Source organism: Mesorhizobium sp. BH1-1-5 (genome assembly GCF_020165615.1).
In the GTDB taxonomy this organism is placed as follows: domain Bacteria; phylum Pseudomonadota; class Alphaproteobacteria; order Rhizobiales; family Rhizobiaceae; genus Mesorhizobium.
In genome coordinates this window covers 1-57,671 of the sequence record NZ_JAIUIM010000030.1, presented here as the reverse complement: position 1 = coordinate 57,671, position 57,671 = coordinate 1, and the positions used below count along the sequence as shown (strand labels likewise).

The window sequence follows — 57,671 nt, the reverse complement described above, 5'->3', positions numbered from 1 at the left end:
GGGAGGGCACCATTATGCACGACGTCCAAGCCCGCGATCGAGCCGTAGCAGGCTTCGAGCATGTCGGCGTGGCTTCTGCTCGGCGCGACAACCGCTTGGGCGCGGTCAAAGCCCATCCGATTGCGCTCTCGTTGCCAGGTCCAATCGCCGACGGCCATTTGCGCCCGCACCACATGCAGCCATGTCACTACGCAGGAATGCGACACTGCGACGATAGGACAATTCAGTTCGAGGCCGGCTGCCTGCGCCGGGGCATTGAGGTGCACGAGATCGATCGCATAGGCCGACGCAATCTCCTGCAATTCGCAAGGCAGCTGGTCGAGATCTTTCTCGTCGCGCGTCATCCAGTCCGGCGGGCATTCGAGCCAAATCAGCGTGGCGAAAGACCGCGCCTCCCGGACCTGTTCCGGAGAAGGTTCCGGTCCCAGCCCGGCGAGCACGACGCTGTCGCCGCCGGCCGCCAGCTCGCGCGCCAGGTCAAGCGAATAGCGCCAGACCCCGCCAACGGCGTCGGTCGTCATCAGGATGCGCCTCGGACGCTGGATCAGTGATTGCAGCATGAGGACTCCAACTCAGCCAGCGCACGCGGGCGCTGGTCCTGGATATCGCTGAATGATCGGAAGGAGGCGAGGTAGTGCTCATGCGCGCGCTCCCAGGCGACATCGTCGGGCTCGCCCCAAAGCTCGCGATAGCTGGGGGAGCTTGGATACGGATAGAGCGGTACGGGCTCGCTTGCCCAGACGCCGTGATTGATCAGGTGCTTGCGCCAGTAATCCACCAGCGCCGGGTCGTCTTCGACCATACCGATCAGATTGGCCTGGACGAAAGGCACGTTGCGGCGGGCGTCGATGAGAAGCGCGGCCAGATCCTCGGTGTTGAGCCGGCAGCGCTTGGCAAGCATCGCACGGCCTTCTACCGTCAGGCTTTCAAGGCCGGCTTCGATCGAGACGCAGCCGGCCTTGCCAAGCAGCTCGAGCAGCTCTGGCTTCCAAAGGTCGATGCGAGTCTGGACACCGAACTGGACATCGCGCTCGACCAGCGCCTCCAGCAGCGCCTTCTGCGGCAGGAAGATTTCGTCGATGAAATAGATATAGCGGACGCCTTGCGCGATCAGCCCGTCGATCTCGGCGATGACGGCATCGTGCTTCCTACGCCGATAGGCATCGCGGAAATCGATCTTGGCGCAGAAGCTGCAATTGTAAGGGCATCCGCGCGAGGCTTCCACCTCGGCGCCGGACCCATTCTGGACGGTATCGAACCGGTGGTGGTGGTGGCTGTGCGCCGCGACCCAGTCGGACGGCCAGGCGAGCGCTGGATGATTGACGAACGGGCTGGCGTGCACGCCGCCATTGCACACCGGAAAGTTGTTCTGGAGATAGGCTGTATGCGCAACCTTGCTCCAATCGCTCTCCTGTGCGAGCGCTGTCACAACCTCCTCGCATTCGCCTCGTACGACGATATCGACGCCGAGCTTGCGTAGCGTCGGCGCGGGCGTCGCCGAGCCGTGCGGTCCCACCGCCACGGTGCGTCCGCCGCGTCCGGCGAGATGGTTGAGGAATTCCCCGGGAACGCGCAATTCGGGCGGCGCGCAGCGCCAGAACAGATAGGTCGGCGCGGTCGTCACCACTGTCATATCCGGCGCGAATGACGCCACACGCTCGGCCAGCGCCGCATTGTCGAGGGCCTGTAGTTGTCCGTCCAGCATCAGAACGTCGTGCCCATCGGCGTCCAGCATTGCGTTGGAATATCCGAGCTCCAGCGGCAGATGCGGCTGGCGGCAGCCGAAATAGATACTGTGCTCGTATGTCCAGTACGGATTGACCAAGGCTACCTTCATGCGACGTACCTCGTAGCTTCTGGGCGCGATTGGAGGCGATGCCGCAGCAGCCAGCTGGCGAGATCGCAGACGCCTTCGCGCCATGGCACGTGCGCCTGCCAGCCGATCGCGGCCTGCAGCTTGCGTGTATCGGCAACGAAAAAGGGCTGGTCCCCGACCCGCTCGTGGTCGTGGCGGATCGCGACGTCACGGCCGACCATGTCGGGGATCTCCGCCAGCAGCACGCGCAGGCTGACCGCGTTGCGCGGGCCGCCGCCCAGATTGAACGCCTGGCCTTTCAAGTCTTCGATCCTGGCCAACACGCCGCGATAAGCGGCGACCGCATCGGACACATGCAGAATGTCGCGCACCTGCCTGCCGTCGCCATAGATCGTGATCGGCTGGCCAGAGAACGCGCTCAAAAGGAAATGCGCGACCCAGCCCTGGTCCTCGGTGCCGAACTGGCGCGGCCCGTAGATGCAGCTCATACGCAGCACCGCGGTCGGCAGTCCGTAAGACTTGGAATAATCGAGCACATACTGATCGGCCGCACCCTTCGAGCAGCCATAGGGCGTGCAGAAATCAAGGCCGACGTTCTCATTGACGCCGCTCGTACGCACTTCCTCGTCGAGCGGTTCATAGTGATCGCCGGCTTGCCGCACCGCGATCTGAGGCAGGCTGCCATAGACTTTGTTGGTGCTGGCGAAGACCACGGGGGCTCTAGTGCCGCGAGCCGCTTCCAGAACGTTGAACGTTCCTTTGAGGTTGATGTCGAAATCTTGCGCGGGATCGGTCAGACTGGTCGTCACGGCTGTCTGAGCGGCGAGATGGAAAATCGCTTTGGCCGGCGCCAGGGCCGTGGCCAAGGCGCCAAGATCGCGTATGTCGATGATTTCAGTGCTCAGCCGGTCACCATGCTTTTGCGCCAGCCAGTCGAGGTTCTGCTCGACGCCCGGACGGCTGAGATTGTCGACCACCAGTACTCTTTCGCCATCGGACATCAGGCTGTCGGCGAGATTGGAGCCGATGAAGCCGCTGCCGCCAATGATAGCGACTGGGGCGTTGCGGGCGTGGCGGCGCGTCTGGGTCATGAGACCAATCCCCGCTCTTCCAGCTCGCGCCGCATGTCGGCGCCGCGATCGATGACGATGCTGTTGCGAACCCAGGCCGCGAATTCGCCGAGCGAATTCTCCAGGCGATGCTTTGGCTCGAAGCCGAGCAGTTCGCGGGCCTTGGCAATATCGGCAAAGCAGTTGCGGATGTCGCCGGAACGCGCCTTGCCCAGGATTTCAGGCGGGCGCTTGGGAATGCCCATGGCCTTGGCGAGCAGACGTGCCACCTCGCTGATCGAGTAGGCGCGTCCACTGCCGATATTGACCACATGCCCGGCAGCCTGACGTTGCTCCAGCGCCAGCCGAAACGCTGTGGCGACATCGCGTACATGCACGAAGTCGCGCTTCTGCTCGCCATCCTCGAAGATCGTCGGCCGCTTGCCGTTGGCCAGGCGTGAGGCGAAGTTGGCGAGAACACCGGTATAAGGATTGGAAAGCGCCTGTCCGGCGCCGAAGACGTTGAAGAGGCGCAACGCCGCCGCGTCGATGCCATACGCCTGCCCGAAGATCAGCACCGCGCGCTCCTGCGCATATTTTGTCAGCGCGTAGATCGAGGCTAGATCGGGCCGTTTCTCCTCGTCTGTGGCGATTGGCGACAGCGTCTCGCCGGATGCCGATTTGAGATCCCACAGGCCCTCCCTGATCTCGGCAGGCTTGCGGCGCGCATTGTCGATCCGCTCGCCGTCCGGTGTCTGGTAGAGGCCTTCGCCGTAGATGCTCATCGAGGATGCCACGACGATCCGTTGGACCGGATGCTTGATCAAAGCTTCGAGAAGGGTCGCGGTGCCGAGGTCATTGGTGCCGACATAGCGGGCGATTTCGTACATGGATTGACCAACGCCCACCTCGGCCGCCAGATGGATGACCGCGTCGACATCCGAAACCGCGTCGGCGACCGCATCTCGGTCGCGCACGTCGCCCTTGATCAGCTCGGCTCCGGTCGGAATATTGATGGCTTCGGCGCCGTGCACCTGGTCGACAAGCGCATCGAGCAGGCGCACCTGATAACCATGGTTGCTGAGCTCCTGGGCGACGTGGCGGCCGATGAAGCCGCACCCTCCCGTAACCAACACATGTTTCACGATATGTCCCTTCCGGATTTGGTTTCGGCGCCCCGAACTGCGCGGCAAAAGGTTTGTTCCCTGCTTCAACAAAGTTCCCGCCTGAGGAGACGGCACTGCCTGGCGGAGGGCATCCACCCTCTGGAACATTGCCGGTTGGCCGCTGTTAGGACAGCTCAACGGTCCCGCTGCGAGAAAGGGAGTTCCATGTCCGAGGCCAAGACAACCACCGATCACGACGAGATCCGGAAATGGGTAGAAGAACGAGAGGGACGACCGGCCGTCGTCCGCACGAAAGGCGAAGGCGGCATCCTGCGCATCGATTTCGGCGAGCCTGAGGATTCGTTCGACGCTATCGAGTGGGACGAATTCTTCCGCATTTTCGACGAGAACGATCTGGCTTTCCTGCATCAGGATAAAGCCGGCACCGGCGGAACGAGCCGCTTCAACAAATTCGTCGAGCGCAGCCGGAAGGGCTAGGGTGTTTCACCGTTTCACGGAAACGGCAAAACGCCTATCTCTTTGATTTGACACAATCCCGCACGGAAAACCGCTTTACATTTTTCCTGGAATTGCTCTGGTTGGTTGAGAAGCTGGTGTCATGGCGCCGTTGGAGGAGGGGAGGCCCTGCAACGGCGCTGCGGCAAGCGGTCAGGTTGCCGCATTTGGTCGTGCCGTTCAATCGAGCGGCTTGTCCGTCGGCCTGGGCGTCGGCCCGGCCTGGGGCCGCCTGCCGGCATTGCGGTTGGCAACACGGTTGTCGAGCGGCGAGGCCGATGGCTCTCGAGCGCCCGCTGTCTTCGGAGCGGTGGGCGTCGCGCCCGCATCGCTGTCCTGCGCGTCGCGATGGGGGTGTGGAAGTCCCTCCGGGTCGGTCGACTTCACCGCGGGCTTGGATGTGTCTTTCGGTTGAGCCATTTTCGAACCTCTCTGCCTAGATGCGCGCGATCAGCCGTGCGGGCGCATGACCACCTTGATGCAGCCGTCCTGCTTGTCGCGGAACGTCTTGTAGAGGCCCGGTCCCTTCTCCAGGCCGGCACGGTGGGTGATGACGAAGGTCGGATCGATCTCGCCACTCAGCACCTTCTGCAGGAGCGGCTCGAGATAGCGCTGCGTATGGGTCTGGCCCATACGAAATGTCAGCCCCTTGTTCATCGCCGCACCGAATGGAATATGATCCACCAGTCCGATATATACGCCGGGCACCGAGATGGTGCCGCCCTTGCGGCAGCAATAGATCGCCTCGCGCAGCACATGCGGCCGGTCGGTGCCGAGATAGACGGTGGCCTTGGCCTTATCGAGCATGGAATCGGGCGTGGCGGTCGCGTCGGCCTCGGTGCCGACGCAGTCTATGCAACTGTCAGGGCCGCGCCCGCCCGTAATGGCCATCAGCGCATCGTAAATATCGGAATTGCTGAAATCGAGCGTCTCCGCCTTGCCGTAGTCGCGCGCCATGGCGAGCCGCTCCGGCACCTTGTCGATGGCGATGACGCGCCCGGCGCCGAGCATCCACGCGCTCTGGATGGCGAACTGCCCAACCGGTCCGCAACCCCATATGGCGACCGTGTCGCCTTCCTGGATGCCGGCGTTCTCGGCCGCCATGTAGCCGGTGGGAAAGATATCGGAGAGGAACAGCACCTGCTCGTCATCGATGCCGTCGGGCACCTTGATCGGTCCGACATCGGCAAAGGGCACGCGCAGGTATTCGGCCTGTCCTCCCCAATAGCCGCCGACCAGATGCGAATAGCCGAACAGCCCCGCGGGCGACTGGCCCATGACCTTCGCGGCCTGTTCGGCATTGGGGTTCGACCGGTCACAGAGCGAGAACAGGCCGTTCTGGCAGAACCAGCACTCGCCGCAGGAGATGTTGAAGGGCACGACGACGCGATCGCCCTTCTTGAACTTCGTGTGAGCGCGGCCCACTTCCACCACTTCGCCCATGGTCTCGTGGCCCAGCACATCGCCCGATTTCATCGTCGGCATGTAGCCGTCCATCAGATGCAGGTCCGAGCCGCATATGGCGCAGCAGGTAACCTTGATGATGATGTCGCGGTCATTCTCGATCGCCGGATCGGCGACCTGGTCGCAGCGAATGTCGCCTTTGCCATGCCAGGTCAAAGCTTTCATCGGGTTGTTCCCATGGTTGTCGATGCTTAGCGGTACGGCCGAACTCGCGCTGGGCGGGAATGTTCCCGAATCAGAACCCGCGTTTTCAGCCATTCTTCGCCGAAGCCGGCTCGGCCATATTGCGGTGCTGTTCGGCAAGCGTGCCGGCCGGTGTGACATGGGCGGCGGCGACCTGCATCTTGTTCTTCCAGCCGCTGACGACCTGCTCCTCGCCGGCCATCACGGCATCGTAGCCGTCCTTGGCCACATCGGCCGGGTTGTCCTTTTTTGCGTGCCGACTTCGGTGTCCATCATGTCGGCGCGCTCGAAGAAGCGCGTCTGCGTGGCCCCCGGCATCAGCACGGTCACGCTCACGCCGCTGTCCTTCAACTCATGACGCATAGCAATGGCAAAGGAATCGATGAAGGCCTTGGTGCCGTTGTAGACTGCCTGGAACGTGCCCGGCATGAAGCCGGCGATGGAGCCGGTGAACAGGATCCTGCCGCGACCGCGCTCCACCATTTTGCGGCCGAGCCGATGGGCGAGATAGACGGTGCCGGTGATGTTGGTGTCGATGACGCGGCGTGCCTCGCTCCAATCCTGGCCGACGAAGCCCCGGCCCAGACCTCGGCCCGCGTTGAGGAAAAGAAGATCGATGTCGCGCTCGCCGATCCTGGCGATCAATTTGTCGGCGCCGTCCTCGCTTGCAAGGTCGGCTTCCACGGCGTCGACCGAGACGCCATGCGACTGGAGCGCCTCTGCACCCCGTTCGATGGCCGGCTCGTCGGCGACAATGACAAGATCTTAGCCATCCCTGGCGCAGAGTTTCGCGAGTTCCTTGCCGATGCCGCTTGATGCGCCGGTGACGACCGCCAGTTTGCCGTTTTCCATTCGATCCTCCTGAGTTGTTTGGCCGAACAACCGGTCGAACCGAATGTTCCTTGGGCAGGATTTCCGCATGGTTGAATTGCAATACGCCGGACGAAGGAACCGGGCGGGCGCCCCGGCTGTTGGAATCAACAGAGCTGCAGCCATGTGACTCTTTTCCGATCTGAACAAGAAGCTGACCGAAAACCTCTATGCCCATGGCAGCTATCTGAGCGATCCTAGCGCCGACCTGCCAAGGCGGGTGGAGGAGACGGTGGATCTTCTCATGCCTTTCGTACAGCCCGAGGCACCCGAAACCGTGAAGCTGCAGATTCTGGGCACTATCCACGAGCATATTTTTGACGAGGAGTAGCCGCGGCGGCCCCTCGTTCCGCCGGCGACACTAATCGCGGGACACTTTCAGCCGTCGTCTCGAACGCCGGGATCCATGCTGCTTTTCCGCTTCGCGCAGCACCCGCACGATTGCGTCCACTGGAGAGGGGTGCGTTGCAGGCTGTGCTTCCCAGCGCCACAAATGGCGAAACAGACTTTTCAGGCTCAACATGGCAAAGCCTCCTTGCCCTATCGAACCTCGAACGAGGAGCGATGTTCCTTTAGCGGCTACCGGACGACAGCGGCGAAAAGAAGTGCGGCCGCGGCCAAGATAATCAGCGCGACAACGACCAGGACCGGGTCGTTCCTGCGCGGCTGCAGGTCGGGAGCGTTCTCCGGCGGTCGCATTGCATTGGCAAAGCTCGCCTGATTCGTGAAATTGGGTATATACCCTGCAAAGTGACCTACGGGGACTTGGCGCAGCGGCGGCCTCTGCATCGGTTTCCAGAGGGGCGGCCGCCGGATCAAAGCCGGGCGTCTTATCCTGCGAGGCGCCTGCTTGGATGTCGCCACGCTGCCCTGTCGGAGATCGCAACTTCGATGGCATTCGCCGTCTCCTTTACCCCGAAAGGACCCGCTATTTCAGTGCAGCAACGAGCTTCCGCGGGCGCGCGCGATGCCGCGCATGATACCATTGAGCCAGTCGGCAGTGGATGAGCCGGCAGGTTTGTTGTCGATGTCCTCAAGTGCACTTTCCAAGGTCAGTTCGACCAGGCGATCGGAGGCTCTGGCATCGTCCAGAAGCAGGCGCGCGGCGAGCCGGAGTTTGGGCAACAGCGAGACCACGTCGTCCGCCACTGATGTCGGTTGCGCAACAGTAGCGGTCGTTGGCTCAAGCAGCGGTTCTGGCGAGCACAGCGCGTCGGCGAGGGCGGTCCGGCTTGAAGACTTGCTCAGGCTGCTTGCGAAACGCAGATGCTCGGGAATGGCGATCCGGTCACAGCCGCTGAAGAATACGAACGGCACGTTGCGGCTCATCAACTCGTCCGCAATCGGGAAAACGTATTTGCCCTGGAGATCAACGTCCAGGATGGCCGCCTCGGCTGTCTGCGCGTGTTGTTCGGCCTGCTCTACGGTTGCGACCGGCCCGAGGATAATGGCGCCCATGTCGGAAAAGAACTTGGCTAGATCGCTGGCCAGCAGCCACTCGTCTTCCGCGATCAAGAGGTGAAGTCCCCTGAGGTTTCGCACGCGAAGCTCCTTCAACTCGCATTTCGACGTGATGAGACCTCGGCCCTAGGGCATGCTGCGCCAACACCGGCGCGCGTGAAAATGAGGTCGCTGGGAAGCCAGATCGTAGAACGCGGTGACGGGTGAACCGTTCCGGCCGCTCGCGGCGCACGTCCGATATCGATACGGCAGATGACTACATGGAACCATCTCCCCAGCCTGCGGTTCGGCACGAGGCGGGGTGTCGGCCGGGAACCATGAACCATGACGTTGGACGGCGAGGCCTCCAGAGACCACAACGAGCGCGAGAATGCCGAACGTGTTCGCAATCTTGCCGAACGAGCAGGAATTCCAAGCGGGTTGGCGCTCGCGCTGATTTTGAAATACGGCAACGATCCAGACGTGCTCGATCGCGAGGCGGCAAAGCTGAAGCGCGACGCGGGATAGGAACTGCGTCGTGCTGAACGACCCAATGGGTCCTCATCCTGATGTATTCGTCTTTCCGGTCTGGTTGAGTTGCTTGCAGCGATGTTCCTCGAGGTGAATGCCCTGGTCATCGCCACAATGATCGCCACCTCCTTCGTCCACGAAGCGATAGCACTTTAGGACGTGCGCTATGCGACCACAGCGCGCACGGTGAGCCCTATCGAACAGCATGTGCACAGCTTCCTAGAGATGATCCCACTGATGGCCTGATCATCGTGGTGGCGCTGCATTGGGGCCAGTTCCTTGCGCTGTTCGGAGCTGGATCTGAGAAGGCTCGCTTCGATCTCTCCTGGAAGGAACAGCAACTGCTGGTGGCATACATTGCCGTCGTGATGATTGTGATAGCGCCGTTCGAACTGCTGCCCTATGCGGAGGAGTTCTTCAGAGGCTTGCGCCAACTCAGGCCGGTCGTGCCAGCCAAGGCCAGACGGCATGAGCCCGGCGATACCGCTAAGCGGTGAGGCGGCTGATCGGCAATGGGAACGCCGTGCTCGGGCCGATGTTATCCTTCATCCAACCGGAGATAGCGTCATGAGGGACAGCCAGAACCGCCGCGAGACCGGCGCCAGGAAACATCCCGCCAGCTCCGGTCCGGACCCGAGCGACCAGCTTTCCCAGGATGCCGCGGGCAACGAAAAGCCCCATGTCGAACCGGGCCTGAGCCCCAAACAGGACGAGGTCGAGGACAAGACCCATCAATCGGAGGGCCGCAATCCGCGGCGGCAGCCGACACCAAGCCCGTCGACGGAAAAGAGTCGGGCGCTGGCCCGGCAGTCGCGGAGCACTGCAAGGACGCCAAGGCGCCCAAGAGCGGTCGTCAGCCCGGCGCCTATGTGAACGAGTGAGCAGCCACGCCCATGAAACATAGCGTGACTTCTAAGTTCGGGGCCACCCCTCGGCTACTGATCCCGGCATCGCGACGGATAGTCCCTCCGGGCTGCCACAACAACGGCCGGCCGGAAATGAAGAAATGGACAGCTTCAGAGACGGGCAGGCACGGTCTCGCCCTGCCAAGTCCGCAGGCGCGGTTAAGGGTACGGCTGGCGTTGCCGGCAAGCGTTCTTGCGAGTTTTCTTTGCGTTTCGGATCGGCGCACCAGGCGCCGGCGGGCTGGCGCTACGAGCCGTCCTGCTGCGCCGGAGTGGACTGCTATCAGGCGCCGCCGTCGGACGTGAAGGAGACGAAATATGGCTACCAGCTCTCGACCGGAGAATTGATCCCCTACAGCGACCACCGCATCAAACGATCGCGCGAATATCTTCACGAGCGCAAGCCTGGAGGCGATAATAAGTCCCTGCACTCCTTCTGCCTTTATGTTCCCGATCATGGGATGTGAGCCGGGCGGTCCGGCCGCCAGATCGTGAGCGAAGAAAGGCCCGCCTTCCTGGCGGGCCTTCATTGCGCGATAGCGAGGGGCCTACTTATTGCAGTTCTGCATGTCGGACGTGGTGGTCCCGCTGGCCGTGTTGTTCTGGATGTCGTTGCCGGCCGCGCCCTTGCACCGGTCGCCGATACCGCCGGAGGGATTATTAGTGGTGCTGTTTGTGGCGTTAGGATCAAGCGTGCCGCCATTGCCGTTGTTGTTCATGCCATTGGTGCCGGTGGTGGCGCCTGCGCCGTTGGTGCCGGTCGTAGAGCCGGTCCCGTTGCCGCCGGATCCGTTGGATTGTGCCATGGCGGATGTGGCCAGGACGATTGCGACAGCGGAAGCCGCGATGAGTCTAATCATGGGAGGTCTCCTGTTTGATCGCCTGATTGCGATATCAGTCAAACAAGAGACTCCCGTTGATGTTCCTGTCTGGCAACGCGAGAGAGTTTAATTGCTATTTTGTCAATGAAACAACATGTGACGCGTGGGTTTTCTGGCGCGGATTGATCCCGTCTGCCGAGTTCGTGTCGTGCTCGACATGTCCCTCGACCGTGTTCTCGCCCTGCTCCAGGTCGTCGCCCTCCTTGATGGTGCCCTTGAAGGTCCCGATGCCAGGATCGTTACTCATATCGGCGTCGCTCGGCTTTTTCGATTTCGGGTGCTGGTTTCCGCTCATGGCCGTTCCTCGCTGGGCTTCCGCACCCCAAGGGGCGCCGTATGTTCCGGCGTCGGGCGACGAACGAATAGCGCACGCCTTCAGCAGTGATCTCGGGTTGCGATATCGTCGGCCCTTGCGCGGACGTGGGGCCATTCCTTCACGCCGCGGGGCTCCGTACCTTCACGCGTGGCTGCGCGGATTTGGAAGGGCCCCGTTCCACTCCGGCGCGACGATGCGCTCGGGCGAGATCGCCGCCATGGCCCAGGACACGCTGGACTTTGCCGACGCTATCGACCTCGAACGGTTCGCGATTGTCGGCCCAGATTGGCGCGCGCATAGCCTATCTGCTCGCCTCGGTCTTTCCGCGGAGGATAACATGCCGCGCGGCGCTTTCGCTGGGATGGCAACCCGGCCCGCCGCAGACCCCGCCTTTGGAACAGGCGAAGGCCTTCTGGTATCAGTGGTTCATGGCGACCGAGCGCGGAGGGAGTTCGTGCGATGGCACGATCACTCCTCGCGCGTTTCCAGTGGTACAGTTGGAGCCCGCCAGGCTGGTTCGACGACGCGCTGTTCGAGCAGGTGGCCAAGTCTTTCGCAAATCCGGACTGCCGGACGTGACGCTGCATTCCTATCGCGCGCGCTGGGGCGAGGCCGGATCCCGATCCGTGCTACGCTGAACTCGCGCGCAAGCAGATCGAAGCGAAGCTCATCTCGGTGCCGACCTTGGTCCTTCATGGCGAGGACAATCGCGTCGTTCTGCCGGTTTCGTCCGAAAGACAAGGAGCGCCATTTTACGGCGAGCTACCAGCGTGGGCTTCTGCCGGACGTCGCCCATTTCCAGACCCGGGAGGCGCCTGAGCAGGTCCGCGAGGCGGCGGAGCCGTTCCTAGTTGACTTCGCCAAAACTAGGTGATTGGCGCGAAGCAACCCTCGGCTTGGGCTAGGGCAATGAAGCCGATTTCGGCTCGTGCACCGGGCAGCGATTGCGTTCGGAGCAGAATTTCTGGGAATTGGCGTAGGCGCTCTGGCCGCATCCGCATCAAAGCGCCGATTGGCCAATGCGCTTCGACACCATGCCAGGGGCTGAAGGCGACACTGTTTTCGATCATCTCGGCGCGTCACGTCAAGAAGCTTGTCGCCCAGCCCGATTAGCGGAACAGGAACCTTTTTTCCGCCAGTGGGTTAGTGGCAAGGCATTAACCCATGTTAGGGAGCGGCATGGCACGCAAGGTTCGTCAAGTGCTCAGGTCGGAGGAGGAGTCTTCGGAGACGACGAGGCCGGAACGCGAGATGAGCGTCGCGTTGGACGCGTTGAGATATGAGGATGCGCCTACTCGGATGTTGGAGTTGGCGCGGAAGCTCGACGCAGCGATCGCGTTGCGTGCGCGCAAAGCTCGCCCGAATTGACGTTCAACCGACGACGTTCTGATCGTCCCGATCCGGAACAATCATGGCCGGCATTTGTACGCCTTTGAACAGGCCGATCGTGTCGGGATGCGCCTTGCGCTGCATCTCTACGTAAGGCTGATCCAGCGAGGCCGTCGTGCTCTGCAATCGTTCCAGATCACCCTTATGCTCGGCATTGGATTGCGTCGGCATCTGCAATTTCTGCTCGCCGGCGATCTTCTGCAGCTTGGCATTCGCCGCACCGTGATCGGCGATCATTCGCTTGGCGAAAACCTTGATCTGCTGATCCTTCGCGTTGTCCTGCGCGATCTTGCTCGAATCAACTTCGAACATCCCGTCGATCGCAGCCTTGTTGACGAAGGTCTGCACGTCGTCAGCCGCGAAGGCCGGAAGGGCAATCATCAACGCGGCGGTCGCCGATGGAATAAGAATATCCGCATGCTCATGGCTCCAGGCTCCTTTGCTCCTTGGGACCGAACCATTGTTCGCTGCCTTTGTTCCCGCACAGACTCGCGTTTAGACTGACAAATGAAAACCCGCCGTTGTCGCCTGCGCGTTCGTGAATCGATCGGCTAAGTTCTAAGGCGGCTAGTCAACGCTCAGGCTGCCTCCGGCGCCATATTTGACGACGGCTCGCCGTCGCTCGTTGGTCGGCGCCGCGATTGTTCTTTCCGTTCGGAACATCTCACCGCAACCGGTCGGTTGCCGGCGGCTCCCTGTTGTCTGACACCGAGCGGCGCGGGCCTTCGTGTCGCTTATCGCTAGCGCAGAACGTCGCGCACCAGCCCGAGGCCGAGCGCGTCTGCGGCATGGATGTAACAGTTCTGCGTGGCCCGTTGATAAAGTTCATCCGCACTGAGCGAGCTGCCTTCGACAAGCTCCCTGAAGCCTTCCATCTCTAGCTTTTCTGACGTCTCCAGCATCGCAAGCTGCTCGCGGACGATCTGGATGCAGGATCGCATCGGGCCGTTCAGCGCGATGCTCGTTTCCATGCGCCGCTCATGCACGAGAAGGACAGCATCTTCAGTCATGAAGCGGTAGCGTTTCGGAAAGGCAGCGAAGACCGTCACCCCCGCTGAATAGACCTTCGTCTTCCCGACACAGAAAGCGTCCCGGCCGGAATGCCGGCGGAAAAGCCGAACCTCGAGTGCCATGCGGCGAGCGGCATCCGCATCGCCGCCGCCCGTGTTCAACTCCATGACCATGTCCTGATCGTCTTTGCGGACGGACTCCAGGCGACCGAGGAAGAAGCTTACCGTCTCATCATCGATCAGGCCGTTGATGGAGATATTGGGCTGGAACAGAAGCTTTTCCCGGCTCGGGACCCGACCGTCCTGGTCATGTGAGACGCTGTCGTCGTGGAAAGCCATGGAATGCCTCACCGGAATGTTCCAACTCCCAACCGCCCATCGCCCCGTTCGTTCCGCGGGGTTTCGCGGTTGCGGGAACCTCTATGCCATCGTCCGGTTATCTCGCGTCGAGGAGGTGCTCCATGAATGCGACCAAGGAATTCCTGCGCAGCTGGCTAGAGGAGAATGTCGGCAACTTGCCGGCCGACACCGAGGTCAGCGTTCCGATGCTGGCGCAGCAGTTCGAGCAGGACGCCGATGCCGCCGGCTATGGTCGCGAGGTGCGGGAGCAGGAGGTTGGCAACATTGAAGATGCCATCCAATGCGCGCTCGATAAAAAACCGACGAGAAAAATGTAGAGACGGAATCGAATTCCGATGAGGCGAATTCGCTGACGCCGATTATCGATGCCCTGGAAGCTGCCGAGCCTGGCCAAGAGGCATCGGACGATAGCGAGGGCTTGCGGTAGTTGTCCGCAGTTGTGGAACAAAAGGCGGACGCCAGAGGTTTCAGCGCTACTCCGACTCAGGCACGGCAGCGACGTAGACATTCCGATCGAACGAAGGCGCATAGAATGACGAAGTCTCCCGGAAAGAGCAGTCCCATCGGGTCGGGATCGAGGAGCGGTCAGGCGAACCGCCAAGCAAGGGCATTGCCTGAACAGGACCCTGCTGAAGGCTCGCGCAAAACAGTGGATCACGAGTTGGAGCGGCAGAAGCGCTCGCCTGAGTCCGACGACCAAAAGCCTGCACGACAGGCCCTGCGGGACCAGGTCGAGGAAGAGACGGAGCTGCCTCAGAAAGGGTCGGCCTGATCGCGAGCAGCGCCGCCGCAAATGCCGCCTGCTTCCGCCACCCTGATTTCCAACCATGACAGCAAAGCCGAGGCGAAACCTGTTTTTGTTGCTTGCGGCGGCGACGGTTGGCCTAGGCCTGTATAACGGTCTGCTTGCCAGCCGAGCCCTGGCTGCGTGCCCGCGCTGGAGCTTCATCCATCATCGCGGAACGAAGCTGCATTTCCTGGAGGCGGTCCATGGGCAATCCTTGCTAGTCTTGCACGGCAATGGTGCCTCGGCGGAAGACTTCACAACAAGCGGTATCTTCGACAAAGCCGCCGCCACCTATCATGTGCTTGCCTTCGACAGACCGGGCTTTGGCCTGAGCCCACGCCCGGCAGGCAGACCCTGGACCGCCGGCGCCCAGGCCGATCTCATCCAGACCGCCGCCGAAAAACTTGGCATTGAGCGCTATATCGTTGTCGGCCATTCGCGGGGGCCGCCGTGGCGCTCGAGATGGCGCTTCGGCATCCCGATCCGTCGCCGACGTTGTGGTGGTCGCCGGCTATCATTACCCGCCACCAAGGCTGGCCCATGCTATCTCCGCGCTGCCGGCGGTTCCGCTGATCGGGACGGTGTTGCGCCATACCGTGCTGCCGCCGCTGGTCAGGCTGAGCTGGCGCTGGGCGATGAAAAAGATATTCCAGCCCGCAGCGATCGCGGCGCCTTTCGCGCAATGACAAGAGAGTTGGCGAGCCGCCCCTCACAACTGCGGTCCATCGCTGCTGAGTCCTTCCTGATGCTGGCGTCGGCACTGTTCCCAAACCGTCGATACGCCGACATCGCCGTCCCTGTCGGGATCATTGCCGGCGCCGGCGATCAGCTGTTTGACGCCGAGGGCGAGGCGCTGCGGCTGCATGCCGAGATAAGCCGCTCACTTCGGGATATATCGTGTCGGATGCCGGACATATGGTGTATCAAAGCAGTCCGCAGGCGATCTTGGCCATGATCGACAAGGTTACCGCTCTTGGCAACGTTTCGGGCCCCGGTCTCATGGACCTCTATTTAAGACACGCCTGCGTCCGCTCTGCCATGAACCATCGGTCAAGAACCGGACGGAAGCAGCAGGCTCGCGCACAGATCCCGAATGACGTGAGGCAGAACATTGAACGCGTAGTGCGTGTGCAGTCGTTCAAGCGGCGTGTGATAGTCGCGTCCCCACGGACCGATGTTGACTGCCGGCACATTTGCCAGGCCATGCCGGAGCGGCCAGCGCACGCTGTCTTTCCACGCAGGCGTGTTGCGGGCGACGATATCGAGCGAGGATTCGGCTGCTTCGCCGAAAAAGCTCATATCCGAGATTCCGGCGAAGTAATCGGCGCAGGCGATGGCGCTGCCATAGCGTTCGGCCGATTCGCGCGCGATCTGCATGGCGATCGCTTTGAGCCGCATCGCCCCCGGCGCGTCGGAAAGGTTCGTCGGAAGATAGGGTATCGAGCCGAAGCCGGTGACGATCCCCGGGCCGGTCAGGCGGCTCAAACCCCAAGCTTCCTCGGTGATCAACCGGCATTTCTCCGGCAGCGTAAGATCGCCGTCAGCGATCAAGGCGGAGTATACATCGAGCCTGTCCTTTTCCTGCGGGCCAAGACGCCTGACGAGCGTCTCGAACCGGTAGAGCGGGACGGGTCTTGCAAGATTTGCAATGCCGTCCTGAGGCTGACTTCGGCGCGTGAGTTCGCGCTGAAAGTTCGATGCGGCTTCCGCGCAAAGCCGGTCGAAGCGGTCGAGCACTTCATCCGGTGTGCGGCGATAGCTGAGCACATTGAATGTGGCGAAGGCGGTTGCCGGCGTCGTGACGTCATATCCAGGCTTTCCGTCGCGGATTCCGAGCAGGCTAGGCGGGGTGCCGGGCGAAGAACCGCAATGTTCCGTCAGCTCGGTTGCCCATTCGACGCGCGCGGCGATGGAAGCGGTGAGCGCTGCCGCATTGATGCCGTTCAGCGGAAAGCCGCTATGGGTTGGGACGCCAACCACATAGGCGGTCGGAAGCAGCTTGCCGACTGTCCCGAGCGCGATGATGCGCCCTTTCGAGCCGTCGCCGTCATCGGCGATCGCGTCGAGATTGACTGCCGCGACAAGATCGAGACCGTGCTGCTCATTGATGTCGGTCAGCGAGTGGGCCGCCTTGCGGGCGCCTGCCGAATTGTTCTCTTCATCCGGCACCGCGATGAACAACAGATTGCCTGCGGCATTGGCGGTTTCGGCGAAATCCGCGCATATCGCCAACCCGGCGGCAAGACCGGCCTTCATATCCAGCAAGCCGCGTCCGGCCAAATACTGGCCGCTCTCCAGGTCGGCGCGGGCTAGTCGGGCGGCAGGCGTATCGGCGTCCCCCAGGGAATTACGCAAGGCGCGCGTCAAAGCTTCAGGCCGCGTGGCCAGCTCTTCCAGCTCGCCGTAGTCTCGCGTTGCGACCGTATCGTAGTGACCGGTCAGAAGGACGGTCGAGCGGCCCGTCCCACGAAGCAGCATCGCCACGCAATGCCGGCCGTCTCCGGGTCCTACCTCGATTGTCCGGACGTCGGCGTGGCGAAAGGCGGGGTCCTCCCGCAACTGCGCCGCCAGCCATGGACCGAAGGCGGCCTCGCCCTGCGTGCCGGTGACGCTCTTCTGGTCCGTGAGCGCGATTGCCCAGCTTCGGGCGCGCTCAGGCAATGTTTTGGCAAGGTCGCCGTTCATGATCGTCCCGATAGAGTTGGAAACATTGGTGAAGCTAAGGCGGGCATGGAAGCCGGCCAGCCTCAATACCACCGCAAAACCCCGAGCACGGAGGAACTTTCCCGAGGCTGTAGCTTTATCCTCGTGATTTCAAGCGATTGCAACGAGGGGAAGATGTTGCGCACCCTTGCCCGGCCGAGCTGGGCCTTCCTGCCCCTGCTGGCGCTGGCGCTTGCTTCCTGCTCTTCGTCTGAAACCGTCGACCAGCAATCAAAGCTTGCTGCCTCGACGGCGCAGGCAGCGGTGCTGGTGAGCGACGTTTGGCTCTCCGGCGCCGCGCCGTCCCGCTACGCATCCTCTGCCCTGCGGTCTTTCGCCGAGACACTCGCCGTTGCCGGCCGGCAAGTGGAATCGGCATCTCCGTCGGACCACGCGAAGCGAGATGCGCTGGCAGCGGCTATCAGCCGGCTGTCGAACGCGGCAGAGCGGGCCAAGAGCGCGGTCGAGGCCGAACAGCATGCGCAGGCCGGTCAGGCGCAACAGGAGCTTCGGGCGGCCCAAGGAGATCTCGCCACCGCCTATCGAAACTATTTTTCGCCGGAACGATGAAGAAGCTGCTGGAGATATCACTTGGTGTCGTCACCAGCGTCGGGGGCTTCCTGGAGGTCGGTTCGATGGCGACGGCGGCGCAGGCCGGCGCGCTGTTCGGCTTCCAGCTCATCTGGGCAGTCGTGCTCGGCACCATCTGCATCATCTTCCTGGTCGAGATGGCCGGCCGCTTTGCAGCGGTCAGTCATCACACCATCGCCGACGGGATCCGCGAACGGTTCGGCTTCAATGCGTTCATCTTGCCGCTGCTGGCGACGCTGCTGGTCAACTTCCTGGTTCTTTCCGCCGAGATAGGCGGTGTTGCGATCGCCGCCGAACTGGCCACGGGAATCAGCTTCCAGTGGTGGGCCTTGCCGGTGGCTTTCCTGGCATGGCTGCTGTTGTGGAAAGGCACATTCGGCCTCATCGAGAAAGGCGTGTCGATGCTTGGCCTCGTCACGCTCTGCTTCGTCGTCGGGGCCGTGATGCTCCGCCCCGAATGGAAAGAGGTGGCTGTTGGCGCCGTGCCCAGCCTGCCGCATCACGACACGGCAAAATACTGGTTCATGGCCGTCAGCATTCTCGGCGCCTCGATCTCGCCGTACCTTTTCATGTTCTATTCCTCGGGCGCGATCGAGGATCAGTGGGACAAGAGCTATCTCGGCACCAATCGGGCGATTGCGGGCCTCGGCATGAGTTTCGGTGGCACGATTTCCGTGGGCGTTCTAATCGTGGCGGCGCTCGTGCTTGGCGCTCATGGCGTTGCCGAAGTGGACGACTACAACCAGCTCCCGTTGATGCTGATCCCAATATTCGGTTTCTGGGGCTTTGTCCTTTTCGTTGCTTCGCTGGCCATCGCCTGCTTCGGCGCCGCGCTCGAAGTGGCTTTGCAGCAGGCCTATCTCGTCGCGCAGGGATTCGGCTGGAACTGGGGCGAGGATCTCAAGCCCCGCGACGATCCCGGATTCAGCCTCGCCTACACACTGACGCTCTTCCTTGCCGCCATTCCGATTGTGCTTGGTCTCGATCCGTTGAAGCTCACCATCTTCTCGATGGCGCTGACCGCGGCCAGCCTGCCGCTGACAGTCGTGCCGTTCCTTTTCCTGCTGAATGACGAACGCTATGTCGGCGAGCACCGCAACGGCCCTCATTTCGAACGCGGCCGTGATCTTCGTCACCTCGCTCGGCTTCGTGCTGGCGGTAGTGACCGTTCCGCTGCAGATATTCGGAGGCACCTGATGCAGTTGCTGCGCGATATCCTGGACAAGCAGGTCGTCGACCGCGAGCAGGTCAAGATCGGCAAGGTGGATGGTTTGGTGGCTGAGCTGAGACGAGGCAAGCCGCCCAAGGTTGTTGCGATCGAGCTTGGCTCGATTTCGTTGGCACGCCGGCTTGGCGTAGTGCCCGGACGATGGACCGCCCGGCTTGCGGCAAGACTGAGCGGCAAGCGTCAGGCACGGCCGCATCGGATCGGGTGGAACAAGGTGCGCGACATCGGCGTCGACATCGAATTCGATATCGACGTGCGCCGGACCAGAATCTTCTCTTGGCAGGACTGGCTGCGCGAACATGTGGTCGGTCGAATCCCGGGAGCCTGATTATGGCGACTGTGCATCTCGACCATCTTGCCGGCAGGCGCGTGCTCTCCGAGCACGGCAGGAGCATCGGCTATATCGAGGAGATCATCGCAGAGCGGCATGGTGACGACCTCGTCGTCACCGAATTCCATGTCGGGATATTCGCCGCGTTCGAGCGCCTGTCCGCCTCGACCATCGGCACCGCCTTGCTCGACGTCTTCGCGTTGCGGCGGCGTGAAGGCCTTTATCGCATTCCCTGGGACAAGCTCGATATTTCCGATCCGACACACCCCAGGCTGCTCTGCCCTGACGAGGAGCTTGCCGCTTTCAAGGCGCGGCCTGAGGGTAAATGACAATTTGCTAAAAAGCTGCTCGTGCAGCGGAACATAGCAGCCGGCGCGAAGTTCGGACTGGCATCGAGGAGGCTGCGCCATGAACAGTGTCATCTATCTCATCGGTCTGATCGTCGTTGTGCTCGCGGTGCTTTCCTTCCTCGGTTTCCACTAGGAGGCACCATGCAGCGCGAGAATGATCGGGGCCGCGAGCCCGCCGACTTTGCCAGGGCCAAGGACGAAGTTACCGACCGGATCCAGCAAGAAACCCAAAGCGCCGGCGAAGCGCTGCACGATGCCCGCGACGAAGTCGCGCGCAGGGCCGGAGCCTATGCGGCCGAAGCCCAGCAGGCCGTCGCCGAAAAGGCCGAGCAGACGCAGCGCGATATCGGATCGAGCCTGTCCGCTTTCGGCGGGGCCTTGCGCGCCGCGAGCGATCACCTGGCCAACAGCGACCAGAGCGCGGCCTCGCAATTCATGCAGGATGCGGCGAACGGCCTGGAACGGCTGTCCTCCTCGTTGAAGGAGAAGCCGTTCGGACAGGTGCTTGAAGACGTCCAGTCCTTTGGCCGCCAGAATCCTGGAACGCTTCTTGCTGGTTCGGTTCTGGCGGGACTGGCACTTGGCCGCTTCATAAAGGCTTCGCCGCCGGGCACGCGTCGCCCGGCCCAGGACGCAGTCACGGCTGAACGCCCCCGCCAAACCGGCGTGGGAACAAGCACCCGCCGGAATAACGAGCCGGCCAACTGGGGTTCCGACGGCGGCACACCGGGGAAGGCAGCGGAGCTGAAGAAATGAGCACTCAGGACAACCCAAGTCTCGGCACATTGGTCGCCGATCTGGCGCAACAGGTGAGCACGCTCGTGCAAACGGAGGCCAGGCTCCTAAGGGCGGAAATCTCGGAGAGCGCGACCAAGGCCGGCGCGGGCGCCGTCGAGGTGCTGGGTGGCGCGATATGCCTGCTCGCGGCGCTGCTGGTTTTGTTGCAGGCGCTTGTCATTGCCCTGGCCCGCCTTGGCCTGGGCGCCGGGTGGTCCGCCTTGCTCGTCGGTGTGGTGGTTGCCGTGCTGGGGGTGATCCTGTTGCGGACCGGCATGGCAAGCATGGCGCCCTCCGAGCTCTCGCCGGACCGCACTCAGGAACAGCTCAAGCGCGACGTGAACGTGATCAAGGAACAAGCGAGATGACCGAGAAATCCGCAGCCGAGCTCGAACGGGAGGCCGAAGCCACGCGCGCAAGGGTGGTGGCGACCGCCGACTCCATTCGCGACAAGATGACCCCCGGCCAGCTCTTCGACGAGTTCACCGAGCTTTTCAGGGATGGCGCGGGGTCCGACATGGTCCACAACCTGAAGGCCCAGGTGCGGGACAATCCATTGCCGCTGACCGTGATCGGCGCTGGCCTGGCCTGGCTGATGTTGGGCAGCGGCGCTTCGGCTGGTGCCGATGGTGTGACGCGGCGCGGCCCCGGGCTTGATCATGGAGCATTCGGCGCTGGAATGGGCTCGAGGACCTCGGACGCGGCAGGCTCCCTGGCCGAAGCGGCCAGCGGCGCGGCCGGAACTGTCTCGGGAATGGCAGGCGAAGCAGCCGGCACAGTCTCGAACGTGGCAAGCAGCGCTGCGGATACGCTCGCGAGTTCGGCGGCAGCTACGGCCGATATGGCGACAAGCGCCGGCCGGTCGGCGCACAATCTGCTGCAGGACCAGCCTCTCGCTGCGGCCGCCGTCGGCCTCGCCATCGGAGCTGCAATTGGCGCCATGCTGCCTCACACAGAACTCGAGGACGAGCGATTGGGCGCCTATCGCGAGAGCCTTCGGGAAAGTGCCGAAGAGACTTTGAAAGAAGGCCTCGACGCTGCAAAGCAAGTCGCGGCCGAGGCCTACCAGACGGCGAGCGACGAAGCCGTGCGGCAGGCGTCAAGCGAGGGGACGCTGGCCGATAAGGTCGGCGGTGTCGTCAAAGCCACGGCCGACAAGACCGACGAGTCGGTGCGCGAGAAGCTCTCCGATTCCGATCCGTCCTCGCCGCTGACATCGTAACGGATCTCACGTTCAGGAACAATCCACGCCACCGGCGGTTCGGTCGGCGTCAAACCGATGGAGACACTGAAATGGCTGAATCGCGCGAGTGGCTCGTGCAATGGTAGGGACGCCCACGCAACGGAGGAACAGGCCGAGACCATGCTGTCGGGCCAATTGAGCCGGATAGACAGCTACCCGGAACTCAGCGAGCGAATTCGCAGCCATCTGGAGGAGACGAAGGAACAGGCCAGGCGCCTGAGACCTGCCTGGATGGCCTTGACGAAGGGTCATCCATGCTGAAAGACGCGGGCGGCAAGCTGACCGCCACGGCGCAGTCGATCAGCGGCGTGTTCGCCGGCGACGAGTCATGAAAGGCTTGCTGGCGAGCTACACGTTCGAACATATGGAAATTGCGTCCTATACGATCCTCATCGCCGCGGCCAATTCCGTCGGCGAGGCTGAGATTGCCCGTGTGTGCGAACAGAACCTGCGCGAAGAGGAAGCTATGGCCGAGTGGCTGGAGAGCAACCTGCCACAGGTCACCCAGACGTTCCTGACACGCGCGGAGGCAGACAGCGACAGCGCTAAGCGCTAAAGGAGCGATCGATTGGAGCGGTTCGCTGTTCACGGTCGTAGCAACCGCTCTGTCTTCATGCAATTCCAGGCGGAATGCTTACATTTCCTGTAACTGCCCAGGCGAGCGGCCCGGTGGTCGCATTTGTTTTTCCATCTTGGCTCCGAAGCGTTTCCGGACGCGGCTTGGGGGTCCAGCCTTGCTGATTATCTCAACCCGTAGAGATAGGCCGCGATGTCGCGCGCCTGCTGCTCGGTGATCCTCGTCGATGGCATTGCGGTGTGCGGGTTGATTTCCCTTGCCGAACGGATCCAGCGGATCAGGTTCTCCGGGTTGTTCGCCAGCACGCCGCCGATATAGATGCGGTCGGCAAGGCTGCCATCGAGGCGCGGCCCGACCTGGCCTTGCGCGCCGGGCACGCCGGGGATCGTGTGGCAGCCGGAGCAGCCATTCGCGGTCATGATTGGAATGGCGCGGTCCCCCACGCCGCCGGTCGCCACATCCGACTCGTGCTGAACGCGCTCGCGCCGGTCAGTCCACAAGGTCGCCCCCGCAATTGCGATGGTCAGAAGCACGATCCCGACGATGACGCCGCCGAGCAGCCTAGCCTGGTCGGAGCGCATGGGCCGCCTCCCTCGTTCCGCTGTTGCTTATCCAGAGACCGGCGAGCAGCAGGGCGGCTCCGCCGTAGATCAGCCCGGCCGGAATCCACATCACCAGCCCCGCAAGCTGCTGGTCCTCGATTGGGCTAAGCCCCCACAGCGCGGCGCCCGAGGCATTCTCCGGGTACCAAAGTCTTGGCGAGACCAGAAGCAGGACACCGAGCAGGCCAGTGTGAAGCGAGGTGAAGAAAAGATGCATGACGGAGGTGCCATAGGTCTGCTGTCGCCCGGGGCGCGGCAGAAGCACCCACCAGAACAGCAAGGCAGTGCCGAGGAAGCTCGCATGTTGCGCATAATGCAGCACGCCCTGCTGCAGCGCTGCCTCAAACAGGACGGGAATGTGCCAGATCCAGATCGCTATGCCATGGATGACCGTCGCAGTGAGCGGGCGCGTCGCGATGGCCCAGCCTGCCTGCAGCGCGTTGCCGTGGGTGAGCTTTCCCGTCCCTCGGCGAAATGTGGCCGGCAATGCCCACATCAAAGCCGCCCCGGGGCAGGCGGCGACAAGGAGCGGTGCCGCCACTGCCATTAGCAGCTCATGCTCGATCATGTGGGCTGAGAACACCCGCTCGCCGAGCGCATGGATCGGGCTGACCAGCGCTCCCGTCAACACACCCCAGCCCGCCGCGAACAACAGAGCGTGTCGCAGCCGCTCCGGGCGGCCTCGGCTGCTGCGACGCCATAGACGGCTTGCGCCGAGCGCATAGATAAGCGCGATCGCCGCCAAGGGGAGCGTGATGGGAAACGCCAACGTCCATCCTCCCTCGGGCGCGCCGGCGCCATAGCAGATCGAGGTCGAGAAGAACGCCTCAAAGCTCATCGCAGGCACTCGTCGAGGATGAGCGCGGCGCTGCCCTGCATGATGATGACGAGGGCGAACAGCAATGCGGCGAGAATGCCAAGATCGGCGACGAAACCCTCGGTGCTGCGGGTGCGCTCCGGCTTGGAGGCGGCGGCGCCTTGCCGCTTTGCCCGCCATGACAGCGCGCCGCCGAGCAGCGAAAACACCGCGAGCAACAGCGCCACCGGGAGCACGACCTGCACCTGGCGATTGCATTGCCAGTGAACAAGTGCGTAGTTCAACTGTGTCGATATTGCCCAAGCCAGGGGCCCCGACAACAAACCTCCCCAGGACATGCCGAGCCGCAGCGTGCCCATCAGCCTAACCTCGGTACCCAGTAGATGAGCAGGTAGATCGGGATCCAGGTGAGGACCACGAAATCCCAGTAGAAGACGTTGTCGCCGACATCGCCGAAGCGCCGGCCGCTATAGCCATGACGCGTGAACATAAGAACCGTCAGAACGATCGTGTCGCCGACGTCGGTGATCAGATGCGTGGAGTGCAGACCGAGCAGCACCCAGAGCATCGAACCGTAGGCGTTCGTATCCCAGTAGATGTTCAACGCCGGAAACTCGAACCAGCGCACGATGAGCGGCGCAATGCCGAGCAGCGACATCACCACCATGCCGATCCGCACCGGTCCGATGGCGCATTGCTTGGCGTAGCCGTTGAGGATGTGGTTGGGCACCAGGCTGACGATGAGAAGCAGCGTCACGATAGTCCCCGGCCAATGATTGGGCTCCGGAGCGCTTAGGCGCCAGTTGGGCCATAAGGTCGCCAGATAGAGATAGGCGCCGGCGGCCAGCGCAAAGCCCGTGCCTTCCAACGCCATGAAGCCGAGCGTACCCCACCAGGTCGGGCTGCGCGGGCCATGTCCAAAGGTCGGGAGGTCGGAAATATCTAAGGCGGGACGCTGGTTCATTCCTCGTCCTCCGGATCGCCCTTGGGCCAGAACCAGCCGATCAGGGTGATGGCGATCGGCGCGGCACCCCAGACGATCGCCCAGGGGGTGAAGATCGAGTAGAGGAAGGTGCCGCCGACGGCGATCGCCGCCAGCAGCGGCCAGATCGATGGCGTCGCCGATTTCTCGCGTATGTCCGGATGGGCTTCCGCCACCGTCGAGATGATGAGTTCGCGAGCATCGACGCGAAGCCCGGTCGCGACGGCGAGCGCCTCGCATTCGGCCCAAAGCGGCTCAACATTCGTCACGACCGGAATGCGCGCAAAATTGTAGCTGGGCGGCGGCGAGGAGGTCGCCCATTCGAGCGTGCCGGCGTCCCAGGGATTGTCGCCGGCGGGCGCACCTCTCAATGCGCCATGCACGAGGTTGAAGGCGAACAGCACGAAGCTCAGGAAGAAGAGCACCGCGCCGGCGCTGATGAAGAGATTGATGTTCCCCCAGCCGAGCTCGGCCGGATAGGTGTAGACCCTGCGCGGCATGCCCCATAGGCCGACAATGTGCATGGGAAAGAATGCGGCGTTGAAGCCGATCATCGCCAGCCAGAAGTGCCAGCGCCCGAGGCGCTCGCTCATCATGCGGCCGGTGATTTTCGGAAACCAGAAATAGGCAGCTCCCAGCAGCGGGAAGACCGAGCCGCCGATCAGCACATAGTGAAAATGGGCGACGACGAAATAGGTGTCGTGCACCTGCAGGTCGAGCGGTACGGAGGCGAGCATGACGCCGGTGAGACCGCCGATGACAAAGGTGAAGAAGAAGCCGAGGACGAAGAGCAGCGGCGTGCGGATCACCGGTCTGCCGTCCCACAAGGTCGCCAGCCAGCAGAAGATCTGCACTCCGTTGGGGATGGCGATCAACATGCTGGAGGCGGTGAAGAAGCTGGCGCCGAGCTTTGGCAGCCCGGTTGCGAACATGTGGTGGACCCAGAGGCCGAACGACAGGAAGCCGACCGCGATGAGCGACAGGACCAGGCCAAGATGGCCGAAGGCGGGACGGCGGGCGAAGGCCGGAATGATGGCCGAGACCATGCCGGTCGCCGGCAGGAAGATGATGTAGACTTCGGGATGACCGAAGAACCAGAACAGATGCTGGAACAGCAGCGCGTCGCCGCCTTCGGCCGGGTTGAAGATATGCGTGCCGACGAGCCGGTCGAGGATCAGGAAAGTCGAGGTGATCATCACCGCAGGCATGGCGAAGACGACGACGAAGGAAGTGACCAGGAGCGCCCAGACATAGAGCGGGATCTTGTCGAGCGACATGCCGGGTGCGCGCTGCTTCAGCACGGTCACGATGGTCGCAACAGCCACCGCCAGCGAGGACACTTCGGTATAGGTGATCATCTGCGCCCAAACGTCGGCACGCTTACCTGGACCGTATTCCGGTCCGGACAGCGGCACATAGGCGAACCAGCCGACATCCGGCGCCATCGAGAGGGCAAAGGACACCCAGGCGAAGAGGCCTCCTGAGACATAGACCCAATAGCTGAAGGCATTGAGGCGGGGAAAGGCGATGTTGCGGGTGCCCACCATCAACGGCACCAGATAGATGCCGGTCGCCTGCACGATGGGAACGGCGAACAGGAACATCATGGTGACGCCGTGCATCGTGAACAGCTGGTTGTAGAGATCCGGGCCGATCAGGCCGCGTTGCGGGCCCGAGAGCTGGATGCGCATGACGACGGCGTTCAGCCCACCCAGACACAGAAACAGGAAGGCAGTGATCAGGTAGCGGCGTGCGATCACCTTGTGGTCGACGCTTGACAGAGCGCCGATGATACCAGGCGGCGTGCGCCATGTCCGCGCCAGCCAACGATGCAGGCTGGCATCGTCCATGCCGGTGTCGCGCGGTCCGTCACGCTCCGGTACGAGATCGCCTCTGGTCGTCGCCTCGCGCTCCGGCGGCAGATCGCGTTCGCTGGTGAGATCCGCGCTGCTCATTTCAGCCCCTCGAGGTAAGCGACGATGGCGTTGAGCTCGTCGCCGCTCAGATCGACCACCGGCATATGCGAACCAGGTTTCACGCCTTGCGGGTCGGCTATCCAGGCTGCGAGATTGCCGCGGCTCATCGTCAATGTTCCGGCCGCCAGCGTCTGCCGGCTGGCAACATGGGTGAGATCGGGCGCGACCGTTCCGCCCGCGGGCGTGCCGCCGATCTTATGGCACATCACGCAGGGACGATTCAGGAAGAGGTCCTCGCCGGCCTTGGCCTCGCCGCTCATTGGCGCGGCGGCCGGCTGCAACTGGTCGTTCCACCAGGCGTCGAACTTTGCGCGCGGCTCGGCGATGATGAAGGTGCCCATGTTGGCATGCTGCGCGCCGCAGAACTCGGCGCATTGCCCGCGATAGACGCCGGGCTTGTCCGCCTTGATATCGAGCACGTTCATGTGGCCGGGAATGAGATCGAGCTTGCCGGAAAGACTTGGAACCCAGAAGGAGTGGATAACGTCGGTCGAGGTGAGAAGAAGCCGCACAGGTTCGCCGGCGGGAATATGGATCTCGTTCGCCGTGGTCAAGATGCGGCTCGGCGTGGCGTCCTCATATCGCACCTCCCACCACCACTGATGGCCTGTGACGCGAATGGTCAGCGCGGCATCCGAGCCGATCGCGGCAAGGGTCCTGTTGGCGAAGAAGCTGAGCAAGGTGAGCCCGATCAGGATCACGGCGGTCAGCCCGACGGCGGTCATCACCACGCGCAGCTTGCGATTGTCGGCGCCGGCGTCGAGCACGAGCGGTTCAGCGGGCTCGCGCGGCCGCATCATCAATGGCATTGCAAGGGCGATCATCACCAGCACCCAGACCACTGCGCACAGCCCGGCGAAGAACCAGATCAGCCATGCGAGCTCGCTAGCGGCCGGGCCTTTCGGGTCGAGAGCCGATTGCCAGCCTGCGCAACCCTGGAGAAACAGGGCGGTTGCCGTACCGAATGCAACCGAGGCGAAGCGTTTCACGGCGACTTCCCCAGCGTGGCGGCATTCGGCATGCGGTTTTCCGACGGATGCGCCATCATGTCGTCGTCGCGCGACGGCGCGGCGGCCGAGGGCGCATTGCCGCTCAACGAGCGAACGAAAGCCGCAAGCTCCCAGATCTGGTCGTCGGGAATCATGTCGCGGAAGCTCGGCATGCCGTTCGGACGGCCGTCGCGGATCGTGGCGTGAATGCTTTCCATGGAGCTGCCATAGATCCACTTTTCGTCCATCAGAGCCGGGCCCATGCCGCCGCCGCCATTGGCATGGCATCCCGAACAGTTGAACCAGCCGAACAGGCGCTTGCCTTCGCTCAGATGAAAAGCATTGGCCTCGAAGCTCGCCGCCTTGTTGTCCGAGGGGGACGGCCGCTGCCCGCCGGGTTCCAGGGTTGTCACCGGCGTCGGCTGCTCGCCGGAGCCGAGCGCCGACTGCGGGCGCGTGTCCCGCTCCTCGCGCTGGCATGCCGCCAGCGCCAAACCCGCCAAGAGAAGCATGACGACCGCCGGTCTCATCGCACCGGACTCCCGGCCATGTCGAGACGCGGCACGCCATATTGCGTCAGAACCGCGTCGATCTCGGCCCTGTGTTTGGCAAGCGCGCTGTTCACTTCGCTGCGCAGCGCATCATCCTCGCGCCGAACGCCCATCGAGATGTCGTACATCAGCGGCAATTGCGGTCCATCGATACGAGGCGTGACCGGCGTGATCCGCAGCGGCACCTTCTGCTTCTGGGCGAAGTAGCCGGCGAGGGGACCCCAGACCACCGCGAGGTCGATCTCGCCGCTCGCCACCGCCTCGACGATGCGCGCCGGAGGATTGGGAGCGGAGTAATCGCCATAGACGGGGTAGCCGATGAGATGCCCGACGATGCCGCGGCGGCCGAGCGCCTGGACAGGCGGCGAGTTGGCGCCGTCGTCGCCGATGAGCTGAACGCCGATCCGCAGATCGCGCAGGCGCGGGTCGTTGAAAGAGGTCACATCCGGACTGTTCTGGCGGGTCACGAAGACATAAGAGGAGCGGTAGTAGGGCTTTGTGGTGCGCAGCATTTCCAGATTGGCCGGCGTGCCTGGCACGAGATCGCAAAGTCCCGCCTTCAGCGTGTTGCGCACGAAGCCGCGGCGTTGCGCCCACCAGGTGTAGGTCAGCTTGGCGCCGAGATCGCCGGCGATGATTTCGGCGATCCTGTTTTCGAAACCCTGACCGGCCGCATTGGAAAAGGGCAGGTTGTTCGGGTCGGCGCAGACCCTGAGTTCACGGGCGCCGGCGGTCGCCGACAGGAGCAGCAAGACGAGCGCGGCGAAGGCGAGCGCGGTCCGCGCGAACACCTTCCGTGCCAGACGTTGGATCAAGCCGAATACATCAGGGCAGACGGAACACATAAAGCGTGCCTCCCGCCGTGGTCGCGTTCTTCAGGTCTTTCATCGCATTGACGAAACCGAGCGCGGCGGTGGCATCGCGCGGGTCAAGATCGCCCGAGACGATGGCGCCGGCCCAGCCGCCGACGCCGGACAATATAGCGACATATTGGTGACCGTCCGGGCCACGATAGGTGATCGGCTGGCCGATGATGCCGGATGAGGTCTTGAACTGCCAAAGCAAGTCGCCGGTCTTCGCGCTCACCGCCTTGAACCAGCCTTCCATCGTTCCATAGAAAACCACGTCGCCGGCGGTCACCACCGCGCCGCTCCACACGGGGAAGTTCTCCTTGAGGCTCCAGGCGGGTTTCTCGGCGGCGACATCCCAGGCGGTGAAGGCGCCTCGGTTGCCGCCCGGCCCGGGGATCATGCGGACATTCATCCCGACATAGGGGGTGCCGGCGATGTAGTTCACCTCGACGCCTTCTTCATCCATGCACAGATTGTTGTGCGGGATGTAAAGAAGGCCGGTTTTCGGCGAGAACGCCGAAGGTTGCCAGTCCTTGAGACCCGACGCTGTCGGACAGATGTCGCGCACGACCTTGCCGGTGCCCGTCTGCTTGTCCGGGTTTTCGATCAGCCGACCGGTCTTGAGGTCGACACCCTTGCTGGAATTGACGGGACCGAACGGCTTGGCGGACAGAACTTCGCCGGTGGTCCGATCGAGAACGTAGAGGTAACCGTTGCGCTCGGGGCGGACCAGGACCTTGCGCTGCTTGCCTTGCCAGTCCATGTCGAGCAGGATCTGCTCGTTGATTCCGTCATAGTCGTGGAGGTCGTGCGGACTCCATTGATAGAACCATTTTGCCGCTCCAGTATCGGGGTCGCGGGCAAAGATGCCGGAGGTCCATTTGTTGTCGCCGGGCCGCAAGTCCGGGTTCCATGGCCCGGGATTTCCGGTGCCGTGATAGATCAGGTTGAGATCCGGATCATAGGAAATCCAGCCCCACATGTTGCCGCCGCCAGTCTTCCAGGCTTCGGGCGGCCATGTCGTCACGCCGAGATCCTTGCCCTTGTCCACATCGTAATGCGGCTTGAAGTCGGGACCGATCAGCACGTCCTTATCTGGCCCGGTGCCGTAGGCGGTCCAAACCACATGACCGTCACCGGCGTCGAGCGCCTTCACCCAGCCGCGAACGCCCATCTCGCCGCCGGAATTGCCGACCAGAACTTTGCCTTTCACGACCAGCGGCGCCATGGTGATGGTCTCGCCGATATTGATGTTGCCGATATGGGCGTTCCAGATCGGCTGGCCGCTGTTCGCATCGAGCGCGATGGTGTGGCCGTCGAGCGTGTTGAAGAAGATGCGCCCGTCCGCGAAAGCCGCGCCACGGGTGACCACGTCACAGCAGGCAACCCCTTGCGCGGCCGGCTCGGGGTTGGGCTCGTATTTCCATTTCATCGGCGCGCCGGGCTTGGAGAGGTCGAGCGCGTAGACAATGTTGGGAAACGGCGTCACGATGTACATCGTGCTGCCGACCACCAGCGGCGCTGCTTCCTGGCCCTTGTTCACCCCGGTCGAAAAGGTGAAGGCGATCTGCAGGTTCTTGACGTTGCCTTCGTTGATTTCCGCAAGTTCGCTATAGCGCGTCGACGCATAGTTCTTGGCCGGCATCGTCCATTGCCCGTCATCGGGCGGCGCGGCTGCGGCAGGCGGAGAGATCGCGGGCGCCGGCGGAGCTTCCGAGGCGGCTGCCATCAAGGGGGCGCAGACCAGCATCGCTGTGAGAACGCCCACAAAATGTTTTCGCGATGCCGCCGGCCGGACGGTACGTGCCGGGTCACTACTGGATGCTGCGGGTTGCGTTGCTTGCTTCATTTTGGCACCACGCCTTCGACACCGGAACCGAGTTCCGCCGCAATGTCGCCCTCGTGCCCGGCACAAAGCGGGTGACCCCAGCCGGAGGCGCTTTTCCCGCCGGGATCGAGATCGTAGATGATGGCATCCTTGCGGTTGGGATTGACACCCGCCGGAACCTTGTCAAGGCCGAGGGCTGCGCGAACACGCCAGGCGACATTGTGGTCGGCGCAGGAGGAATCGCCGCTGATGCCGAGGCCACCGACAATTGCCTTGCCGTCGTAAAGGGCCAAGCCTCCGCCGAAGACGACGACGCCTCCGATCGGCTTGCCGATCAGCGGATCGTTGGCGCTGCCAAACGTCCTGGGATCGCCTGCGTAAGCTGCGGCCTGGTTGACGGGGTTGGTAGCCTGCAGGCCGAACAGCGAACCGCCCGGCTGCGCTCCGGCATAAAGATTGGCTGTCGAAAGCGCCATGTTCGCCAGGCTGAGCCCATTGGCCGTGTTGGCCTTCTCGGCCGCGATCAGCCGGCTGCCGGGCCACTGCGCATCGGGCGTCGGCCCACTGAAGGCAACGGCGCAGACAGTGCCGTCGCGGGCGACGACGGCCGCCCATTCATTGGTCTCGAAGCCGCCATTCGGCGGACCGCCGCTCGCCTTGACATTGGACTTCAATGCCGAGAGCAGCTTGTCGTGATTGGCCGGGCAGGGCGCTTGCGCGTGAGCGGCACCCTGTTGCATCGAGCCGAACACCAAGACAAGGAATCCAAGGGCTGGTGACGTAAGCTGACAACGGCGCATGGTCTCGACACATTCTGTTGGATGACTCCCAACTGACAGTCGGGTTCTTTGTTCCTCCTTGTAAGTGAGCGCCGCATCCTGCGCACCTGCCGCTATGCGATTGGCGAGGACCGTCCCACGTCGGGCGTCGTCTCAGCCAAGCTCTACACTGCCCACGGGTGGCCCAGCCGAGCACTGCAAACGCGCTGGCGGTGGGACGGCGATACACACAACCACAGGCGCTATGGGATCGCTGCAGGGTAGGTCGAGTGGCTCAAGCCAGTCTGTGGGCCTGTGAGATTTATCGCGGCGAGGAAAAGCTACAGCGCGCTCGCCCGAGGATTCCCAGACGAAGCGAACTGAAGATTTGGAACTTCGCGTCACCAACGCAGTTCAGAGCGCGGCGGGCTAAAATCTTGGCTGCTGCGCTCCCGCCGCGGTCGGGATGTCCATGTCCCGACGAAGAGCCCGCCAGTCCCCTCCGGCGGGCTCTTCCACTATGACGACTCCGACGGGTAAATCACGATTCGCCGTCAAAACACCCGGGTGTCCGTTCATCGCGCAGAGCCATGCGGCGGTCACGCCACTCGAGTAGGTTGATCTCATCGGTCCTGACTTCAAAGATGACGATCTTGGGTAGCGGGTCAGTTTGAAATTTCCAGGGACAGGGCGCGGTCTTAAGCGTCTTTAGGCCCGAGCGATCTAGGACACTCAGTCCTAATTGAAAAATTTCTAACACGCCATAAATCAATCAGCGCGGGACCGGATTGTTGTCGCCTATCCCCGCATTGGCCGGTGCGGCGCATCCCCAAATCACCACTGCACCGGCCAGCCCCTTAGCCGCGTTAAACTTCTCGAGACCCTTGACGCTCCCTTACCCGCCGTAGGAGCTTCCGGGTCTCCTCAAGCGCGCGCCGACTTGTTACGATTGAATGCTGCAAATCACTTAGCATCGCTTCCCGGCGCGCTCTGTCTTTGTCAGCGCCAGCGATTATGGCCCGAGCGTACCCGCCGTCCTCCCGGGAGAGCATACACCTCAGCCAGGCTCTTAGGAGGATTTATTTACTCGCCGTTAACATTGGTGATTCCGCTGGAGGCGAATGTGGTCTTGATCGGGAACGAGGCGGGGCGCACTGGGGAGCGCGAAAATGACTGAACACGTGAGGAACGGCGGCGGTCAGTTCGAGATCGCCATGGTCGTGGTCATGGCCTTGGCGGTTATCGGGATTATCCTAGTCATTGCCACGGGGATCTTCTGACACCATAGGCTTGCTTCTATAGGGGCCGCGAACCATAGACTTTTCGGCTTCCTCGGCTTCGATCAGGGCAACGATATCCGCGATCTCCCAAAGCTTGTCAGTGACGCCTGCGGCCATCGCCGGGGTCATGCGCAGTGAAGCATGGATGCGCACGAATTGTAGTACATGAAATGCAGCGCCACCGCGTTGGCGTGGGCCTCTACCTTTTTGGAAAAGCCGTTGGTGAGGCGTGTGAAGCGGCGCATGTGCATCCGCATGGTCAGGTTCTGGCGTTCCGCAAATGACGTGCTGACATGCTTGATGTCGGGGTTTCCTTCGATCCGCTCTTTCCTGGCACCGGTGCATTCGGCGGGGCTATAGCGGCCTTTGGCGCTGTCCGGCGACGTGCCATAAATCTTGATCAGCATCGCGTAATCGACATCTGCGCCGAAAGCGCCTTCAACCGCTTCGAGGTAAGCCCTGTGGCCGTCGCTGGTCAGCTGGACGCGATTGGCGAGGCGGCGGAAAAGATCATCCATGAACGCCATCGCATATTCACTGTCACGGCCGCCGACCAGCCAAGACATGACAAGCGTGGTATCGGCATCGATAGCGGTCCAGGTCCAAGTGTCGTCGGCCCATTCCGGCGCAGCCTTGGCGGCCCGCACGTTCTTTTCCTTGGCGTAGGTGAAGCTCCAGATTTCATCTACCTGAACCCGCTTGCTGGTCAAGTTGCGAAGGGCGTTGTCCTGATCCTCGGCACACACAGCGCCAGCGTCCGAAAGGAGCTTGGCGACTGTATTCTTGCTCATGCCATGACGCCCGTGATGGCGCGGATCGACTGGCCCTCACAAAGCATGGGGAGGATTTGCGAAATCTTGACGGGTGTCGTTTGGCAAGTACCGGAACTGAGTCACCCTACGGTCAGCCTTCGTCTGCACCGCCTACTCTCGACGAACGCGAGCAAATGAAACTCGCTGCAATTCTCGTCGGCGACGTGTTTGCCAGCGACAGTAGCGCGTCGCCGTCACCACCAGGCTCGAACTCCCGAAGGCCATGTGCCGCGCGGAGTGTTGCCCCTTGGAACAACGATATTTGCGCATGGTTTGGTAGGAATGGAACAGCTTCGTTCAGATTTAGCGGCTATGGCGCAGCCGGGCTATTGGATCGCCCTCGGAATTCTCGTCGTCCTTTATGGAGTGGGCGTGTTTTTCCTAGTGAGGACTTGCCACTGTTTGTGATCGCTCAACTGCAGCAGTCATCGCAAATGGTAGCCTGTTCGCCTGCTGCTATCGGGTCGTCCGCCTGCCTATGTGTCGGTCCGCGTCGAGTCCGACCTCACGGCGGGCCGGTTGTCATATCGAGCAAGTGTTGCGTGCGCTCTTTGCCCGTGGGCGTAGCCCTCATCGAAAGCTGCCGCTCCAAGATTCATTTTAGACCTTGGCGGATACCCCGCAAACTACCCAGCAACGCCTCAGCCTCGCTGCCAACCACACCAAGGTCACGGACGCTGCTCATATGATTGGTCGCCGCGAGATTGGTGCGAGAGACGACTAGCCCCTGTTGTTCGAGCTTATCTTCGAAAGTTGGCTTGGTCGTGAAGGGGGCGTTTCTTTCGCCCGACCGCAAGCGCGACGTACACCGTTGGATCGAAGCTATGATTGATCGGGGAATCGCTCCACCTCTTCGTCAGTGATCGCGATCTCACGGGTCAGGAACGATGTCTGCAACGGCCTCAGATCGTAGATGCCGCCGAGCAGGAGCGCGCCCTTGATGCCTGATGGTCGGCTGTTATCGTCGAAAAGCGACGTCGCGAGATGCGCGCCGGGAATGGCCGCTGACGGTCAACATGCCGGGATCGCCGCCGTGGCTTGCGATATTTTCATCACCCAGAGCCTGGCCCGGCGTACTGGTCGACGATGGTAGCCATCCTCACCGCCGGCATCTGCGCGTAGCCTAGGATGACCGCAATGGCTCCTGCCTTGGTTACAGTCTCGGCGACGTAGGAATAATCCTTTCTCGAGAACATGCGCTAGTAGCCGCCGTGAATGAAGATGCGCACCGGCAGCCGATCGCGGCTGCCTTGTGGAAAAAGCAGGATCAAGGGTTTCCCCGAAAGTTGCGCTGGATCGCGTGCCTTGTGTCTGGAAGGCCTAGGACCAGGAGGCCGGGCGACGCGTGGTCGTTCTAGTTTTCGGCATGGCTGAAGACTACGGCGCCGCTGTCCTTGCGAACCTCCACTGAGACGATACCATCGTCACCCTTGCGGGTCTGGAACATAGCAACTACGTGTTCCTTAGCACTCTTTTCGGCGTCGAACGTTACCTTGTCGATGATGCCATTGCGTCCGTACCATATGACAGTGAAGGCCATTTTTTGCGGACTCCTACGCCGGGCAGGCGCGCCACCACGTGGCGGGATCCCAAACAGGGACAGCGCCCAGAAGAGAGAATACCATGGCGATAGTGGAACGTCAGATATTTTAGCTTCGGCCCCGCCGACTGGAGTTCGACGGGGCCAAATTAGTTAGAGGGGAGTAGTTCGACGAACGCGATCCCGTTCAGCTTCGATATCGTCATAAGGCTCGGCATTTGCGTCGAAACCTGTCCATCCGCTTCCCTCATAAGCGCTACGCCGTTCGTCGAGGTTCACCGAATGTGTTCCGTGCAGGATGCGTTCAGCCTCGCCGGTGATCCGATCGTCGACTTTGGCAGTTACCAAAGTGCTGCCGCGGCGGACGCCCTCAGCATATGTGTGGGCATCTCGTTCCGAGACGCCGGACTCCGTCAGCGCACCGACAATTCCGCCGGCGGCTCCGCCTACAGCTGCGCCCCCAACGGCGCCGACTGCCGTGGCCGCAAGCCAGCCCGCTGCCACCACAGGCCCAATGCCGGGTATCGCCATAATGCCCAAGCCGGCGAGAAGGCCACCGGCGCCGCCGACAAGAGCCCCCGCGCCCGCGCCGGCCGCTGCGTCTTCGCCCGTTTCCGAAGCCGCATCCGCCTGATACCAATTGGCGGAATTGTTCGCCACGATGCTGATATCATCCCGTGGCACGCCAATCGCTTCCAACTCACTGACGGCGTCGGCGGCGTCCTGATAATCATCGAAAAGTCCGGTCACGGTTGTCATTTTCAACTCCAATTGTTTGGGTTCGGGTTACTGTGCGCCGGCAACCACGTTGCCTTGGAAGTCCAGAGCGACGGCCGTCTGCTTGCCGTCCTTGTCGGCGGTCCCGCGCCAGATGCCCTTGTCGTCCTTCGTCAACGCGCTCACGTTCGAGAAGCCGGCGTCCTCGATCCGGCTTTTGGCTTGCGCTTCCGTGAAGCTGTTGGCTCCCGGAACCGGTGCCGATGCACTCGACTGATCACTGCTCGTCGCCGCAGGAGCGGTACTGGTTGTGGCGGAGCCGTCAGTCTTGGTTGAAGCGATCTTCTCGATCATCTCCTGGTGCATCTTGAGTGTCGGCAGCGTCTGCTGAGCAAACGTCTTCAGTTCCGCGTTGTCCCCGTCGGCCGCATAATCCTGAAACAGCTTGACGGCCTCAGTGTGCGCCTCTTGCTGCATCTTCACGTACGGCTGGTCGACCGACCCGTTCGCGCTCTTCAAAGCCTCAAGGTCACTCTTGTGTTTCGCGTCCGTCTCTGTTGGGACCTGCAGTTTTTGCTCACCGGCGATCGTCTGCAGCTTGGCGTTGGCTGCGCCGTGATCGTCGATCATCTTCTGGGCGAATTCATTGATCGCCTTGTCCTGCGCTTTGCCCTGAACGGCCTTGCTAGATTCGACTTCGAAGATGCCACCTGCCGCGGCCTTGTTGACGAAATCCTGCGCCGTCTCGGCGCTGATTGCGGGGTAGGTGAAGCCAAGCGCTACGGAGGCCCACAGCGCTGCGGATATCAAACGGATTTTCATGGTTCAGATCCTCGCGAGCAACAAATCGTGCTAGCGGCTAACATGAGCGTGAACTCTTTGTTCCGTCGCGAAACAGATTTGGGCATCTCGAACGGAGATCAGCGCTTTAAATTGCTTGCCTTCGCCGGCGCTGTCGATCGCGGAAAACCCTATTCGCCGAAGTCAACCCAGGCGGGTGCGTGATCACTCGGCTTCTCCCAGCCTCGGGTTTCGACATCAACACCGGCATCTCGACTGTTCTCGGCCAGCAATGGGCTTGCAAGCAAGTGATCCATGCGCAAGCCGGACTTCGGTCGTAGCCTCCGCGGTACGAAAAATTCCAGTAGGTGTAGATGCCCTTGCCGGGATGCATCCGTCGCACCGCGTCGACCCAACCCAGCGACAGCATGTTCGCGTAAGCTGTCCTGCTTTCCGGGAAGAAGACTGCATCGCCTAACCAACGCCGCGGAACTACGGCGTCAACCTCGGCTGGAACGACATTATAGTCGCCACACAGCACCAGCAACCCTTTCCCGGAACAGAAGCAGGCCTGGCCGGCGCTGCAGCGGGAGATGAAGCCCGTGCCTGACTGTGGCGAAGAAAGCTATCGCGGGTCCGGCAAGCTCAACGGCCGCAAAGCGCTCGTGACGGGCGGTGATTCCGGATCGGCCGGGCGGCGGTGATTGCCTTTCTGCGTGAAGGCGCGGATGTCGCGATCAATTACTTCCCGACAGAAGAGCCCGATGCCGAGGACCTGGCGAAACTGGCGAAAAACGACGGGAGCAAGCTGGTCCTGATACCAGGCGATATCACCGAGCAGGACTTTTGCAACGAACTCGTTGAGACGGCGGCGGGCGAGCTCGGCGGGCTCGACATACTCGTCAACAACGCTGCCTATCAGCAGTCTAAGAAATCGATCGACGAAATTACACCCGAACAGTTCGACAGGACGGTCAAAACCAATCTTTATGCGATGTTCTGGATCACCAAGGCGGCACTTGGCTACATGAAGTCTGGAGCAGCCATTTTCAACACCGCCTCGGTCAACTCCTTCAATCCTGGCGAGGAGCTGCTCGACTATGCCACGACCAAGGGCGGCATAGCGATCTTCACGAAGGGATTGGCGAAGCAAACTGGCCAAGAAGGGAATTCGCCTGAACGCCGTCGCGCCCGGTCCGGTCTGGACGCCGCTCCAGGTCGCGGCCGGCCAACTCCCCGGCAAGCTCGACAGTTCGGCCAGGATACCCCGCTTGGCCGGGCGGGACAGCCTGCGGAGCTTGGCCCGATCTACGTTGCCTTGGCCTCAAACGATCTCAGCTTCACCCATGGCAGCGGTTTCGGAGCCAATGGCGGGACTGGTATTGTTTAGGAGGCTCGTCGGGGATTTGGGTTTGCGCCGAGCAGAAAAACAGTCTGCGTTAGCGAGATGCTTTCTTCTTCGCCGGGCCCTTGGGCTGCCCCGATTTTCCCTTTGCAGCGCTATCCCTTGATTGAGATGCCATCGCGGGAGCAGCGCCAGTCTTCTTGACGGCGGTGGGTCGCCTTCTTCGGCTGCGCCTTGCTGGAAGCCGCCTTGTTTGCAGGAGTCTTCTTGGGCTCCTCTTTCGAGGAAAAAAACCGGTGATGCTATCGATGATAGACATGGGGTTGCCCTCGGTTGAAAACGCTCATCAATGCGGTGCCGGTCGACAAGGTTCCACTGGGTTGCTGATCGACCCCTTGTCGGTCAGCGCGATAGACGCCTCCTGTTTGCGCGGATTTTGTTTCCATAGAAGCGAGCAATCCGGTCTGCGGAAGCCCCGATGGCGATCATGGCTCCGGCACGACCCGCAGCTTCAATTTTTTCGCTCATCATGCGCTTTGCCTCCAGCTCGGCTCGCTTGCCACCTTCGGCAAGTCGTATGGTTCGAAGCAAAATGACCTGCTGGGCCTCCAGCACGGAAAGGGACAGATCGATCCACGGGTTGAACATCGAATCGCTCCTGATTGGCCCATGGAAACGGCGGCCTTCATTTTGTGTTCCACGAGAGGAGCGGCAATCTGGAACTCCAGTTGCCTCCACGGTGTTCATGTTGATCGGAGTTTGCATGAAGGTGACATGGCGGCGCCACGTGCGGTTTGGAAGGGCTTCCTGAAGGTTGGATCGGTCTCCTGCGGCGTGAAGCTGGTCGATTTTCGTCGTCAAGGGGATTTGCCGCCTGACAAATCGGAGCTACCGCTCAGAACCAACTGGAGAAGCGGCCCCGGGCGCGGGGGTGAAACGGCACCGGGGCCTAGGCATGAACGCTGTACCGGCATGACCTTACGTTAGCGTGCGCTCATATGGTGAACGAAGGATGAATCGTTACCTGCGGCGGACTCGGCCGGTGTTTTTTAACTGGCGCTCCGCAATGTTTTGCTGGGCCAGCGAGCATTCAGCGTGAGAGACGTTTAATGTTTGTGCTGATTTTGTGTCCATAAAACGAGCAGTCCGATCTGCCGCGGCCCATGAGGATCATGGCGTGGCCGGATCGCTGCCTCGATTCTACACGCTACCCAGATTGTAGCCGGCGCCACGCGTTTCTAGCGTACGACAGCTCCATGGAATACCAACATTCCCAGGTTTGGTTCATGCCGATGAGTTGGCATTTCACCAGGTCCTCGGGCGAACCAAGCCCGCCGCCTTGTTGCGGTAGCTCGGCCCTGAACGTTCAACGGCCTTTGCTAGTGGCACGGCGCTGATCCAGCTTCAACGCATGGATCGCGTCGGCCGGCGGCCCATATGGCGCGAAGGTGCGCTGCCAGCGTCGAGCGCGCTTGCCACGCTATAGCTGCGTGTGAAGCCTGCTGGCCAGCCAGTCGGTAATCTTCTCGCTCAGCGGGGGCGCCTGCCACTCTGCCAGGCTGATCTGTCTGGACCGCTCAAGATCATGGTTGAACAAGTCGATTTGCGTCAGCGCAAAATCCCTGCCGTAAACGTTCAGTGAGGCTTCGTCGTTCAACCGCAAAGATCGCTCGTCGAGATTGGTGGACCCGAAGCTCGCCCAAACGTCGTCGACGATCAGAAGCTTGGGATGATACATCGTCGGCTGGAACTCGTAGATGCGCACGCCGGCTTCGAGCAACTGGCCCCAGAAGTGGCGTGAGGCTTTGCGAACGGTTGGGACATCGGTTAGCGAATTGGGCACGATGATGTCGACTGCTACCCCTCGCTTCCTGGCGTCGAGGATCTGCTGCAGCGCGATTTCATCCGGCACGAAATAGGCCATGCCGATGCGCAAGTGGTCCTTAGCCGCGGCGATTGCGGCCAGCATCATCAACTCCATATCCTCGGAGCCGTTCGGGTGTGATGAAATGATCAGTTGAGCATCGAGCTGCCCAGCGTCCTTGAGGGGAGGATAAAACTTCTCACCCTGCAAGGTCTCGCCCGTTGTCTCCAGCCAGTTTTTGGCGAACGCCGCCTGAAAGGCGCTGACCGAAGGCCCTTCAATCTGGTAGTGGGTATCCCGCCACTCACTCGGATTGCGGGCGTCTCCCAACCAGTTGTCCGCTATGCCAACACCGCCTGTAAATGCGACTTGTCCGTCCACGATGAGCAGCTTGCGGTGCGTCCGGTTGTTGACCCGATCGAGCGTGTACCAATGGATCGGCCGATAACGTTGGAACCGCACCCCGGCACCGGTCATGGTGTGGAATAGGTCTTCATCGAAAGGCAGGCTGCCGAGCCAGTCGACCAGCACGCGAACCTCTACGCCTTGGCGGGCCTTCGCTGCCAACGCATTGGCGAACTTGTAGCCGACAGATCCAGACCAATAGATATAGGTTTCCATATCAATGCTGGATTGGGCCGAGCCGATCGCTTGCAACATGGCTGGGAAAATTTCGTCGCCGTTGACCAAGGTCTGCACGGCGTTTTGGCTGAACATCTGGCCCTGCGAGTAGTTGCTCATGCTGCGCGCGAATTGTGGATCGGTCGCGTCGAACCGGTGTGGAACGATCGAGCGGATTAGGCCCGGCTCTGGGGCCAGATTCACCGCGGCCAGAGTGACGGCGGCTGCCGCAATGGCGACTGCGGCGTGTGTGAGGATGCGGAGCCAAAGTCCGAACCTGCGCTTGGCCACAAGCGACTCGCTGTCGGCCCATAGCGTTTTAAAGTCTGGGGACTTCACGTTTCTCGCCCTGCCGCCGGTTCTGGCAAATACTAACCCCAAGAATGTGCGACCCCCGTGCAAGTTCCCGGTCGACAGTCCGTTTTCACCTTCAATCCGGTCGATCCATCCGATCAGGGAAGGCGATCGGCGTAAGATGATGTGACGCCGCTGTGAAATTCGGAAAGATGGCACAGGCGCCCGTAAGGACCCAGGTCAGATTCGCGGGCCATTGAACTGCCAAGCGAATCGTCGCGGTTGCGACCAACGGGCGAACGGCAAATTTCGGGCCCTTAGGAACTGCCGGCCTCAACTGCTAGCCACCCTCCTGGGGCCGGCCATCGACGTATGGCCTGCGCGTGGCTCCAGTAACTGCCGCATTGTCAAGGCATTCTTCGGCGCAAAGCTGTTATAGTCGTTGTTGAAATAGAGCCACGCTCTGCTTGCACCGCTGCCGCGAATTCTGTCCGCCCAAACCGCCAGCTCGCTATGCGAATAGTCATGCCGGTACCATCGCTTCGGGCCATGAAATCGCACGTAGATCTCATCGGCAGTGTGCACCAAGACATCAGGGAGACGAGGCCCACTGCACGAGCAGAAGATTGCGCCGCTATCGCGAAATGCCGCGTATACCGTCTCATTCCACCAGCTGGCGTGACGAAACTCCACAACGTTACGTCGAGCTGGATCAAGCTGACCTAGAATGCCCTTCAGTCTTGCCTTCGTGAAATGGTAGCTGGGAGGTAGCTGAAACAGAAAGCATCCCATCCGATCGCCGAGGATATCGGCGATCAGCCCGAAATCTTTGACGAGGGTTGCCGTGCCGCTGAACTTCTTGATGTGGGTTATCAGTTCGCAGACTTTGACCGTGTAAATGAACTTGCGATCGATGGGCTGACGGCGCCACGCTTTGACGTTCGACAGAGTTGGCCACGAATAGAAGGAAGCGTTTATCTCGACAGTGTCGAAATGGTCGGTGTAGTGGGTGAACCAGGCAGCGGTTGGCAGCTCGCCCGGATAAAACTGCCCTCGCCATTTCCAGTAGAACCATCCAGAGCAGCCAACATAGACAGAGTGCTCGAGGGGCGGTGGGGCAAACCCGCTTTCCGTCACAGCCTCCAACCGCGCGAGATGCATTTTCTTGGCGCGCCCGATGTTTTCGGTCCGCTGCTTCTCCCTGCGCAGCTTACGACGGTCGCGGCGTTCATCAGCGTTAACTTCTCTCTTGATGGCGTCCACGCGTACCCTTCCTGGTTCTGCGGCATAACGCGGCGCAAGCCGAATGGGTCCAGTCTCAGAGTGCCGGAGCCAACGGAACTTTCTGGCCGCACCGACCTCGGCTTTTCGGTCCCAATCGAATGGAACCGGATGAAGCGCCGCCGTTCGTCTGCTGAACCGCTCTTTCGTGCCGCTGATTGTGGTGGCAGCGGCTACTTGTTCTTCGTCGTACAACGGCGCTCGGCAGGTGGATTCCGCCACCTTTGCATGAGGCCGGACGGCATCACCGGAAAGACGACGGTCTTTTCGAGCGCCCCAGGTGGGTTGAAGCCGGAAAGCCGGCTAAAGCCAACTTGGCGAGGCAGGATCTTCGCGCTGCGTAAGCCGATCTCGCCTCCCCCTTTGCCAGCGATTAGCACCTCAACGAAGCTGCTCGAATTCGCTTGGTGTGATCACCGGTGTCGGGGCTAGAGGTCGGCTCAATGGCGACGGCCCCGCCGGCCGCAGCGCTGTTCTGCTTTCAGTTTGCTCGGTCCTCGCAGCTCGCCCCGGTAGGCGGTGCCGAACAGAGCATGCTAGAAAAATGGATAAGCAAAAAGCCTGCGTTCGTGATCTATCCCCCGCCTTCGAAGGATCTCCCGTTCCTTGCCGTCATCTTAAAACCAGATGGGTCTGCAACAGCTCACCAGTTTGCGACAGAGCGAGAAGCTTCTGCCTTTAACCTTTTTGTCGATAAGCAGGCCCCGCAATTTCGAGCAGATCCTTGTCGCATTTCGGGTTTTTCAGGTCGTTAAATCGCTGCCCTCCGAGACCATCTCGTCCTGGGTGCGCAACTCGGTCAACAGCATCCCTTTGCCGAAAGGCTGGATGATAACCTCCCGGCCGCTCTGGTAAAGAACAACGCAGGATGGCGCCGCGACCGGCTTCTTGGCCATGGCTCCGCGCAACACCGAAAACGCCTCGACAGCGCGCCGTGGGGAATGACGTAATAGGGCTTTTCGAGATAGCGCGTGCCGATTTAGTCGATGGCGACGAAGCCTTCCACGTCCAGCGTATGTCGCGACGTGAGCTTCAGCTTCTTGATCTCGTCCGGTTCGATCTCGAGGAGTCGCCCTGCTCCGCCCCGTAGCCCTTGATCTGGTCCTCCGAGAGGGAACCAACCCAGTCTCTTCATGGATATTGGCGCTTTTGACTGGCAGGCCGTCGTCGCGGTGGAGTATCTTGAAATGGGCCTTCCCGGCCTCTGTGGTCGCGCCCACCGGCTTGACCACGCAAGCGACCGACCCGACCTTGAGGAAACCCTTCCAAACCGCGCGTGGCGCCGCCATATGTTGTTCCTCATCGATCCAATCACAAGGAACAGTTGGCGCTGAGCATGGTTCCCTATCCAACCAATGCGATCAGGCAACCATGCAGGCGAAAGCGACTTACGATTCGGTAGAGGGCACATTCACGATCGAGAAAGGTATCTGCAAGGGGGCGTTCCCGCTGACCCACTTGCCGAAGTGGCTGAATTTCTATAGCCAGCAGATGCAGCGGTATCCCGCGCATGCACCGTCCTATACGGAAGATGTAAAAGCGCTCGAAGCACTCGCGGCCGCAGCCCGTCGAGAGTCAGCCCACCCCGACACCACAAGTTCCAGGATAACGTTCGCACAAGCTTCAGCTAATAACCTAGCCTCAGCCGCTGTTTACGGGAGGCCGAGATGCATCACCCCACCAGGCTTGAGAACCTGCAGTTTGCCCGCTCAATGCTGAAGGAGGTCCGCAGTAGGTTGGACGCATCGGGCGAGGCACTTCTGACCTATCTACTTGATATGGTCGTGATTGAAGCTGACGAGCGGGCAACGGCGATCCGGCTTGCTCAGCAGTCTACCACCGCGATTGCACTACCTGCGATGATTTATTGAGCCGTTGTGAAAGAGGCCGCCTGCCATGGGTGCCAGACGGGCTCTTTATCCGGCCTCTCTGCGGATTCGCATTTCCAGTGTGGGCCTGGTTGCGAAGACACCCGCCCGACGTGGCGCGCGGCTAAAAGCAGCTCAGCCCGCGCGCCGCCTGTTTGATCAACTTCACTCTTGGCCGATATTCCATTAGCGATTGCTTGACTAATCCGGCACTCGCTCCAGAATTGGCGAGGAAGTCGCCATCCCCCGACTGTGCGCCGGCGCGTCACGGCGTACCGGCTGAGCGTTTCGGTCCCGACCTACAATCAACCACTCGATCCGCGAGATGGCTCAAGTGGCGAACGGGCAGCCGATCGAGCTAGTGGCGCTACTAAGCGGAAGACGTCGCACATCGACAAAACGACCTGATAATTGACTCGCTGTCGGCGGCTGACGGGATGAGCGATATTGTGCGCCGCGCGAGGCCTGCACTTAACGAATGTTAAGTTACCGACCCGCCGATCCAATTCGCACTGCTATGCCTGAATAAGGCGGTGTGCGTGCCGCCTGCTTACCCTACGGCCGATCTAAGGCGCGATATCAAATGAGAGCCGGATTACGCGGGACAAATTCCGCACGTCGAAGTTGGAATCTCACTTCTGTTGCCGGGAACGCCGAGCCTGAGGAAATGGGACTGCGATCGCCTCTGGGCCCAATTCGGCGGCGCTTTGCTCAAACCATAGACTTCACTCCAATAGAGCCTCCTTACGAGTGGGTTCAAACCCATGGCGCGGCAAACGTGGCCGGGAGGCTGAATTTCGGGAACTACACCTTGCCAAGCTTACCCTCGAGCTCTTTCACGAAATGAGCTTCGTTGAGAAGCGTTTCCCAGTCAGTGCCGATCCGCTCGACCAGATCACGGGCCTGGGTCTCGGTGATGTTTCCCTCTCGCGCTAGCCTCCCTGCCAGAAGATCGAATTCGCTTAAATCGTCATCGGCTAAATTGCCTTCGCGATGATGCATCGCCTCGAAGATCACCGCATAAACACTCGCGACCTCCTCGTTGATCTCGTCGGCTGAGATTCTTTCGGCCGCGGCGGCTTTCATCAATTCATCGGCTAGATCACTGACGGCGAGGGGATCATTCGTCATCGCGTTGGGCAGATGCTCCGCCATCCATTTGTCGAAGAAGTTCAGCCCGCGCGTGCTCATCCTGCTTAAGGCAGATAACCGATCTAGGTTCCCCTCATCGAATTTCGATCTTGTGTGATCACGCTATGTCCCGGAGGCTTATTTTAGCTAATTAGGATGTGCGGCGGACTGTTGGTTCGCAAGGCCGGCGCCCGCTTTCAGGCAATTCCACCCAACGGAAGGCGCCGGCCGCCCTTTTTGCTGATGACGCGAGAGCTCTCTCTCGATCACGGACGGCTGCAGCAAAAGTCTGACGAGGGCATACGACTTTAGAGCCGCGCCACTTGGTAATTAAGGCCTATCGCGTGGTTTCTACGAAACATTCAACGACGAAACGCATTGCAATTCCACCGCCAGCTTTTGTGGCATCGAGCGGTCATCGGAAACAATGCGGAGTCATCTTATGAAAACCATCATCAGCAATTCGCTAGCTGCACTGGTCCTGCTGGCCGGCATCGGCGCGGCAGCCGCCGACGAAATTGTCCTCTCGCCCGACCAGGAAACTACCATTCGCACATACGTGAAGAAGGAACCTCTAGCGTCGGTTAAGCTGCCTGGCGTCGAGCTCAATGTCGGATCCAAGCTGTCCGAGAAGGTCGAGCTTCATCAGGTTCCGAACGTCAAGTATCGCTACACCGTCATTGACAATCGAACCGTCGTTGTCGATCCCGATACCCACACGATCGTCAAGGTCCTGGATTGACCTTTGAGTGACCATTCCTGCCTGCCGAGCCGGCGGGAGTGTTTCAATGGAAGGATATTTGCAATGCACAGTATCATCTACATTGTAGGCCTTGTAGTCGTGATTCTCGCAGTCTTGAGCTTCTTCGGTCTGCGCCGTTAGATTGAAGGTGGTCGGTAAGAGACGCTCTCTTCTGGTCAGCGCCGCCCGGACCTTGGTCGGAGATTCACAGAGAAACATCAGCAGAGCGTCATCGTTGAAGTTCGCGGCACATGGGTAGGACTGGAACAAATTACTTAGCGTGCCGCCGTTGGGGTAGCACCTGACAGCCCGCTCTAATCCGGGCGGGCTTTGCTGTCTCTTCCATCGGAACGCTGGCCTGACAGACAACAGGTGTTCGGCCGTCCGGTCTCAGTTGCTGCGTTTATCGGGTAAGGACGCCGTCCGGTGGGTCATTCCCCGGGTGGCTCAAGGCCGAAATCCTTGTAGTCCGGTGCTAGCGGGCGGCGCTCGTAATCGACCGGGCCATTGAGCAAAGTCTGCCTCACCTGACCGACGTCCCTGCCAAACTTGAACGCAGCATAAATTGCCCCGAGGCCAATCAATAATCTAAGCATATTCGTTCTCCGCTGGTTTCCGATGATTGCCAAACGGAAACCCGCGCCCCTCGGCAAGGACGCGGGCCGGTGTTTCCACCATTTCTGCGACCGTTTGAGGGGGACAATCGCAGACGAGGTTCAACATCGCGGACGATTGCTTGTTCCGAATCGTCAAAAAGAAACCCGCCGGCCAAGGCCGACGGGCCATCTTCGCTCAAACTGAGGTGTGTCCTTTTTCCTAGCCGGTCCGCTTGGTTGTTCTCCTTAAGCCTCTATTTCCTTTTCAAGCGGTAGGTATGGCATGGAGCGTTTCAGGTTGACCGTGCATGTCAGTGCACGCCTATCCAATCAGTCGAGAGCTTCTCGCCATTCGGATCGTGGCCGACGCGATCGCACGGCTTCCGAACGAGGCGGCTGCTCAGCTTTGGCGAGAGACTGCTACGCACCTGCTTTCAGTCGCAATCGAACGCGGGCAGAACGCTAACGACGCGCGCGCAGAAGTCCGTCGCTTCTTCGACGAGGTTCAGATCGCCCTACATAGCGACATGTCGGTCAGGCCGTTGTCATAAGATCGATCCCGAGCTGGGGCTTTGCCCGAGCAAGGCAGCGGTCGCACCGCTTCAACGTTCGAACGGGCTGAGATCAATTTGCCGCTTCAGGCGCCGAGAGCCGGCGCGGACTAAAGTCAGGAATTTGTCAGATACTTCCCAAGCGCAATGCCTGGCGCCTCGATGAGCCGATAATCGACATGATCCGGAAAGATGCAAGCCCGCTCCTTCGCGAGGCGCGGCTGCTCGGGAAGGGCTAACCCGCTTGGCCTGGACCTCGTTATCGAATCCCTTGGCGAGAGTCGCTGGAACATAGCTCATCGCTGGCAGTTCGGATTGGTTTCAGACGTGCCGAGCGTCTGTCGAAGATCGGTGAGCAACACCTGATCGGCCCGGCCCGTCCCTCACAGGTGCGGGCTTCCGGCTCGGCCACGGCCGTTGTGCCGCCGCGACAACAACAGGAACAGCAATGAAGCATCAGACACCATATGAACTCGAACCGGTTGCCGTCATTGATCGGCTTGGATTGATCCCTCTGCGACGAGAAAGCAGCGGATAGAGCGGTGGGCGGAACCGCTCGAAAGAACACGCCTTCGGTGGCTGGCTGCACTCACAGGCACCGAATATGTCGATCCCGAAGTTCGACAGGGAGCACGGGCGGCAGGACCCCCGCTTACGGTCGCGTTCGAGGACCCGCTGTTGCGTGCGGCCGAATTGCAGTCGGACACCTACGGGGAGGCCAAGCGCTCATTCGAACTATCGGTTGGCAGTTGCACGAAGTCGTCTGCAGCTGTCATGCCGGCACGACCATGCAGGCAAGCTGGGTTGCCGGACGTGTGCGCCGGATCATCACCGGCAACAAGATCCTAGCCTGGCTCAGAAGCAGTCTTATGCATTGAAATCCCGATGACACGGCCCGCCACAGACGGGCCGTATCTCGAACATTTCGAGGCTGCTACCCACCTGGCATGTTGGAGGCCGGATCTGAGGCCTGCTCCCACCAAGGGATCCGGCGTCACAGGCCCGCGTTCGGCTTCCGAACCTTCCGACTCGATCTCCTTCACGGCCTGATCCCAATGCTCCTGCTGCGTCCGTCCGGACGGCCTTCCCGCTCCCAGATTTCGGGAGCGCGTTGCTTGATGCGCTCTTCCCTGTCCATGCTGGTCTCCTCTTGCGCCGGCTGGCGCTTTGCCCGCGCCTAACCGGGTGCCTTGGCGTTGGTTCGCCGGGATGAGCGAGCGAAAAGAGCAGCCCCGTGCGAATCCGTTGGCCCGCCTCTTCCAAGGCGGGCCTTGTTATCGAGGGGAGGATTTATTGTTGCAGTTCTGCATGTTGGAAGTGGTGTTGCCGCTTGCCGTATTGTCGGTGTCGTTGCCGGCGGCATCCTTACACGGTCGCCGGCGCCGCCCGCGCTTGTGGGCTGCTGCGTCGTGGCATTCTGCCGTTCTGATTGTTCCAGTGTTACCGCTGTTTGTCCCAGCGCCATTGTCGGTGCCAGTGGCGGCGCCTGTGCCGTTATTGCCGCTACCGTTGCGGGAACCGCTGGACTGAGCCATGCCGATGTGGCCAAAGCCAGCACGATGGCGGATGCCGAAATCAGTTTGATCATGAGAAGAAAATCTCCCTGTGGTCGCTTCGTTGCGATGCGACCCGAACCAGGGATTTCTCCGCGTGTTCATTGGAAGCCTAACTAAATGGGAAGCCTAACTAAATGCCAAAATTATTCGACGTTCACTATCGAGCGCCGTGCAATATCCGGCCCTTGTTCTACTCGCCCGCATCCATCATCATCTTAGCGGGATTTCGCGATACGTTTTCCTCGATCTGCTCGTGTCCGGGCGTCTGGGGCAGCGCTTTACGGAAATTCTTCGCGTAGTCGGGCGGCATTTTGGGGGGCATCATCGGCTCATAGGCATCGACGAACGCCTCGATGATGACCGGTCTGTCGGTAGCGAAAGCCTGGTCGAGGACATGCTCTAGCTCGTCGGCCCGCTCGATGCTGAAGCCTTTCCCACCCATAGCCTCCGCTGCCTTGGCGAAATCGATCGGCTGCAATTCGCAGCCGAATTGCGGGTTGCCGAGGAACATCATCTGGTCCCAAGCGATCTGGTTCAGCATGTTGTTCTTGATGACCAGGACCTTCAGCGGAATGCGGCCTCCACACCGCTGACCTTCGGCGCGATGACCTCCATGACTGCGGTGTTTGTTCCGAGCCCCAAATCCTTCGTCGCTACCCGGAAGCCCGGAAGATTTTCAATGGCTCGAGATTTCGGCAGCGATTGACGACAACGCCCGGGCTATGTGGAAGAGCTTCTGCTTCTCGAACTTGCGAGCGCGTGACTCCAGGATCTCCATACACCAATTTCGGTCGACCACGTCATCGGCGACGGGCGCCGGTTGTGGTTCTGATGGCGGTGAGCGACCAGGCATCGCCTCGGGTTCGAGGGCTGCTAGCTCCAGGATCGGATAAGCCGGCATGAATGACATGGTTCAGTCCTTGGCTGCCCGGTCAGACTGGCGGCCGTCCTTCGGCGCCCTCGCGTCCTTCGAACGATCGGCGATGGCCGGGCCGGCGCCTGCCGTCATTTGAGTGGCAGGCGATGACTTGGTCGTACGGCTCGGGTTTTGACCGTCCGACTGATGAGTTCTGTCGTCGACCTCGCCGGGCGGCCTCGACAGCCCGGTTCCACCCTTCGGCTTCTTGTTTTCAGCAGCGTCCTGCGAAAAATCGGCGGATGGGTCTCTGCCTTGGCGGGCTGGATATTTCATGGCGCCAGTCTCGCGATTGTTTTGACTCGTAGTCATCGGCTTGCCCTCGGCATCTGGAAGTGAGGTTGATGAGTCCTCAATGCCGCGACTTGGTCGTGGTTCCGAGCGATCGGCGAAACTCTCCGTCGGAAGGAACCAGTCCGTAGGCCGGTTGTTTTCGATGCAGCACCGAGCGAGTAAGCAACGCAATGCCCGAGAAGCTGGACGACGAAGAAAAGCGAATGCTGACGCGACGCTATTTTCGAAGCGAGAGCATGAGGAGGTACCTTCGAAGTCTTCCGATATTCGCCACCGAAAGGTGGCTGCCGGAACCGGGACTTGCGAGACCGCAGTTGAAGGCCGATCTCATGGAGCTTTGCGCGTTTGTTGGTGCCCGTCGCAATCAGCTCTTGTTCAAGCCGCGCAATGTTTTTCCTGACTGCTTCCGCGTCGGCAACCCGCTGTTGCCTGATCCAGCCCCGCCCTTTCATGAAGGCTGTCCGTGAACTCAATTATTCAAAGGATCGGACGCATTGGCGTGGCATAAAACTGGCAGAATGATCACAGCCGCGCTCGCATGCCATTCGGATGGATGCGGCAAGCAAATCCGTGTCGAGTATGGCACCCGAGGCTGTCGAAGCAACCCTAATTCGGCATTTCTGATCGTCCCGTGGCACCAAGCCCGCCTTCATGTATATTAGCTAGTTGAAATATTATGGGCGAAGTATTCCGTTTGAGCGCGTCGCCGCCAACCGGCTGCAGGAGCTTTAGTTGCTCCCTGTGGTCAGAGCGTGAATTAGCTAAAAGGGATACTGTGGCGTTATGGATACGCTTACTAAACACGTCGCCTGCCAGCATTTTTTTCATTGATATTTAGTTTCCTTACGGTAACCCTGTCTTCAGGGTTGAATCGGGGGGCACATGCGACAGGGCGAATCTGCCGTTGCAAGTGGGACAAGCGTCCCGCAGCACCTCATGTTCTATCATCCATCGCTCAACCCTTGCCTCATCCGGACAGAATGCCGTCCCGGTGATGACGAGTCAGCAAACATCATTCTCACGTGGAGCCCGATTGGACCTTGAGGCCAGCGGGGGCGATTGATCATGCAGCAGGCAACCCGGCACGAGGCAAGCGGAAACCAGCGCCAGTCGAAGAAAAGTGAAGGGGACGGCAAAGCGCCAGACTGTCGGCCGGCGGCCGCCTTCTCGCATTTCCTGCGCGGCGGCCGCATGACCAAGTGGAAGGGCCAAGCGGCGAGCTTTGCGCCAAATTTGGTGCACCTCGTCTCTGCCATAGTGCTCTTGTCTACAGTGCTTCTGGGGATGGCTACAGGTCAAGCGGCGGCCGCGGACCTCTATTGGGACTTCAACAATACCGGCGTCGGCCTCGGCGGGCCCGGAACGTGGGACACGACCTCTTCCTCATGGAACACGACCGGCAATGGCGTGGCCGGGCCATTCACGATCTGGAACAACGCGGCACTAGACGACGCCATCTTCCAAGGAACAGTCGGCGGTACGGTGACGCTCGGTGCGCCGATCATGGTGCACAACCTCACCTTTAATACCGCCGGTTACACCATTGCCGGAACCGGCGGTAACACGCTCACCCTGGCCGGTGCGTCTCCCACCATTACCGGCGCTGCCACGATCAGCGCGATCATCGCCGGCACGGCGGGCCTCACCAAGGCTGGTGGAGGTACATTGACCTTGTCCGGGAGCAACACCTTCACTGGCAACGTCAACATCAATTCTGGATCGCTATCCGTCAACGCGAATGCGGCGCTGGGCGATACGAGCAACTTCGTCAACCTGGCCAACGGAGCATCTCTGAGTTCCAGCGGATCGCTGACCGGACGCACGGTCAATCTCAATGGCGGTCAAGGAGCTGTGAGTGTTGCCGGCACGGGCTCCGCCCACTTCACCGGAAGCGGCGGCCTCAGCGTCGCCGCCGTGGGCAGCACCGGCTCGATCACTCTGAGCGACAACACCAACAATTTTACCGGTGCTGTAAGCTTTGGAGTAAATAGTGCAGCGGCGGCCTCGTTCACGTCGATAGGCAACATCGGAGAAGCCAGCGCGCTGGGTGCCGGGGATACGATCAGTCTCCAGGCCAACTCGGGTGTATCGGCGCTCAATTACACCGGAACCGGGGATACTTCCAACCGGAACTGGCAGATTACCACGGGCATCGGATCGCCGACTGCCTTGATCCAGAACCTCGGTAGCGGGACTTTGACGCTGACCGGCAATATGGCCGCGACGGGGAATGTTTCTGTCGCGTTGTCGGCCGCCAACGCTGATTTGCAGGCGCTGGGTGTTCTCAGCAGCTCGACGACCAACACATTCAGGTTCATCGCCAGCAGCAATGGCACGGTAACGCTCGGCGATGCCAACAGCTTCACCGGTGCTGCTTCGATCGAAGGCGGCACCGTCAAGGTCGGCACTTTGGCCGCTGGAGGGGCGAACAGTTCCCTTGGCGCAGGTACCAGCATTGCGTTCTCGAACGGAACCCTGAGCTATACGGGTACGGGCGCAACCAGCAACCGCACTTTGTCCATCGGCGGCACGACAAGCGCGATCCGCAACGATGGCTCCGGAGCACTGGCGTTCAGCGGAGCTACGTCCCTCGCGGGCACCTTGACATTCGGCGGCAGCTATACCGGTGCGGACAACACGATCTCCGGAACTGTCTCCGGCAGCGGCACCTTGGTCAGCAGCGGCGATGCCACCTGGGTGCTGACCGGCGCGAATACCCGCAGCGGCGCCATCACCGTGAATGGCGGCACGCTGCGCGCGGGCAGTGCTTCGGCCTTCGGCACAGTGACCAACGTCACGGTCAACGGCGGCACTTTGGATCTCAACGGGAACAACCTGGCGCCCGTCTCGCTCAGCGGCACCGGCGGCACGGTGGCGATGGGGAACGCCAATCTCACCCTCAATCTGGGCTCGGGCGTCAACAACAGCTACGGCGGCAGCATCGCTGGTACCGGCGCCAGCCTGACCAAAATGGGCGCCGGCACGCTAACCCTGACCGGAGCCAGCAGCTATACGGGCGCGACGACAGTCGGCGGTGGCACGCTGGCTCTCGACTTCTCACCGGCGGCAGGGCCGACCAGCAACATCATCTCGGCTTCTTCAGCCCTGGTCATGAACGGCGGAACGGTCAAGATCACGGGCGCGGCGGGCGAAAACAACGTCCAGAGTTTCAATGGCGTCACGGTTACGACGGGCAACAACACGGTGAGCGCCACTTCCGGATCCGGCGGCAGCATGACCGTCAATCTCGGTGCCATCACCCGCACGGGCGGCCTTGCCAATTTCGTGCTGCCCAATGCGGGTGGGATCACCGCGGCCGGACCGGATCGAGCGCTCGGCGGCTGGGCGACCGTCAACGGGTCGGATTACGCCAAGGTGGTCGGCGGCAACATCGTGGCGTTCACGGCCGGCGACTATGTCAATCAGGATGATGCGAGCCAATGGCAGGCCAATCAGATCCTGAGTGATGCCGACGGCGCAAACACGCCCTTCTTCAACACCGTAGGGTCCAGCATCCAGATCGGCGGCCTGCAGTATACGGCAGCGGCGAATTCCACGGTCACCGTAGCGGCCGGCCAGACCCTTGGGGTAGACGGCACGATCATCGTCGCCCCTTCTGTAACCGGCGGAAGCCAGACGATCACCGGCGGATCGATGACAGGTACGCTTGGCGGCGGCGTGCTGGGTATCCAGCAGAACGGTGGCGGCACCTTCACCATCGCCTCCACCATTGTCGACAACACGGGTGCTGTCGGATTCAGCAAGGCTGGGACCGGCAAAGTGGCGCTCACTGGCAGCAACACCTATACCGGCGCCACCACCGTTAGTCAGGGCACACTCTCGATTAATTCGGTTGCCAATGCCGGATCTGCCAGCGCGATCGGCGCTGCCTCGGCAAATTCGTCCAACCTGGTAATCCAGGGCGCGACGCTGGAATATACCGGCGGGACGACCTCCACCGACCGCGGCTTCACTATCGCCCGATCGGGCGCTGCTACCTCGGGCACGATCTCGGTCACCAACGCTGCCAGCAACTTGACCTTCTCCGGACAGGTGGTGAGCCCCGACGGCGCCAACTTCGTCAAGGACGGCGCGGGCACACTGACGCTTGCTGGAAGCAACAGCAGCTATACCGGCACTACCACAGTCAACAGTGGCACACTTGGCGTCACCTCGCTCGCCAACGGCGGCGTCAACAGCTCCATCGGCGCCTCCACCAGTGCCTCCGCGAACCTTGTCCTGCAGAACGGCGGCAAGCTGGATTATCTCGGTGCGACAGCGACAAGCAATCGAGGCTTCACGCTGGCTTCTGCGGGGGGGATCGGGGTAAGCAATGCCTCCACCACGCTGACGCTAGGGGGCGCGGCTACAGGTCCCGGCCGTCTCACGAAGACGGGTGCAGGCACGCTGGTCCTTGCAGGCACCAACGACTACACCGGCGGCAACTCCGTTACCGCCGGCATCCTGCGGGCGGGCTCGACCAGCGCTTTCGGCTCCGGCCCTGTGGACGTGGCCACCGGCGCAACGCTCGACCTTAACAACTTCAGCAACACCGTCGGCGCGCTCGGTGGCACGGGCAATGTGACCTTGGGCACGGCGCGGCTTACGATCATCGGCAATGGCGCCACGTTTAGCGGTATAATCAGCGGCGCCTCTGCAGGCGGCGTGACGTTGACCGCGGGGACGCAGACGTTCAGCGGATGCAACAACACCTATAGTGGTTCCACAGTCCTGCAAGGCAGCAGCGTATTGAACGTCGGTTGCTTGGCCAATGGCGGGCAGCCAAGCGACATCGGCACCTCAAACAACGCCTCGACCAATCTTGTCTTTAACACCGGCGCACTGAACTACACTGGCGGCACCGTGACGACCGATCGCGGATTCCAGCTTTTGGGCGGTACCGGGGCCGTCGGCGTGGCGAATGCGGCGACGACGTTGACGTTTGGCGGCCAGGTCATCGGGGGCGGCGTCCTGCGCAAGGATGGTGCGGGGACGTTGGTTCTGTCCGGCAACAATATCTATACCGGTGGAACAATCGTGACTGCGGGCGCCCTGCGCGCCGGCTCGACCAGCGCATTTGGCACGGGCGGCATGACTGTAAACGCCGGCGCAACTCTGGATCTTAATGACCGGAGCAATACTGTTGGCGGCCTCGCGGGTGCCGGGAGCGTGGCTCTTGGGTCTGGCACGCTCACCCTTAGCAATGGCTTGAGCTTCAGCGGCTCGATCGCTGGCGGCGGCGGCCTGGTCAAGAGCGGGCTTGGCACGCAGACGTTGTCGGGCTGTAGCAGCAGCTATGACGGCAGTACAACGATCAACGGGGGCGTGCTTGCGGTCACCTGCCTGAACAATGGCGGCGTCGCGAGCTCAATCGGTGATTCCAGCGCTGCGGCAACCAACTTGGTGCTCGACGGTGGCACGCTGCAATATATCGGGGCGGTCGGCAGCACGAACCGGCAGTTCACGCTGGGCAGCGGCGGTGGCAGCCTTGACGCTTCGGGCAGCGGCGCGATCAATTTCACCAGCACGGCGGCCGTCACCCTCTCGGGCGCTGGCAGTCGCACGCTGACGCTGACCGGCACCAATACGGCCAACAATACGCTTGCGGCCCGCATCGACAACCCGGCCGGCGCAGCCACTGCGCTGACCAAGAGCGGCACCGGCACCTGGGTACTGCAGAATGCGGGGAGCACTTATACCGGCGTTACGACGATCAGCGGCGGCGTGCTCGCCGTCGACAAGCTCGCCGATGGCGGCCATGCGAGTTCGATCGGCCAGTCGACGAACTTGGCCTCCAATCTCGTGATCGGCAGCGGCTCGACGCTGCGCTATACCGGCGGCGGCGACACGACTGACCGTCTCTTCACCTTGCAGACCGGCGTCAGCTTCATCGAATCGTCCGGCACCGGCGCGGTCGTTTTCAGCAATACGGGGTCGGCCGCCTACACCGGAGTTGGCAACCGCACGCTCGCGCTGGGTGGCACCAACACCGACCTCAATACGATGGGCGGCACCATCATCGATGGTCCCGGCGGTACGACCACGCTCGCCAAGAATGACTCCGGTACCTGGGTGCTCACCGGCAACAACAGCTTCACCGGCAACACCGTCATCAATGATGGCAACCTGATGATCGGCAATGGCGGCACGTCGGGCAATGCCGGCGCCGGCAATGTCATTGTCGCCAACGCGACCTCGACATTGTCGTTCAACCGCAGCGACACGTTCGCCTTCGCGGGCAATCTGAGCGGCGCGGGCAACATCGCCCAGATCGGTACTGGAACCACGCGGCTCACCTCGGCGATCGACAGCACCATCGGCGGCACGACCCGGGTCGATGCCGGCATGCTAGAGCTTGCCAGCAACCTTACCAGCGGGGCGACGACCGTGAACGGGGGCACGCTGCAGGTCGACGCTGGCAAGACGCTGACGACGCCGACGATTGCGATGAACGCCGGCTCGACATTGACTGTCAGTGGCACCGTGCAAGCGGTCGGGGCGACGCCGGTGGCCATGACCGGCGACGCCGGAGCGAGCACCATCACCATCGCCTCCGGCGGAGTTCTGCGCGGCAATGGAGATCTCGGCGGCGGCAGCGATATCCTTAATCTGACAGGGACGTTGAACACCGGTGCCGGAGCGCTCAACCTAGGCACGGGCAACGATACACTAGTTCTCAATGATGGCGCCGCGATCTCCGGAACTGTCAATGCCGGCACCGGCGGTGAGACAGGGGCCGGGGATACGCTGCAGGTGGTCAACAATCTGCCCCGTACATTGGATGGGGCGAACGTCACTGGCTTCGAGAGCCTCAACAAACAGGGCACCAACACATTATTCCTGACCGGCAATCACAGCTACAGCGCCGGCGTGACGGTCGGCACGGGCACGCTGGAGGTCGGCAACGGCGTTACGGATGGCGCTCTGACGACCCCGACGGTGGTGGATAACGGCGCGCTAGCGTTCAACCTGAACAGCAATTACACATTCGGCGCGACAATCTCTGGTGCCGGCCGACTGATGAAGCTCGGCACGGGCGTCATGACGCTCACCGGCGCCAACGGCTACCTCGGACCTACCAGCATCCTTGGCGGCACCTTGCTCATCAATGGCGACCAGTCGGCGGCCACCGGACAGACCACCGTTGGGAACGGCACGACGCTGGGCGGTATCGGCACCATCGGCGGCAACGTTAACGTGGCTAACGGCGGCACCCTGAGCCCAGGCGGCACTGGCAACGTGTCGGGGATGCTCACCATCAACGGCAATCTTAGTCTCGGCGCCACTTCGGCGGTCAACGTCAATTTCGGCGAGGCGAATGTGCCGGGCGGCGCGTTCAACGACCTCATCAATGTCGGCGGCAACCTGACGCTGGACGGCACGCTCAACGTCAGCCAAAGCGCGAGCGGCAATTTCGGGCCCGGCGTCTACCGCATCATCAACTACAACGGCTCGCTTTCGGACAACGGGCTCGCCGTCACGGATTCGAACTATGCCGTGCAGACGTCCGTCGCCAACCAGGTCAACCTGGTCAATTCGGCGGGCCTGACGCTGAGCTACTGGGACGGCAACGCCGGCCCGCATTCCAACGGCGCGGTCAATGGCGGCAACGGCACCTGGCGGGCGGGCGGCGACCAGAACTGGACCGACAGCAGCGGCCTGTTCGCCGCGCCCTTCGCCAATGCCAGCTTCGCCATTTTCCAGAG

At 61.6% G+C, this 57,671-nt stretch carries 50 protein-coding genes and 4 pseudogenes (1 of these 54 running past the window's edge); 19 read left to right on the top strand and 35 right to left on the bottom strand.

From position 1 onward, the window contains the following. The 4 genes in view from LB572_RS29205 to LB572_RS29190 are tightly spaced (each overlapping or abutting the next) and all read right to left on the bottom strand, a layout consistent with a single transcriptional unit that may run on beyond the window. On the bottom strand, window positions 1-560 hold the 5' portion of the coding sequence (locus LB572_RS29205) for a glycosyltransferase family 4 protein (RefSeq protein ID WP_140801426.1). The gene continues 541 nt to the left of window position 1, outside the view; the window shows 560 of its 1,101 coding nt (coding positions 1-560); the start codon lies at window positions 558-560; its stop codon lies beyond the left edge, outside the window. Beyond that, a complete protein-coding gene (locus LB572_RS29200; RefSeq protein ID WP_140801427.1) occupies window positions 545-1,837 on the bottom strand; it encodes a TIGR04295 family B12-binding domain-containing radical SAM protein in 1,293 nt (430 codons plus the stop codon). The genes LB572_RS29205 and LB572_RS29200 overlap by 16 nt, the downstream gene beginning before the upstream one ends. After that, window positions 1,834-2,907 carry an NAD-dependent epimerase/dehydratase family protein gene (locus LB572_RS29195; protein ID WP_140801428.1) on the bottom strand — a complete coding sequence of 358 codons (1,074 nt, stop codon included), beginning with the start codon at window positions 2,905-2,907 and terminating at the stop codon, window positions 1,834-1,836. The genes LB572_RS29200 and LB572_RS29195 overlap by 4 nt, the downstream gene beginning before the upstream one ends. Further along, a complete protein-coding gene (locus LB572_RS29190) occupies window positions 2,904-4,010 on the bottom strand; it encodes an NAD-dependent epimerase/dehydratase family protein (protein ID WP_140801429.1) in 1,107 nt (368 codons plus the stop codon). The genes LB572_RS29195 and LB572_RS29190 overlap by 4 nt, the downstream gene beginning before the upstream one ends. 186 nt (window positions 4,011-4,196) lie before the next feature. Here LB572_RS29190 and LB572_RS29185 point away from each other — a divergent pair, with 186 nt between their 5' ends. Then, entirely contained in the window at window positions 4,197-4,469 is a 273-nt protein-coding gene (locus tag LB572_RS29185) for a hypothetical protein (protein ID WP_140801430.1), read from the top strand. Window positions 4,470-4,667: 198 nt separating this feature from the next. Here the strand turns inward: LB572_RS29185 and LB572_RS29180 are convergent, their stop codons facing one another. The 4 genes and pseudogenes from LB572_RS29180 to LB572_RS29160 all read right to left on the bottom strand — a co-directional run bounded on the left by LB572_RS29180 (window position 4,668) and on the right by LB572_RS29160 (window position 8,519). Next, entirely contained in the window at window positions 4,668-4,907 is a 240-nt protein-coding gene (locus LB572_RS29180) for a hypothetical protein (protein ID WP_140801431.1), read from the bottom strand. A 30-nt stretch (window positions 4,908-4,937) separates the two neighbouring features. Then, window positions 4,938-6,116, bottom strand: a complete 1,179-nt coding sequence (locus LB572_RS29175; RefSeq protein WP_140801432.1) for a zinc-dependent alcohol dehydrogenase — start codon at window positions 6,114-6,116, stop codon at window positions 4,938-4,940. 85 nt (window positions 6,117-6,201) lie between these two features. Beyond that, window positions 6,202-6,986, bottom strand: a pseudogene (locus LB572_RS29170) (SDR family NAD(P)-dependent oxidoreductase). Window positions 6,987-7,937: 951 nt separating this feature from the next. Next, on the bottom strand, window positions 7,938-8,519 hold the full coding sequence (locus LB572_RS29160) for a response regulator (protein WP_224670183.1): 582 nt from the start codon (window positions 8,517-8,519) through the stop codon (window positions 7,938-7,940). A gap of 270 nt (window positions 8,520-8,789) precedes the next feature. On the opposite strand from LB572_RS29160, the gene LB572_RS29155 reads away from it, so the two are divergent. The 3 genes from LB572_RS29155 (at window position 8,790) to LB572_RS29145 (ending at window position 10,347) form a co-directional block, all read left to right on the top strand. Further along, complete coding sequence (locus LB572_RS29155; protein WP_224670182.1) at window positions 8,790-8,972, top strand: hypothetical protein; 183 nt, start codon at window positions 8,790-8,792, stop codon at window positions 8,970-8,972. A 254-nt stretch (window positions 8,973-9,226) separates the two neighbouring features. After that, complete coding sequence (locus LB572_RS29150; RefSeq protein ID WP_181179075.1) at window positions 9,227-9,472, top strand: hypothetical protein; 246 nt, start codon at window positions 9,227-9,229, stop codon at window positions 9,470-9,472. A gap of 509 nt (window positions 9,473-9,981) precedes the next feature. After that, window positions 9,982-10,347 carry a hypothetical protein gene (locus tag LB572_RS29145; protein WP_140801436.1) on the top strand — a complete coding sequence of 122 codons (366 nt, stop codon included), beginning with the start codon at window positions 9,982-9,984 and terminating at the stop codon, window positions 10,345-10,347. Between the two features lie 81 nt (window positions 10,348-10,428). On the opposite strand, the gene LB572_RS29140 is transcribed toward LB572_RS29145, so the two are convergent. From LB572_RS29140 to LB572_RS29125, 4 genes are all read right to left on the bottom strand, one after another. Continuing rightward, window positions 10,429-10,740, bottom strand: coding sequence for a hypothetical protein (locus LB572_RS29140; protein WP_140801437.1), 312 nt, complete (start codon window positions 10,738-10,740; stop codon window positions 10,429-10,431). Between the two features lie 94 nt (window positions 10,741-10,834). Further along, complete coding sequence (locus LB572_RS29135) at window positions 10,835-11,056, bottom strand: hypothetical protein (protein WP_140801438.1); 222 nt, start codon at window positions 11,054-11,056, stop codon at window positions 10,835-10,837. 1,392 nt (window positions 11,057-12,448) lie between these two features. Then, entirely contained in the window at window positions 12,449-12,847 is a 399-nt protein-coding gene (locus LB572_RS29130) for a DUF4142 domain-containing protein (RefSeq protein WP_224670188.1), read from the bottom strand. A gap of 359 nt (window positions 12,848-13,206) precedes the next feature. Next, on the bottom strand, window positions 13,207-13,815 hold the full coding sequence (locus LB572_RS29125) for an ATP-dependent Clp protease proteolytic subunit (RefSeq protein ID WP_140801440.1): 609 nt from the start codon (window positions 13,813-13,815) through the stop codon (window positions 13,207-13,209). A gap of 122 nt (window positions 13,816-13,937) precedes the next feature. On the opposite strand from LB572_RS29125, the gene LB572_RS29120 reads away from it, so the two are divergent. Both LB572_RS29120 and LB572_RS29115 read left to right on the top strand, forming a co-directional pair. Next, window positions 13,938-14,153, top strand: coding sequence for a DUF768 domain-containing protein (locus LB572_RS29120; protein WP_181179077.1), 216 nt, complete (start codon window positions 13,938-13,940; stop codon window positions 14,151-14,153). A gap of 510 nt (window positions 14,154-14,663) precedes the next feature. Beyond that, window positions 14,664-15,578, top strand: coding sequence for an alpha/beta fold hydrolase (locus tag LB572_RS29115; protein ID WP_224670181.1), 915 nt, complete (start codon window positions 14,664-14,666; stop codon window positions 15,576-15,578). Between the two features lie 95 nt (window positions 15,579-15,673). Here LB572_RS29115 and LB572_RS29110 read toward each other — a convergent pair whose 3' ends face one another. After that, a complete protein-coding gene (locus tag LB572_RS29110; protein WP_224670180.1) occupies window positions 15,674-17,308 on the bottom strand; it encodes a M20/M25/M40 family metallo-hydrolase in 1,635 nt (544 codons plus the stop codon). A 45-nt stretch (window positions 17,309-17,353) separates the two neighbouring features. On the opposite strand from LB572_RS29110, the gene LB572_RS29105 reads away from it, so the two are divergent. From LB572_RS29105 to LB572_RS29070, 7 genes and pseudogenes are all read left to right on the top strand, one after another. Continuing rightward, window positions 17,354-17,896, top strand: a complete 543-nt coding sequence (locus LB572_RS29105; protein WP_224670179.1) for a hypothetical protein — start codon at window positions 17,354-17,356, stop codon at window positions 17,894-17,896. Then, complete coding sequence (locus LB572_RS34655) at window positions 17,893-19,473, top strand: divalent metal cation transporter (protein ID WP_318014083.1); 1,581 nt, start codon at window positions 17,893-17,895, stop codon at window positions 19,471-19,473. Before LB572_RS29105 ends, LB572_RS34655 begins: the two co-directional genes overlap by 4 nt. Window positions 19,474-19,475: 2 nt before the next feature. After that, a complete protein-coding gene (locus LB572_RS29090; RefSeq protein ID WP_140801444.1) occupies window positions 19,476-19,805 on the top strand; it encodes a hypothetical protein in 330 nt (109 codons plus the stop codon). 162 nt (window positions 19,806-19,967) lie between these two features. Next, window positions 19,968-20,582, top strand: coding sequence for a hypothetical protein (locus tag LB572_RS29085; protein ID WP_224670178.1), 615 nt, complete (start codon window positions 19,968-19,970; stop codon window positions 20,580-20,582). Next, the gene (locus tag LB572_RS29080; protein ID WP_140801445.1) at window positions 20,579-20,971 is read left to right on the top strand and encodes a phage holin family protein; all 393 of its coding nucleotides are present in this window, start codon (window positions 20,579-20,581) and stop codon (window positions 20,969-20,971) included. Before LB572_RS29085 ends, LB572_RS29080 begins: the two co-directional genes overlap by 4 nt. Then, window positions 20,968-21,825: a DUF3618 domain-containing protein gene (locus LB572_RS29075; protein ID WP_224670177.1), complete on the top strand. Its 858-nt coding sequence runs from the start codon at window positions 20,968-20,970 to the stop codon at window positions 21,823-21,825. Before LB572_RS29080 ends, LB572_RS29075 begins: the two co-directional genes overlap by 4 nt. Window positions 21,826-21,896: 71 nt before the next feature. Further along, window positions 21,897-22,402: pseudogene (locus LB572_RS29070) on the top strand (ferritin-like domain-containing protein). 185 nt (window positions 22,403-22,587) lie between these two features. Here the strand turns inward: LB572_RS29070 and LB572_RS29065 are convergent. From LB572_RS29065 to LB572_RS28995, 15 genes and pseudogenes are all read right to left on the bottom strand, one after another. Then, a complete protein-coding gene (locus LB572_RS29065; protein ID WP_140801447.1) occupies window positions 22,588-23,004 on the bottom strand; it encodes a c-type cytochrome in 417 nt (138 codons plus the stop codon). Next, complete coding sequence (locus LB572_RS29060; protein ID WP_140801448.1) at window positions 22,985-23,863, bottom strand: cytochrome c oxidase assembly protein; 879 nt, start codon at window positions 23,861-23,863, stop codon at window positions 22,985-22,987. Before LB572_RS29060 ends, LB572_RS29065 begins: the two co-directional genes overlap by 20 nt. Then, window positions 23,860-24,201 carry a hypothetical protein gene (locus LB572_RS29055; RefSeq protein ID WP_140801449.1) on the bottom strand — a complete coding sequence of 114 codons (342 nt, stop codon included), beginning with the start codon at window positions 24,199-24,201 and terminating at the stop codon, window positions 23,860-23,862. The genes LB572_RS29060 and LB572_RS29055 overlap by 4 nt, the downstream gene beginning before the upstream one ends. Continuing rightward, entirely contained in the window at window positions 24,201-24,806 is a 606-nt protein-coding gene (locus LB572_RS29050; protein WP_140801450.1) for a heme-copper oxidase subunit III, read from the bottom strand. The genes LB572_RS29055 and LB572_RS29050 overlap by 1 nt, the downstream gene beginning before the upstream one ends. Next, window positions 24,803-26,779: a cytochrome c oxidase subunit I gene (gene ctaD / locus LB572_RS29045; protein WP_224670176.1), complete on the bottom strand. Its 1,977-nt coding sequence runs from the start codon at window positions 26,777-26,779 to the stop codon at window positions 24,803-24,805. The genes LB572_RS29050 and ctaD overlap by 4 nt, the downstream gene beginning before the upstream one ends. After that, window positions 26,776-27,789 (bottom strand): cytochrome c oxidase subunit II, encoded by a 1,014-nt coding sequence (gene coxB, locus LB572_RS29040; RefSeq protein WP_224670175.1) that lies wholly within the window; start codon window positions 27,787-27,789, stop codon window positions 26,776-26,778. The genes ctaD and coxB overlap by 4 nt, the downstream gene beginning before the upstream one ends. Continuing rightward, window positions 27,786-28,319, bottom strand: a complete 534-nt coding sequence (locus tag LB572_RS29035) for a c-type cytochrome (RefSeq protein ID WP_140801452.1) — start codon at window positions 28,317-28,319, stop codon at window positions 27,786-27,788. The genes coxB and LB572_RS29035 overlap by 4 nt, the downstream gene beginning before the upstream one ends. Continuing rightward, complete coding sequence (locus tag LB572_RS29030; RefSeq protein ID WP_140801453.1) at window positions 28,316-29,185, bottom strand: substrate-binding domain-containing protein; 870 nt, start codon at window positions 29,183-29,185, stop codon at window positions 28,316-28,318. Before LB572_RS29030 ends, LB572_RS29035 begins: the two co-directional genes overlap by 4 nt. After that, a complete protein-coding gene (locus LB572_RS29025) occupies window positions 29,166-31,040 on the bottom strand; it encodes a methanol/ethanol family PQQ-dependent dehydrogenase (RefSeq protein ID WP_412033602.1) in 1,875 nt (624 codons plus the stop codon). Before LB572_RS29025 ends, LB572_RS29030 begins: the two co-directional genes overlap by 20 nt. After that, window positions 31,037-31,759: a heme-binding protein gene (locus LB572_RS29020; protein ID WP_224670173.1), complete on the bottom strand. Its 723-nt coding sequence runs from the start codon at window positions 31,757-31,759 to the stop codon at window positions 31,037-31,039. The genes LB572_RS29025 and LB572_RS29020 overlap by 4 nt, the downstream gene beginning before the upstream one ends. A 1,271-nt stretch (window positions 31,760-33,030) precedes the next feature. Then, window positions 33,031-33,895: pseudogene (locus LB572_RS29015) on the bottom strand (IS1 family transposase). A gap of 1,026 nt (window positions 33,896-34,921) precedes the next feature. Beyond that, window positions 34,922-35,065: a hypothetical protein gene (locus LB572_RS29010; protein WP_224670172.1), complete on the bottom strand. Its 144-nt coding sequence runs from the start codon at window positions 35,063-35,065 to the stop codon at window positions 34,922-34,924. 158 nt (window positions 35,066-35,223) lie between these two features. Next, a complete protein-coding gene (locus LB572_RS29005; RefSeq protein WP_140801458.1) occupies window positions 35,224-35,409 on the bottom strand; it encodes a hypothetical protein in 186 nt (61 codons plus the stop codon). A gap of 153 nt (window positions 35,410-35,562) precedes the next feature. After that, window positions 35,563-36,168, bottom strand: coding sequence for a general stress protein (locus LB572_RS29000; protein ID WP_140801460.1), 606 nt, complete (start codon window positions 36,166-36,168; stop codon window positions 35,563-35,565). Window positions 36,169-36,195: 27 nt separating this feature from the next. Further along, complete coding sequence (locus LB572_RS28995; RefSeq protein ID WP_224670171.1) at window positions 36,196-36,948, bottom strand: DUF4142 domain-containing protein; 753 nt, start codon at window positions 36,946-36,948, stop codon at window positions 36,196-36,198. A gap of 658 nt (window positions 36,949-37,606) precedes the next feature. Here LB572_RS28995 and LB572_RS28990 point away from each other — a divergent pair. Beyond that, window positions 37,607-38,296 carry an SDR family oxidoreductase gene (locus LB572_RS28990; protein WP_224670170.1) on the top strand — a complete coding sequence of 230 codons (690 nt, stop codon included), beginning with the start codon at window positions 37,607-37,609 and terminating at the stop codon, window positions 38,294-38,296. Window positions 38,297-38,653: 357 nt separating this feature from the next. On the opposite strand, the gene LB572_RS28985 is transcribed toward LB572_RS28990, so the two are convergent. The 4 genes from LB572_RS28985 to LB572_RS28970 all read right to left on the bottom strand — a co-directional run bounded on the left by LB572_RS28985 (window position 38,654) and on the right by LB572_RS28970 (window position 43,207). Then, window positions 38,654-39,112, bottom strand: a complete 459-nt coding sequence (locus LB572_RS28985; RefSeq protein WP_210241989.1) for a hypothetical protein — start codon at window positions 39,110-39,112, stop codon at window positions 38,654-38,656. Window positions 39,113-39,731: 619 nt separating this feature from the next. Next, entirely contained in the window at window positions 39,732-41,075 is a 1,344-nt protein-coding gene (locus LB572_RS28980) for a phospholipase D-like domain-containing protein (RefSeq protein ID WP_224670169.1), read from the bottom strand. Window positions 41,076-41,363: 288 nt separating this feature from the next. Further along, complete coding sequence (locus LB572_RS28975) at window positions 41,364-42,293, bottom strand: DUF72 domain-containing protein (protein WP_224670168.1); 930 nt, start codon at window positions 42,291-42,293, stop codon at window positions 41,364-41,366. 761 nt (window positions 42,294-43,054) lie between these two features. Further along, the gene (locus tag LB572_RS28970) at window positions 43,055-43,207 is read right to left on the bottom strand and encodes a hypothetical protein (protein ID WP_224670167.1); all 153 of its coding nucleotides are present in this window, start codon (window positions 43,205-43,207) and stop codon (window positions 43,055-43,057) included. A 771-nt stretch (window positions 43,208-43,978) separates the two neighbouring features. Here LB572_RS28970 and LB572_RS28965 point away from each other — a divergent pair. Continuing rightward, entirely contained in the window at window positions 43,979-44,182 is a 204-nt protein-coding gene (locus tag LB572_RS28965) for a hypothetical protein (protein ID WP_140801464.1), read from the top strand. Window positions 44,183-44,983: 801 nt separating this feature from the next. Here the strand turns inward: LB572_RS28965 and LB572_RS28960 are convergent. Continuing rightward, a complete protein-coding gene (locus LB572_RS28960) occupies window positions 44,984-45,334 on the bottom strand; it encodes a hypothetical protein (RefSeq protein ID WP_224670166.1) in 351 nt (116 codons plus the stop codon). A gap of 418 nt (window positions 45,335-45,752) precedes the next feature. Here LB572_RS28960 and LB572_RS28955 point away from each other — a divergent pair, with 418 nt between their 5' ends. Both LB572_RS28955 and LB572_RS28950 read left to right on the top strand, forming a co-directional pair. Beyond that, complete coding sequence (locus tag LB572_RS28955; RefSeq protein WP_140801467.1) at window positions 45,753-46,052, top strand: DUF1236 domain-containing protein; 300 nt, start codon at window positions 45,753-45,755, stop codon at window positions 46,050-46,052. Window positions 46,053-46,956: 904 nt separating this feature from the next. Continuing rightward, window positions 46,957-47,199 (top strand): DUF6074 family protein, encoded by a 243-nt coding sequence (locus LB572_RS28950; RefSeq protein WP_224670165.1) that lies wholly within the window; start codon window positions 46,957-46,959, stop codon window positions 47,197-47,199. 1,039 nt (window positions 47,200-48,238) lie between these two features. On the opposite strand, the gene LB572_RS34650 is transcribed toward LB572_RS28950, so the two are convergent. Together LB572_RS34650 and LB572_RS28935 are read right to left on the bottom strand one after the other, a co-directional pair. Then, window positions 48,239-48,337: a DUF2934 domain-containing protein gene (locus LB572_RS34650; protein WP_318014082.1), complete on the bottom strand. Its 99-nt coding sequence runs from the start codon at window positions 48,335-48,337 to the stop codon at window positions 48,239-48,241. 608 nt (window positions 48,338-48,945) lie between these two features. Then, a pseudogene (locus LB572_RS28935) lies at window positions 48,946-49,329 on the bottom strand (thiamine pyrophosphate-dependent enzyme); the annotation flags it as partial. An 806-nt stretch (window positions 49,330-50,135) separates the two neighbouring features. On the opposite strand from LB572_RS28935, the gene LB572_RS28930 reads away from it, so the two are divergent. Beyond that, window positions 50,136-50,432, top strand: a complete 297-nt coding sequence (locus tag LB572_RS28930) for a hypothetical protein (RefSeq protein ID WP_224670164.1) — start codon at window positions 50,136-50,138, stop codon at window positions 50,430-50,432. A gap of 598 nt (window positions 50,433-51,030) precedes the next feature. Next, the coding region (locus tag LB572_RS28925; RefSeq protein ID WP_224670163.1) for an autotransporter-associated beta strand repeat-containing protein at window positions 51,031-57,671 on the top strand (6,641 nt) is incomplete at its 3' end.

Bases quoted from the DNA above. Each gene is read 5' to 3' on its own strand.
- LB572_RS29200 (WP_140801427.1), bottom strand. From the start codon at position 1,837: ATGAAGGTAGCCTTGGTCAATCCGTACTGGACATACGAGCACAGTATC.
- LB572_RS29195 (WP_140801428.1), bottom strand. From the start codon at position 2,907: ATGACCCAGACGCGCCGCCACGCCCGCAACGCCCCAGTCGCTATCATT.
- LB572_RS29185 (WP_140801430.1), top strand. From the start codon at position 4,197: ATGTCCGAGGCCAAGACAACCACCGATCACGACGAGATCCGGAAATGG.
- LB572_RS29180 (WP_140801431.1), bottom strand. From the start codon at position 4,907: ATGGCTCAACCGAAAGACACATCCAAGCCCGCGGTGAAGTCGACCGAC.
- LB572_RS29175 (WP_140801432.1), bottom strand. From the start codon at position 6,116: ATGAAAGCTTTGACCTGGCATGGCAAAGGCGACATTCGCTGCGACCAG.
- LB572_RS29155 (WP_224670182.1), top strand. From the start codon at position 8,790: ATGACGTTGGACGGCGAGGCCTCCAGAGACCACAACGAGCGCGAGAAT.
- LB572_RS29145 (WP_140801436.1), top strand. From the start codon at position 9,982: ATGGACAGCTTCAGAGACGGGCAGGCACGGTCTCGCCCTGCCAAGTCC.
- LB572_RS29140 (WP_140801437.1), bottom strand. From the start codon at position 10,740: ATGATTAGACTCATCGCGGCTTCCGCTGTCGCAATCGTCCTGGCCACA.
- LB572_RS29135 (WP_140801438.1), bottom strand. From the start codon at position 11,056: ATGAGCGGAAACCAGCACCCGAAATCGAAAAAGCCGAGCGACGCCGAT.
- LB572_RS29130 (WP_224670188.1), bottom strand. From the start codon at position 12,847: ATGATTGCCCTTCCGGCCTTCGCGGCTGACGACGTGCAGACCTTCGTC.
- LB572_RS29125 (WP_140801440.1), bottom strand. From the start codon at position 13,815: ATGGCTTTCCACGACGACAGCGTCTCACATGACCAGGACGGTCGGGTC.
- LB572_RS29120 (WP_181179077.1), top strand. From the start codon at position 13,938: ATGAATGCGACCAAGGAATTCCTGCGCAGCTGGCTAGAGGAGAATGTC.
- LB572_RS29115 (WP_224670181.1), top strand. From the start codon at position 14,664: ATGACAGCAAAGCCGAGGCGAAACCTGTTTTTGTTGCTTGCGGCGGCG.
- LB572_RS29110 (WP_224670180.1), bottom strand. From the start codon at position 17,308: ATGAACGGCGACCTTGCCAAAACATTGCCTGAGCGCGCCCGAAGCTGG.
- LB572_RS29105 (WP_224670179.1), top strand. From the start codon at position 17,354: ATGGAAGCCGGCCAGCCTCAATACCACCGCAAAACCCCGAGCACGGAG.
- LB572_RS34655 (WP_318014083.1), top strand. From the start codon at position 17,893: ATGAAGAAGCTGCTGGAGATATCACTTGGTGTCGTCACCAGCGTCGGG.
- LB572_RS29090 (WP_140801444.1), top strand. From the start codon at position 19,476: ATGGCGACTGTGCATCTCGACCATCTTGCCGGCAGGCGCGTGCTCTCC.
- LB572_RS29085 (WP_224670178.1), top strand. From the start codon at position 19,968: ATGCAGCGCGAGAATGATCGGGGCCGCGAGCCCGCCGACTTTGCCAGG.
- LB572_RS29080 (WP_140801445.1), top strand. From the start codon at position 20,579: ATGAGCACTCAGGACAACCCAAGTCTCGGCACATTGGTCGCCGATCTG.
- LB572_RS29075 (WP_224670177.1), top strand. From the start codon at position 20,968: ATGACCGAGAAATCCGCAGCCGAGCTCGAACGGGAGGCCGAAGCCACG.
- LB572_RS29065 (WP_140801447.1), bottom strand. From the start codon at position 23,004: ATGCGCTCCGACCAGGCTAGGCTGCTCGGCGGCGTCATCGTCGGGATC.
- LB572_RS29060 (WP_140801448.1), bottom strand. From the start codon at position 23,863: ATGAGCTTTGAGGCGTTCTTCTCGACCTCGATCTGCTATGGCGCCGGC.
- LB572_RS29055 (WP_140801449.1), bottom strand. From the start codon at position 24,201: ATGGGCACGCTGCGGCTCGGCATGTCCTGGGGAGGTTTGTTGTCGGGG.
- LB572_RS29050 (WP_140801450.1), bottom strand. From the start codon at position 24,806: ATGAACCAGCGTCCCGCCTTAGATATTTCCGACCTCCCGACCTTTGGA.
- ctaD (WP_224670176.1), bottom strand. From the start codon at position 26,779: ATGAGCAGCGCGGATCTCACCAGCGAACGCGATCTGCCGCCGGAGCGC.
- LB572_RS29035 (WP_140801452.1), bottom strand. From the start codon at position 28,319: ATGAGACCGGCGGTCGTCATGCTTCTCTTGGCGGGTTTGGCGCTGGCG.
- LB572_RS29030 (WP_140801453.1), bottom strand. From the start codon at position 29,185: ATGTGTTCCGTCTGCCCTGATGTATTCGGCTTGATCCAACGTCTGGCA.
- LB572_RS29025 (WP_412033602.1), bottom strand. From the start codon at position 31,040: ATGAAGCAAGCAACGCAACCCGCAGCATCCAGTAGTGACCCGGCACGT.
- LB572_RS29020 (WP_224670173.1), bottom strand. From the start codon at position 31,759: ATGCAACAGGGTGCCGCTCACGCGCAAGCGCCCTGCCCGGCCAATCAC.
- LB572_RS29010 (WP_224670172.1), bottom strand. From the start codon at position 35,065: ATGTTCTCGAGAAAGGATTATTCCTACGTCGCCGAGACTGTAACCAAG.
- LB572_RS29005 (WP_140801458.1), bottom strand. From the start codon at position 35,409: ATGGCCTTCACTGTCATATGGTACGGACGCAATGGCATCATCGACAAG.
- LB572_RS29000 (WP_140801460.1), bottom strand. From the start codon at position 36,168: ATGACAACCGTGACCGGACTTTTCGATGATTATCAGGACGCCGCCGAC.
- LB572_RS28995 (WP_224670171.1), bottom strand. From the start codon at position 36,948: ATGAAAATCCGTTTGATATCCGCAGCGCTGTGGGCCTCCGTAGCGCTT.
- LB572_RS28970 (WP_224670167.1), bottom strand. From the start codon at position 43,207: ATGGCCAAGAAGCCGGTCGCGGCGCCATCCTGCGTTGTTCTTTACCAG.
- LB572_RS28965 (WP_140801464.1), top strand. From the start codon at position 43,979: ATGCATCACCCCACCAGGCTTGAGAACCTGCAGTTTGCCCGCTCAATG.
- LB572_RS28960 (WP_224670166.1), bottom strand. From the start codon at position 45,334: ATGGCGGAGCATCTGCCCAACGCGATGACGAATGATCCCCTCGCCGTC.
- LB572_RS28955 (WP_140801467.1), top strand. From the start codon at position 45,753: ATGAAAACCATCATCAGCAATTCGCTAGCTGCACTGGTCCTGCTGGCC.
- LB572_RS28950 (WP_224670165.1), top strand. From the start codon at position 46,957: ATGTCAGTGCACGCCTATCCAATCAGTCGAGAGCTTCTCGCCATTCGG.
- LB572_RS34650 (WP_318014082.1), bottom strand. From the start codon at position 48,337: ATGGACAGGGAAGAGCGCATCAAGCAACGCGCTCCCGAAATCTGGGAG.
- LB572_RS28930 (WP_224670164.1), top strand. From the start codon at position 50,136: ATGCCCGAGAAGCTGGACGACGAAGAAAAGCGAATGCTGACGCGACGC.